The organism is Rhodanobacter geophilus, assembly GCF_040812275.1.
Classification (GTDB): Bacteria; Pseudomonadota; Gammaproteobacteria; order Xanthomonadales; family Rhodanobacteraceae; genus Rhodanobacter_A; species Rhodanobacter_A geophilus.
The window spans coordinates 1-56432 of record NZ_JBFOHL010000011.1 but is presented as its reverse complement, the minus strand read 5'-3'; the positions used below and the strand labels follow the sequence as shown (position 1 = coordinate 56432).

Sequence of the window (56432 nt, the reverse complement as noted above, 5' to 3'; positions counted from 1 at the left end):
TGCACACGCTCACGCCGGCCTCGATCTACGCCTACGAATTCGGCTGGTCGGCGGACGGTTCGCGCATCGCCTACACCGCCGCGCCGGCGCCGGGCGACAACAACTGGTGGGTGGCCAAGCTTTACGTGCAGGAGGCGAAGGAAGGCGCCGCGCCGCGCGTGGTCGTCGATCCGTCCACCGTCGCCGGCTCGCTGCACGGCCTGCAGATCGCGCTGCCGCGCTGGTCGCCGGACGGTTCGCGCATCGCCTTCATCGGCGGACTGATGAGCGACCAGGGCTCCACCGGCGGCGACATCTACAGCGTGTCGCCCGCCGGCGGCGCACCGGCCAATCTCACGCCCGGCACCAAGGTGACGCCGGAATGGTTCGCCTGGGCCGGCAACAACGCGCTGACGGTGAGCCAGAACGCCAAGGGCAAGGAGCAGCTGGCCCGGTACGACATCCAGGGCGACAAGGCCACGGCGCAGGCGCCGTACTTCACCGTGTCCGCGTCGATCGGCTCCGGCGGCGCGGCGCTCGCGGTGTCGCTGTCCGCCGACCACAGGCGCGTGGCCTTCCAGCAGAGCTCGTTCGAGCAGGCCCCCGAAGTGCATGCCGGCGTGCTGGGCAGCACGCCGCCGCCCGCGGTCACCGCGCTCAACGCCGCGCTGAAGCCGGAGTGGGGCAAGGCGGTCTCGGTGGAGTGGAAGAACGAGGGCCGCGACGTGCAGGGCTGGCTGCTCTACCCGGCCCACTACGACCCGCACAAGACCTATCCGATGATCGTCAGCGTGCACGGCGGCCCGGCCGCGGCCGTCACCTCGCGCTGGCCCGGCATGGGCGCGATGTATGCCGCCGAAGGCTATTTCCAGTTCATGCCCAACCCGCGCGGCAGCTTCGGCCAGGGCGAAGCCTTCGTGCAGGCCAACCGCAAGGACTTCGGCTACGGCGACCTGCGTGACGTGCTCGCCGGCATCGACGCGGTGGAGAAGATGGCGCCGGTGGACGACCACCGCCTCGGCCTCACCGGCTGGAGCTACGGCGGCTTCATGAGCATGTTCGCGCCCACCCAGACCCAGCGCTTCCGCGCCGTGGTCGCCGGCGCCGGCATCTCCGACTGGCAGAGCTACTACGGCGAAAACCAGATCGACCAGTGGATGATCCCCTACTTCGGCGCCAGCCTGTACGACGACCCGGCGGCGTACGCGAAGAGTTCCGCGCTCAGCTTCATCAAGCAGGCGAAGACGCCGACCCTGATCATCGTGGGCGACCGCGACGAGGAATGCCCGGCACCGCAGTCCTTCGAGTTCTGGCACGCGCTGAAGACCCTGGGCGTGCCGACGCAACTCGTGGTCTATCAGGACGAAGGCCACCACTTCGAAAACCCGGAACACACCCGCGACGTGCAGCAGCGCTCGCTGGCGTGGTTCGCGAAATACCTGCCGGCGTCGAAGTGAGGACGCCTTGGCCGGCCTTCCCTGCGCGGGAGGCCGGCCACGCCCGGACAATCTATTCACCGTGAATGATACTTTGCATACAAGTCATTGACTTTCTTGATATTTGACTTGATGTATCTATTCAAGTATCTATTCATGCATGGCCAGCCAAGCCACCCCGATCGAGCGCCTGCTTGACGCCTTGCGCCTGCGCAAGGTGGCCAGCGCGCGTGAGCTGGGCGAGGCGCTGGGCGCCAGCCAGCCCAGCATTTCCCGTGCGCTGGCCGCGGCCGGTGCACGGGTGGTGCGCATCGGCCAGGCGCGGCGCAGCCGCTACGCCGCCGTACGCGAGGTGCGCGGGCTGGGTACGCACTGGCCGCTGTACCGCATCGACGAACACGGCCGCCCGCACGATTTCGGCCAACTGACTGCCCTGCACGGCGATGGCTGTCTGATCGCCGCGGCAGCGGCGCCCGACTGGCTGCGGGACGAATTCGCCGACGGCCTGTTCCCCGGCCTGCCCTGGTTTCTCGACGACCAGCGTCCGCAGGGTTTCCTCGGCCGCCAGTTCGGCCAGCGTTGGGCGCGCGAACTGGGCCTGCCTTCCGACATCCCGCGCTGGAACACGGACGCCGTGCTCGCCGCCCTGCTGCTGCAGGGCGATGATGGTCCGGGCGACTTCGTGCTGGGCGACACGGCGTTGGAACACGCCCTGCGCGCGGATGCGGAAGCGATCCCCGCCGGTGCGCGCGCGCAACGCTATGCGGCGTTGGCGCAAGCCGCGCTGGCCGGCGAGCTGGCCGGCTCCTCGGCTGCCGGCGAGCAGCCGAAGTTCACCACCTGCGTGCGCGACGCCGACGACAGCATGCGCCACGTCATCGTGAAGTTCAGCGAGCCGGTGGACGGCCACGCCGGCGCACGCCGCTGGGCCGACCTGCTGGCCTGCGAACATCTGGCCAGCGCCTTGCTGACCGAACATGGCCACGCCAGCGCGCACACCGAACTGCTGTGGTCGCAAGGCCGCCTGTGCCTGGAAACCAGTCGCTTCGACCGCATCGGCGCGCACGGCCGATGCGGCTTCGTCACCCTGGCCGCCTGGAGCGACGCCCACGACGGCGAGCGCGACGACTGGGCCGGTGCGGCGCAACGCATGCGGCAAACCGGCTGGATAACCGATGCGGCATGGGAACAGGTGCGCCTGCGCTGGTGGTTCGGTCGCCTGATCGGCAACACCGACATGCACTTCGGCAACCTCGGCTTCTTCCTCCGCGACGCGCTGCCGCTGGTGCTCGCACCCAGTTACGACATGCTGCCCATGCTCTACCGACCCGCCGCCAACGGCGCCGTGGTGGAACGCGTGTTCGAGCCGCCACCGCCCACGCCCGCCGCGTTGCCGTACTGGCGCCAGGCTGCGGCCTGGGCCGAGCTCTACTGGCAACGCGTGGCGCAACACCCCGACATCAGCGACGCATTCCGCCGCCTCGCCGATACCAACCACGGCGTGCTCGGCCGGCTCCGCCAGCGTTTCGACACGGGCGCCGCGTGAACCCGGCCTGTTCGGCTTCGACGGCCCCCCGCCGCGCGCGAAACCATCGGTGATTTCATGCGCCATGCGGCGACACGCACGAGGACAAAGCGATGCTGGCGCTGGCCCAGCGCAAGTACCACCCATGACAGGAAATCGCGTGAGCCCTTGATCGCGGCAGCGGTTCATCCCTTCTTCCGCGCACTCTCCCGCATCTTCCGCTTGGCCACGGCTGCATCGAGGAACCGGCCGATCGTCTCCCTGGCAACAGGCCATGCGCCAAGATCGACTTCCGAGGTCATTTGCGCATCCACACAGGATTCGGCCGCGCCGAACTCGGCAGCCTCGGCGGTCGTGAGAATCGAATACGCACACACGCGGCGTTCCGGCCGACGCCGCAACCGGATGCGTGCGGCAACACCCTGCAGGATGCCCGTGGTCGAGCGACGAAGGGGACGCGAGGCTCGAAGTAGCCTGACATGGGGATGAGGCTGGCTGCCAAGCCATGCTCTTCGGCATGCGCACAACAACACAAGCCTCCAGCCACCGTTCTTCCTCGTTCGGTTGGCTTGCGGATGCATGCCCGTCGTCGGCCGTGGCCTGAATCATCGGCGAGAAGTCCGCGGCGTTTGCCACGCGTCCATTCAGGACTCTCTTCCACAAATAACCCCTGACATTCACGTCGATCCGACTCCACGGCACCAGCTCGATTCCGGCCGCCGCATAGTCGCCTCTGGCCTTGGCTGCTGCATGGTTTTCCGCCCTGGTCACGATATGGACTTGCTCGCACTCGATCAGCAGCGCAATGAAATCCTCCGCATTGCTCCCGCCCTTCAAGTGCTCGGAAACCATCCGGGTCAATCGCCGCTGGATACCCTCGTAATGTTCAAGCACCAGCGCTTGCCCGGGATCGCGCAGAGCCTGGGCAGACACCATGCCGGTAAATCGCCGGAGCTGGCGCTTCAGTTTCTCCGCACGGGCGTGCGTGTACCAGGCGCGCGCCACCGACGGCTGCACGCCTTTGCGCCGGGCAAGCCACATGATTTCCTCGTAACAGGATGCAAGCGCTTCCCGCAGCGACGCATCGACAGCAAATGCTTCCGTGGCCGCATCCAATTGGGATCTCCCGTTCAAGCCGTCCATTCGTGCGTATTGTGCCGGGCGAGTCGCAAGGTGTTCAGAACAACTCTCCCTGCGGTGACGGCTTGCGCGGCGGCGCGAAGCGCGTGCAATCGAGCCGCAGCTCGCGCGCCCGGCCGAAGCCGTGCCGGCGGCAGCCCACCTCGAAGCGCTTGCGCAGCAGCTCGGCGAACACGCCCTGGCCGCGCATGCGGGTGCGGAAGTCGCTGTCGTAGTCGCGGCCGCCGTTCATCTGGCGCACCAGGCTCATCACGTGCCCGGCGCGCTGCGGCGCATGCAGCGCCAGCCATTCGCGGAACAGCGCCTTCAGCTCCCACGGCAGGCGCAGCACGGTGTAGCCGGCACAGCGCGCGCCGGCTTCGTGCGCGCGTTCGAGCACGGCCTCCATGTACATGTCGTTGAGCGCGGGGATGATCGGCGCCACCAGCACGCCCACCGGCACGCCGGCCGCGGCCAGCGCGGCGATGGCCTTGAGGCGGCGGTGCGGCGCGCTGGCGCGCGGTTCCAGTTTCGCGGCGAGGTGGTTGTCCAGCGAATTCACCGAGACGAACACCTGCACCAGCTTTTCGCGCGCCATCGCGGCGAGCAGGTCGAGGTCGCGCTCCACCAGCGCGTTCTTGGTGACGATCGTGCACGGGTGATGGCATTCGGCCAGCACCTCCAGCGCGGCGCGGGTGAGCCGCCATTTTTTCTCGATCGGCTGGTAAGGATCGGTGTTGCTGCCGATGTTGATCGGCTTCGGCACGTAGCCGGGTTTCGCCAGTTCGGCGCGCAGCACGTCGGCAAGGTTGCCCTTGGCGCGGATCTTCGTTTCGAAGTCCAGCCCGGGCGAGAGGTTGAGATAGCTGTGGCTGGGCCGCGCGAAGCAGTAGACGCAGCCGTGCTCGCAACCGCGGAACGGGTTCAGCGCCTGCTCGAAGGCGATGTCGGGCGAATCGTTGCGGGTGATGACGCTGCGCGCGCGCTCCTCGGTGACCTCGGTGCGCGGCCGCGGTGCGGCCTCGTCCAGCAACGCGCTTTGCCAGCCGTCGTCCTCCGCGTGATGGCGGATGGTTTCGAAGCGCCCTTCCGGATTGGAGGCGGCGCCGCGGCCCTTGATGGCCGTTGGCGGCGTGTCGCGGAATTCCATCGGTGCAGTGTGCGCCCGCCATGTCTCAGCACGGGCGACACCCCGCCGCGGCCGCAGCCGCGATGTGCCCGTCGTCACGCGGCGCGCGGCGCACCCACCGGCAGCACCGTGCGCTGCTGGTTGTCGTTGACGATCTCGGCGGCGGACAGGTAAAACGCCAGCGCCGCCGTGAGCAGGCCCATGTAGCCGCCCGCCTGGTGCAGGCCGGCGATGCCGGTCCACTCGCCTGCCGCGAGCAGGAAGAAGGTGATCCACAGCGCGAGGAAGATCAGCTGCAGCGCGCGCGGCGCACGGAACGTGCCCAGCCACATGTAGAACGTGAACACGCCCCACAGGAACAGGTACCAGCCGACGAAGGCGGCGGGCACCTTGTCGTGCAGGAACAGCACGAACAGCGCGAACGACCACCAGAACGCGCCGTAGCTGAGGAAGGCGGTGGCGCCGAAGGTGTTGCCGCGCGGCAACTCCATCACGCCGGCGATGGCCTGCGCGGTGCCGCCGTAGGCCATGGCGCAGGCCAGCACCATGCCCATCGCCTCGCCGCCAAACCAGCCGGCGTTGATCATGCTGAGCAGCCAGGTGGTCAGCGCGAAGCCGGCCAGGCCCAGCGGTGCAGGATTGGAAAACTTCGCTTGCGTGCTCGCGTCGCTCATCGTGGCGTTCCCCAGGTGGTCGGATGGCGATGCCGGATGCCGTGTCCAGCGCGCGCGGCGGGCCATCCACGCACCGCGCACCGGCTCGTGTCGCCGCGGGCGTACCCGCCGGCGTGAAACGGAACGCGGCGGGCGGCACCCTTGGGACCGCCGCCGTTTGTCAGAAGTGGTACAGCGCGCTCACGCTGACCTGGTTGCCGCTGCTGGTCCTGGTGTTGGTGCCGTTGCTCGTGCTGTCGAGCCAGCCGTACAGCCACTCGAGGCCGAGCTCGTAGTTGCCGGCCGCGTAGTCCAGGTTCAACCCGGTCTGGCGGCCGCGCAGCAGGCCGGTGGAACCGTTGCCCATCCAGCGGACCACGTCGTCCCTGTTGAGCTTGCTGGTCGCGTAGAGCGCATTGAGGCTCCAGTTCGGCGTGAAGTTGTAGCCGGCCTGCAGGTAGCCGCCGGTGTCCTTGATGTCGCCGAACTGCGACAGGTCGCCGAACACCTCGCCGAGGCCCTTGCCGGTGTAGGCATTGGCCCGGAACACCCACGGGCCGGGCTTCCACTGGCCGCCCAGCTCGTAGCCCACGCTCTTCACGCTGGACTGCACCGGCGTCGGCGCGGTGCCGCCCACGCCCCGCAGGTCCACCTCGCTGTAGTGCGCCACCGCGTAGGCCAGCCAGTTCCCGCCCTGCGCGTGCAGGCGCGCTTCCAGCTGCGGGCGGAAGCCGGCGTTGCCGGCGGTCAGGTAGTTGGTGTTGTTGACCGCACCGTCCGGCCCGTTCCAGGAACCCTCGAACGCGCCCAGGTCCAGCCGCCACTTCACGCCATCGCTGCCGTGGTTGAGATCCTGCATCCACACCACGCCGGGGAAGCGCCAGCCGATCATGCCGGTGCCGAAGCCCAGCGGGAACGCGATGTGCGACAGCGAGGCGGTCACGTTGTCGAGCGGGAACAGCAGCTCCCACTGCTGGCCGATGCGTATCGTGCTGCCGGTGTCCGGATTGGTCAGCTCCATGTAGGCCTGGCGCAGGCGCGGCGTGGGCTGCTGCTGGCTGTAGGCGCCGGTGCCGTTGTAGCCGCCGAAGAAATCCATCTCGATGCGGCCGCCACCGATCCAGTCGCCCGTCAGCCTGGCACCGCTGAAGTCGAGCCAGAAGCGCGTGTTGCGCACGTCCACGCCGCTGAGCGAGCCGTTGGAGCCGCCGGCCACCGGATACTCCGCATTCTGGCCGTTGCCGTAGGCGAAGCTCTTGTTCTGGCTGAAGGCGCTGGCGCTGATGAAGCCGTGCAGCGCCACCGACACGCCCGGCGCGCTGGTGAACACCGGCCTGGACGAGCTGGCCGGCGCGGCGGCGACATTCCGCGCCGGCGCGGCCGGCGCGGGCGGGCTGGCCGCCTGCTGCTTCTGCGCCTGGATCATCTGCTTGAGCTGGGCCAGCTCCTGCTCCAGCTGGTCCACCCGCTGCTCCAGCTGCTGCTCGCGCGCGCTGGTGGTGGCCGCGTTCGTGGCCGGCGGCGTGCCGGTCTGGGCCTGCGCCGCCCACGGCAGCACCAACGCGCAGGCAACGCCCAGCGCCAGTGGCCGGCGGCAGCGACGGATAAGTGTCGGGCTCATGAAGGACATCCCCAAGATGACAGTGGGACGAGCATGCTCATGCCCGCGCGCGCATGACTATTCCCCGATGGTCGTACCTCGACCAAAGTCGATGCGCGGGGCTCCTCGCCGCCGCGGCGACGCCGCTACACTCGAAAGCCTGTCCATGCCTTTCGCACACGGCGCCACGCCCGCCTCGTCCCACCCTCGTCAGCAGGAGACCCGCATGTCCACGATCCATCCCGTCGACCCCGCGTTCGCCGCCAGGGCGCGCATCCGCAAGGACGATTACGAGCGGCTGTACGCCGAGTCGGTGCAGGACCCCGAAGGCTTCTGGGCCAAGGTGGGCGAGCGGCTGGACTGGGCGAAGAAGCCCACGAAGATCAAGGACGTCTCCTTCGACCCGAAGAACCTGCACATCCGCTGGTACGAGGACGGCACGCTCAACGTGGCGGCGAACTGCCTCGACCGGCACCTGAAGGAACGCGGCGACAAGGTGGCGATCATCTTCGAGGGCGACGACCCGGACGAATCGCGCAAGCTGACCTACCGCGAGCTGCACGCCGAGGTGTGCAAGTTCGCCAACACGCTGAAGCACCTCGGCGTGGCCAAGGGCGACCGCGTGGCGATCTACCTGCCGATGATCCCCGAGGCCGCGGTGGCGATGCTGGCCTGCGCGCGCATCGGCGCGATCCACTCCGTGGTGTTCGGCGGCTTCTCGCCCGACTCGCTGGCCGGGCGCATCGCCGACTCGCAGTGCAAGCTGGTGGTGACCGCCGACGAGGGCGTGCGCGGCGGCAAGAAGATCCCGCTCAAGGTCAACGTGGACGAGGCGCTCAAGCGCCCCGGCACGAACAGCGTGGAAACCGTGGTGGTGGTGCGTCGCACCGGCAGCGCGGTGCCGATGCAATCACCGCGCGACCGCTACTGGCACAACCTGATGGACGGCCAGAGCGCCGACTGCCCGGCCGAGCCGATGGAAGCCGAGCACCCGCTGTTCATCCTCTACACCTCCGGCTCCACCGGCAAGCCGAAGGGCGTGCTGCACACCAGCGCCGGCTACCTCGTCTACACCAGCTACACCCACGAATGCGTGTTCGACCTGCGCGAGGACGACGTGTACTGGTGCACCGCCGACGTGGGCTGGGTCACCGGCCACAGCTACGTGGTGTACGGCCCGCTGGCGAACGGCGCCACCACGGTGATGTTCGACGGCGTGCCGAACCATCCCGACTTCAGCCGCTTCTGGCAGGTGGTGGACAAGCACAAGGTGTCGCTGTTCTACACCGCGCCCACCGCGATCCGCGCGCTGATGCGCGAGGGCGAGGCGCCGGTGAAGAAGACCTCGCGCGCCTCGCTGCGCGTGCTGGGCACGGTGGGCGAGCCGATCAACCCCGAGGCATGGGAGTGGTATCACCGCGTGGTGGGCGAGAGCCGCCTGCCGATCGTGGACACCTGGTGGCAGACCGAGACCGGCGGCATCCTGATCACCCCGCTGCCCGGCGCCATCGCCACCAAGCCCGGCTCCGCCACCAAGCCGTTCTTCGGCATCAAGCCCGCCATCGTCGACGCCAACGGCGAGGTGCAGGAAGGCGCCTGCGAGGGCAACCTGCTGCTCACCGACTCCTGGCCCGGCCAGATGCGCACCGTGTACGGCGACCACCAGCGCTTCATCGAGACCTATTTCAGCGCCTATCCCGGCAACTACTTCACCGGCGACGGCGCGCGCCGCGACGAGGACGGCTACTACTGGATCACCGGCCGCGTCGACGACGTGATCAACGTCAGCGGCCACCGCATCGGCACCGCCGAGGTGGAAAGCGCGCTGGTGGCGCACCCCAAGGTGGCCGAGGCCGCCGTGGTGGGCTGCCCGCACGAGATCAAGGGCCAGGGCATCTACGCCTACGTCACGCTGATCGCCGGCGAAAGCGGCAGCGACGAACTGAAGAAGGAACTGGTGGCCTGGGTGCGCAAGGAGATCGGCCCGATCGCCACGCCCGACTACATCCAGTGGGCGCCCAGCCTGCCCAAGACGCGCTCGGGCAAGATCATGCGCCGCATCCTGCGCAAGATCGGCGAGAACCAGCCCGACCAGCTCGGCGACATCTCCACCCTCGCCGATCCCGGCGTGGTGAAGAGCCTGGTCGAGGAACGATTGATCAAATGACCCACTCGTAGGAGCTTCAGCCGCGATAGCTCTTCCGTAACGAGCAAAAGCATCGCGGCTGAAGCCGCTCCTACCGGGTTGATCGAAGCTCCCCCATGCCCGACATCCTGATCGCCGACGACCACCCGCTGTTCCGCGATGCGCTGCAGCGCGCGGTGCTCGCCGCGCTGCCGCAGGCGCAGGTGCGCAGCGCCGAGAGCGTGCATGGCCTGTACACGCTCATCGAGCAACACCCCGATGCCGACCTGCTGCTGCTCGACTTGCACATGCCCGGCGCGCGCGGCTACTCCGCGCTGGCGCACATCCGCGGCCAATACCCCGGCCTGCCGATCATCGTGGTCTCGGGCCACGAGGAGGCCCAGGTCGCGCGCCGCGCGCTCGCCCACGGCGCCGCCGCCTACATCCCCAAGTCCACCGCCGGCGAGGACATCGTCCGCGCGATCCGCGCCGTGCTCGACGGCGACGTGTGGCTGCCGCCGCAACTCGTCGGCGGCCGCGCCGAACTCAAGCCCGACGAGGCCGACATCGCCGCCCGCGTCGCCGCGCTCACGCCGCAGCAGTTCCGCGTGCTCACCATGATCGCCGAAGGCCTGCTCAACAAGCAGATCGCCTGGGAACTCGGCGTCTCCGAAGCCACCGTCAAGGCGCACATGACCGCGATCATGCGCAAGCTCGGCGTCAACAACCGCACCCAGGTCGCCCTCGCCGCCAGCCAGCTCGCCGTCGAACCCGGCGCAATGCAGCCGCTGCCGGAGGACGAGGAAGGGGAGTGAGGCGCGGCCGCGGGATGCATGCAAGCGAACCACGCATCATTACCTGCCATGGCCCCGTGTCCTCGATGGCGCTTGCCGACACCGACAACGGGTGAGAGGATCGGTGCATGCTCGCCCCCGTGGGAAAGGCTGCGAGATTAGCCGGCGGGATTAGACGGCGCGATCAGGGGAACTTGTTGATTCGTATAGGAAGCTTCCGACGGCTTGTGCCCACTTGGCGCGGTTAGGCTGCGGGATTAGGCTTCATTCGACAACCGAATTTAAGTTATGCCCCAAGACACTCTTCTTCCTCCATCGAATATCCCAGACCTGTCTTCGCTACGTGCGCAGACAGAGTGGGCGGCGCTGTTGCGTATGTTTGTAGGTGGTGGGTCATCGGACACGGTCGCGCACGCATTGTTTGTCAACTGTGTTCGTCTACACGATGCGGCAATACTGGAATACGAGCTAGGCCGCCAAGCCATATTAACGTTCCATGGTCGTACACCAGATCAGTTCGGTATCGCCCACATCGCCCAAGCGACTACTCATTTTGAGTGTTGCATCTGGCATTTGGAGCGGTTTATCAAGCACGTGCGTGCTCTACGCTCGCTCAAGTCCGCAGAGATCGAACTTAAAGCAATAATTCCCCGTGACCTGAGCTTTTTTAGCCAGTCCGCAGAAAACCAGATCACACAGTTGAGGCATACGCTGGCTCACTTGGAGGGCGCCGCGCTCCGAGGTGAACTGCCCCAAGGGACCAGTGTTGCTCTCATGCCACTAGAGCGTGGCCTTACCATGTCCAGTCACACCATATCTTGGTCGGACCTTGCTCAATGGCTACGTGACGCCCATGCTTGTATTGAAAAGCTTGTGCGGTTCAAACCGTCACCGCCCGAGGGTGGGGCATAACATTTCCGTAAGAGACTTCCCGTCAACTCCAGCCGCATGACGTTTTTGCCCTGAGCTTTCGGGCCGCTGCTGGTCGTGGTGTTGTCCTGATGTGACGTATTGCGTGTCAGTGCTGCGCGGGTACAACGAGTGTCAGGCTGCATTTCCGTAACCGGTCTTGTTGAATCGATGCTGCCGACTCGGACCTGTGTATAAACCGCACCCGAAGACCTCGTTCGTTCATCGGACTGTCCGGTGCCCGGGGATCAGCCGGTACACCGTTTGGACGTCCATTTAGTTAGTCAGGTTCTCTCCGGGGTGGTCTGACCTGTTGTCTACCGCTTCGCGCTGACGTTGGAACGAAACCTTGCTTTCAGGCCGTGTGGGTTTGCCGGTGCATCGGATGGTTCAGGCAGGCGCAGGGGTCGTAGTCCACATCGTGCGCCAGCATCGCCCAGATCTGTCGGGCATGCTTGTTGGCGATGGCCACGATCACCTTGCCGAAGGGCATGCGCCCGTCGAGGGAGCGGATCCAGCGCTGTTCGGGCGTGGCCTTCTCGAGGGTGACCGCCTTGGCGCGTTGCAAGCTACTGCGTGCGCCCTGAATCAGCAGCGTGCGCAGGTACGCATCGCCCCGACCGCTGATCTCGCCCAGTCGCGCATGCCCGCCGCTGGAGTGTTGTACGGGCACCAGGCCCAGCCACGCTGCCATCTGTCGTCCCTGCCTGAATTCGCGAGCGTTGCCCACCGTGGCCACCGCCGCATCGGCGGTGAGTGCACCGATACCGGTGACGACGCGCAGTCGGACACACTGCTCGTCCTGACGCGCGTGGGCTTCGAAGGCCAATGCCCGGCACACTCTGCAAGGAGTTGCTCAGGCCGCGGGCCGGCGACTGCTGCGTCTTCTGTTCCTATGGCACCGTCGAGTGCCCGCCCGTCCAAGCCGCGGGTTCGGCGACCGGCTGCTGCGGCTGACTCCTGCTCCGAGCGGACTCGCGCCTCGCGTCTCTTGATCGCACGCCATCCCGCTGCGTTGTACCCGCTCAGGCGCCAACGCTCCCTTCTGCCTGCTTCCTCGCCAGCGCCGTCAGCAAGGCCCGCAGCGCGGCCGGCTTTACCGGCTTGTGCAGCAGCGGGTAGCCGAGCGCGCGGGCGCGCTGTTTCAGCTCGCTGCTGCCGTCGGCGGTGATCAGCGCGGCGGGCGGCAGCGGGTCGCGGACGGCGCGCAGCTGCTGCAGCACCTGCAGGCCGTCGACGCCTTCGGTGAGATGATAGTCGGCGAGGATCAGGTCGACCGGGCCACGGCACAGTTCGGCGGCGGCGGCGGTTGCATCGCGGGCGGTGCGGCAGTCCACGCCCCAGCGACCGAGCAGGGCGCGCATGCCGTCGAGGATGGCCGCATCGTCGTCCAGGCACAGCACGGTGAGCGGCAGCTGTTCGTCGCTGCCGCCGCGGCGCACCACCTGCCGGCGCGGCGGCGCGGCGATGGCGCGCGGCACGATCACCGCGAAGCAGCTGCCGTGGCCGGGGCGCGAGTGCAGGTCGAGCCGGTGGTGGAGCATGGTGGCGATGCGGTCGCAGATCGACAGGCCCAGGCCCAGTCCCTTCTCGCCCCACGGCGAGGGCTGCTCCAGCCGCTGGAACTCGCCGAAGATGCGCGCGCGCTGTTCGGCGGCGATGCCGGGGCCGGTGTCCCACACTTCGACGCGCACCTCGCCGCCGGTACGCCGCGCGCCCAGCAGCACGCTGCCGCGCTGGGTGTAGCGCAGCGCGTTGGAGAGGAAGTTCTGCAGCACGCGACGCAGCAGTTGCGGATCGCTGCGCACGGCGAGCCGGGTGGGCGCCACGCGCAGGCGCAGGCCGCGTTGCTCGGCGAGCACCGCGAACTGGCCTTGCAGCGATTCGAACAATTCGGCCAGCGCGAAATCGCCGATCTCCGGCTGGTAGCTGCCGGTGTCCAGGCGCGAGGTGTCGAGCAGGGCGTCGAGCAGGTCTTCGGCGGCACGGAACGCGACATCGATGCGTTCGGCCAGCTGCCGCGATTCCGCGTCCAGCGCCGGCTGCTGGCGCAGCGCGGAGGTGAACAGGCGCGCGGCGTTCAGCGGTTGCAGCAGGTCGTGGCTGGCGGCGGCGAGGAAGCGCGTTTTCGAGGCGTTGGCGGCCTCGGCGGTGCGCTGCGCCTGCGCGGTGGCGACCAATGCCTCGCTGAGCTCGGCGGTGCGCTGCTCCACGCGCTGCTCCAGCGTCTCGTTCGCCTCGATCAGCGCCTGCTCGGCGCGCTTGTACGCGGTGACGTCGGTGTAGGTGGTGACGTAGCCGCCACCTGGCAGGGCGCGGCCGCGCATCTCGATGGTGCTGCCGTCCGCGCGCACGCGCTGGAACACGTGGGGCGTGCCGGCGCGCAGGTGGGCGAGTCGCTTGGCGACCTGCGCGGGCGCCTCGCCGGGGCCGCATTCGCCATGCTCGGCGTTCCAGTGGATCAGCTCGGCCACCGGCACGCCCACGTAGACCATGCCGTCGGGGTAGCCGAACAGTTCCAGGTAGCGCCGGTTCCACGCCACCACGCGCATCTGCGCATCGACCACGCTGATGCCCTGCGAGACGTTCTCCAGCGTGGTGGACAGCAGTTCGCGGTTGAAGCGCAGTTCCTGCGAGGCCTCGTCCATCAGCGCCATCGCCTCGGCGATGTCCAGTCCCGAGCCGGACAGCACGCCCATCAGGATGCGCCGCGCGCTGGCCGTGCCCACCGCGCCGGCGAGCAGGCGCTCGGTGTGCTGGATCAGCGCGCGCTCGGCCGCCTCGCCCGGCTGCAGCGGCTTGCCGCTGCGTTGCGCATAGTCGTCGAACGCGCGCTGGGCGCCGCGCACGCCGATGATGCGTTCGGCGATGGTGCGCAGGTCGGCCACCCGCACGCGGCCGCGCCAGTCGCCCGCGCCGACGCGGCTGGTCGCATGCAGGTCGACGAACATTGCCGCGTGCAGCCGTTCCTCCAGGCTGGGCCGCCAGCGCAGCGAGACGAACACCAGGCAGGCCACGTTGACCAGCAGCGACCAGAACGTGCTGTGCAGCACCGGATCCCAGTCATGGGTGCCGAACAGTGCCTGTGGCCGCAGCCAGGACAGACCCAGCGGGCCGTGCTGCAGCCATGGCGCCGCGTGGTTCATCGCCGGCAGCAGCAGCGTGTAGATCCACAGGGCGAACCCGGCCAGCAGGCCGACGACCACGCCGCGCCGGCTGGCGCCGCGCCAGTACAGCGCCGCCACGATCGCCGGCGCGAACTGCGCCACCGCCGCCAGCGACAGCAGGCCGGTCGCCGCCAGGTTTTCCACGTCCGCGGCCAGGCGGTAGTAGGCATACGCCATCAGGGCCAGCACCACGATCGCGCAGCGGCGCACGCGCAACAGCAATCGCGACACGTCGTTGCGCTGCTCCAGCCGCAGATGACGGATGCGCAGCAGCAGCGGCATCGCCAGGTCGTTGCTGACCATGGTGGACAGCGCCACCGCCGCCACGATCACCATGCCGGTGCTGGCGGAGAAGCCGCCGAGGTAGGCCAGCAGGGCCATGCCATGGCTGCCGTGCGCCAGCGGCAGGTTCAGCACCCACGCGTCGGGCGCGCCGTCGCGCACGGCGGGCAGCAAGCTGCCGGCCGCCACGATCGGAAGCACGGCGACGCTGACCACGGCCATGTACCCGGGGATCAGCCAGCGCGCACGGCCGAGATCGTTCACGTCCTCGCATTCCACCACGCCGATCTGGAACTGCCGCGGCAGGCAGAACATCGCGCAGAAGGCCAGCACCGCCTGGGCGATGAAGCTGGGCTGCACGACCTGGTCCACGTGCTGCAGCGGCAGCGCCAGCACCGCCTGCGGATCGGGCGCATGCCAGTACGCGTAGAGCGCCAGGACGGCGAAGGCCAGCAGCTTGATCAGCGATTCCAGCGCGATCGCCAGCATCAGGCCGTGGTGGTGTTCGCTGGCGTCGATGCTGCGCGTGCCGAACAGGATCGCGAAGACCGCCAGCAGCAGCGCGCACCACAGCGCGGTGTCGCCGATCGGCCCCGATGCCGACGCCGTGCCCTGCAGTACCGCATACGACATCGCCACGCCCTTCAGCTGCAGTGCCAGATACGGCACTACCGCCACCACCGCGATCACCGCCACAAGGGCCGCCAGCCCGTGCGACTTGCCGAAGCGCGCACCGATGAAGTCGGCGATCGAGATGATGTTGCGCCGGGCGGCTACCCGCACCAGGCGCCGCATCAGGCCGAAACCGAACACGAACAGCAGGATCGGCCCCAGATAGATCGGCAGATAGGCCAGCCCGGAACGCGCGGCCGTGCCCACCGCGCCGTAGAACGTCCACGAGGTGCAATAGGTGGCCAGCGCCAGCGCGTACACATAGGGCCGCAGGCGCGGCTGGCGCGGGTACAGCGGACGATGGTCGCCCAGCCAGGCCACGCCGAACAGCAGCCCCACGTACAGCAGCGATACCAGCAGCAGCAGCCAGCCGGCGATCAAGCACCCTCTCCCAGCTTCGGTGATGCGAACCGCCGCTTGTGCGCGGCGGCGCCTGTCCGTCAGCATGCGCGCATGCAAGCCATCGACGGATTCCTGCCCGCGAAAGTAGCAGAGCCCCTGCATGCTGACGAGATTCACGTCTGGCGCCTGCGCCGCCCCCGGGGTGCGGGGCGCGCACCGCTGCTGGGCCTGCTCGCGGCCTACCTGGACATCGAGCCGGCGGCAGTGCGGCTGGTGGCGGGCGAGCACGGCCGTCCCGCCCTGGACCCCGCCCACGGCGACACGCTGGACTTCAACTGGTCGCACAGTGGCGAGCAGGCACTGCTGGCCGTGGCGCGCGGCATCGCGCCCGGCATCGACCTGGAGCTGCGCCGCACGCGCGCCAGCGCGCTGGAGATCGCGCAGCGCTTCTTCACTGCCGACGAAGCCGCCTGGCTCGCCACGCTGGACGAAGGCGCGCGCCACACCGCCTTCCTCGAACTGTGGACCGGACGCGAAGCGGTGCTGAAGGCGCTGGGTCGCGGCCTCGCGTTCGGGCTGGACCGGCTGGCGATCCGCAGTGACGCGACGGGACTGGGGCTGCTGTGGCTCGACGGCGAAGATCCCGCGACCTGGCAACTGCAGCGGCTGGATGTCGGCGCCGATGCGTTCGCCGCGCTGGCCTGGCGCGGTGCGCCGCGGCGCATCCGTCGCTTCGCGCTTGCCGATGCGACGTGATCGGCGCAGTGTTGCGTTCCCGTTTCCCCCATGACGATCCATCCGCCATGACCCTGCTCAGCGTCAACCTCAACAAGATCGCCGTGCTGCGCAATTCGCGCGGCGGCCACGAGCCCGACATCTGCCAGGCGGCGCAGACCTGCATCGAGAACGGCTGCGGTGGCATCACCGTGCATCCGCGGCCGGACCTGCGCCATGTGCGCCCCGACGATGTGCGCGCACTGGCCGCGATGTTGCGCGGGCGGGTGGAATACAACATCGAGGGCAACCCGTTCGCCGCGCCGCGCGGCGACTATCCCGGCCTGCTCGCGCTGGCGCGCGAGGTGCGTCCGTCCCAGGTGACCCTGGTGCCCGACGGCGACGGCCAGATCACCTCCGACCACGGCTTCGACCTGGCGCGCGACCTGGACCGGTTGCGCCCGCTGGTGGATGAGCTCAACGCGATCGGCAGCCGGGTCAGCCTGTTCGTGGATGCCGGCAGCCAGGATTTCGCGGCGGCGAAGGCGATCGGCGTGCAGCGCATCGAGATCTACACCGGTCCCTACGCCGAGGCGTTCGCCGAGGGCGAACCCGACGCGGTGCTCGCGGAATGCGCCGCCACCGCGCGACAGGCGCAACAGGCGGGGCTGGCGGTGAACGCGGGGCACGACCTCAGCCAGGCGAACCTGGGCACGTTCATGGCCGCGATCCCGGGGCTGGCCGAGGTATCGATCGGCCATGCGCTGATCGGCGAGGCGCTGTACGAAGGCCTGGCCACCACGGTGCGCAACTACCTGCAGATCCTGCGCTGAGCCATATCCGACGGTCGCTCCTGATTCCCACAAACGCCAACCCCCGCACGAAGCGGGGGTTGGCGCGGGTAACGCTGTTGTCCGACGGTCGCGGGCTTACTGCTCGCTGTCGGTGAATCCGATCTTGACCAGGTTGTACTGCTTCGCGTCGGCCAGCACGGTAGCGACGTACTGGTAGGCGGTGGCATCCGCGGCCTTGATCTGGATTTCCGGCTGGTTGGTCTGCTGGGCGATCACCGCGAACTGCGCCTTGAGGCCCAGTTCGTCCACCGGCGTGTCGTTCCAGTAGAACGCGCCGCTCTGGTCGATCTTGAGGTTGATCGGTTCCGGCGGGTTCGTCGGCGGGGTCTGGTTCGGATTCGGCTGCGGCAGGTCGATCTTGACCTTCAGCAGCGGAATCGGCGCCGTCACCATGAAGATGATCAGCAGCACCAGCATCACGTCGATCAGCGGCGTGATGTTGATGTCCGCCATCGGGCCGCCCGAGGTCTTGGTGGAAAAGGCCATGGTTGCTTACTCCTTCGCCGGCGCGGTGGTCATGAAGCCGACGTGCACCATGCCCTGGCCCTTGGCGTCGCTGATGACCTTGCGCACGGTCTTCCACTCGATCGCCTTGTCGGCACGGATCTGCAGCTCCGGCTGCGGCGACTTCTGCGCCGCCACCGCAAGCTGGCTCTTCAGCCCGGCTTCGGTGACCGGCTGATCCTGGAAGTACATCGAGCCGTCGTCCTTGATCGCCAGATCCAGCGGCGGGGTTTCCGGCGCCTTGTCCTCGGTGCTCTTCGGATTCGCGATCGGCACCGTGATGGTGACCGGATGGGACATCAGCGGTGCCGTGATCATGAAGATGATCAGCAGCACCAGCATCACGTCAGCCAGCGGCGTGACGTTGATTTCCGAAACCGGACCGCCGGTATTGCCTCCGACGCTCATTGCCATGGATCAGGCCCTCACTCGACGCGCGAACCGGTCGCGAAGAAGTCGTGCAGGTCGTGCGCGAACTCGTCGAAACGGGCAAAGATGACGCGGTTCGACCGGTTGAAGAAGTTGAACGCGAGCAGCGCCGGGATCGCGGTGAACAGACCGATCGCGGTCATGATCAGCGCCTCACCCACCGGGCCGGCCACCGCGGTCATCGAAGCGTTGCCGCTGGCGGCGATGCCTATCAGGGCGTGGTAGATGCCCCACACGGTACCGAGCAGACCGACGAACGGTGCCGACGAACCCACCGTGGCGAGCAGGGTCTGGCCGCCTTCGAGGCGCAGGCTCTCGCGGGCCACGGCCTGGCGCAGCGCGCGGTCGACGAACTCGGAACGGCTCAGCGACTCGGCCAGGCCACCCTTGTTGGCCTGCTGGTGGTGGGCGACCGCCGAGGCGGCGTCCAGCGCGATCTTCGAGAACGGTTCGCCCTTGGGCTGGGTTTCCAGCTCGCGGATCGCGTCCTGGGTGGACGGGTTGTTCCAGAAGCCGTTGATCACGCCGTCGGCGCGCGACTTCACCAGGCCGTTGCGGATGCTGTTGGCGATGATGAAGTACCAGGACAGGAAGGACATCACCACCAGGGTGACGAACACAACCCAGCCCAGCCAGTCGAAGCCGTGGGCGAGGTTGGCGAAGCCCATCTGCTTCATGGCTTCGGCGTTGGAGTTGCCCGCCACTTGGGCGGCATCGGTCGGTGCAGGAGTCTGTAGGAACATAACGCTACCCTTGGGAAGTCAAGCGTGAACTGTAGTGACTGTAACGAGGATTACAGGTTGTTGAGGTTGAAAGTGACCGGAACGCGTGCGTAGCCTTCCACCTTCTTGCCGTTCTTGACCTCGGGATTGAAGCGCCACTTCTGTGCCGCATCGATCGCCGCGCGATCAAGCTCGTGGTATCCGCTGGACTTGTCGACCTTGATGTCCTTCGGCGAACCGTCGACACCCACCAGGATCAGCAGGATCACCGTGCCTTCATGGCGCTGGCGAATGGCCTGCGGCGGATAACGCGGCTGCATCCGGCTGTTGTAGCTCAGATCCTGGCCGGCGCTGATGTCGGCCGGAGGAGCCGGCGGTGCCGGGGGAGCCGGAGGCGCGGCAGGTGTCGCGTTCTGCGACACCTCCTCCACCGGCGGCGGCGGGGTCGGCGGCGGCGGAGTCGGCGGCGGGATCACCTGCTTGATGATCTTCGGCGGCGGCTGCTTGGGCGGTTCCGGCGGCGGCGGCGGCGGTGGGGGCGGAGGCGGAGGCGGTTCGATGAAATTCACCTGCACGATCTGCTCTTTCTTCTCGTGCTTCTGGCTGGGCGGCGCCATCGGCGCGAGCAGCACGAGAAACGCGAAGGCATGCAGGCCGATGGCGAATGCCAGAGCCCAGGTGCGCTTCCAACTGAACGTGTCGCGCTCAGTGTCGTGGATACTTGAGGCCATCTGTCACTATCTGGAGCTGGGAACGGAGAAAGCGTCACCGCCGGTCCGGCATGTCCCGTCTGGTATATGGACGGAACGCGCCGCTGGGTTACGCAGGGAAGGTTTCAACGGTACAACAGCGTCTGGCTTTTGTATAGCGCTTGCATGGCAGGCAGATGGACGTCCATCCGCTGCACGTTTCCTTGCTCGGCAATCACTTGCCCACGCCGGCCTTGCGCAGCCAGTCCTTGGCCTTGGCTGACGTAGCCGGATCCTTGGCGGCCTCCATCATGGCGGTGATCGCGCCGGGCTTGTCCTTCAACTCGCGATCCGCCTCGGCCAGCACCATGTAGGCCTCACCCTTGTGCTGGACACCCTTGCCGAGGCCCTGCGTGAGGTACTTCTTGGCTTCGGCGAACTTCTGGTCCTGGAAGTAGACGCGTCCCAGCGCCACATCGAGCTCGCCGTCGCTGGCCAGCGCCGCGCCCTTCTGGTAGTAGCCGATCGCCTTGGCGTCGTTCTCGCCGATCACCGAGGCGTCGCCGGCCAGCTTGTAGTTGGCGGCGCTGGGCTTGATCGCACCCTTGCTCACGCCGTCGTCGAAGGTGGCCAGTGCCTTGGCGCTGCCGCTCTTGGCATCGCCGCCGTTCTGCGCCTGCAGCAGGTAGGCCTTGACCAGGTTGATCCAGTCGCCCTCGTCCTTCAGCGCGCCGTTGGAACGCCCCTGTTCCAGCACCTTGATCGCGCCGGCATAGTCCTGCTGCTGCAGCAGGATCGCGCTGGCGTTGTGCAGCATGCCGCTGTCGGTGGGGTTCTTCTCGTATTCGTCGGTGGCCATCTTCGCCGCGTCGCCACCCTTGCCGGATTCGGCATAGCTGGCCATCAGGATCTGGTTCCAGGAATCCTGCGGCTTGTCGGTGAGCGACTTGGCCTTCTGGATCGCGGCGATCGCCTCCGGATACTTCTCGAGGCGGTAGTAGTCCATGCCTTCCAGCCCGTAGGAGTCCGCGGTTTCCTTCTTGCCCTCGGCGCGCCACTTGGCGATGGTGTCCAGCGAGGCCTGGTACTGCTGGTCGGCGGCGTAGAGCTGGGCCAGCTCGAACATCAGCTGGAAGTAGGTGTCGTTCGGCATCACGCCGATGTCGATCGCGCGCTTCAGCAGCGGAATCGCGCTCTTCACGTCGCCGGTGTTGTAGGTGACGTTGGCCAGGCCCTGCAGGGCGATCGCCTGGGCGTACTTGCTCTTGCTGCTGTCGACGATGGGCTGGAGGATCTGCTCGGCCTTGGCCTTGTCGCCGGCGTTCACCGCGTCGAGGCCCTCATTGAGCGCTTTCTGTTCCTTCTCGCTGGTCAGGTCGAGCTTCGGCGCGACGCGCGAGGTGTTCGGATACTGCACGGCCTGCTTGTCTTTCGATGCGCCCCCCGCATAGGCGGGAGCGGCGGCGAAGCTGAATGCCAGTGCGGCGCCGGCCAGCATCGTGAACAGGGGCGTGTGCTTCATGGCGGTCCTCGTTTCCGGGTTTTACGCAATGCATGGTGCGCAGGGGATCGTTGAGACTACCTTGTGCGAGGCGTGCGTGACAAGTTGCATTGCCGCAAGAAAGCTTCTGTCGGATCAATGACTTGCGCGGACATGCCCCATACGCCGCCGAATTGACCGACATTTTGCCGGGTTGCCTGGGCCGGTCGCGCCGGATCGCTGCAGCACGACTGTCGCCATATCGTGCATTAATACATTAGTGCATTGACCAAACCGGGCGACGCAGCGGCGCGGCAGGGCAGTGTCGTGCCCTGCCGCGAACGGCTTCAGATGTCGAGATTGGCCACCTTCAACGCGTTCGCCTCGATGAAATCGCGGCGCGGCTCCACCGCCTCGCCCATCAGCATCGAGAACATCTGGTCGGCCGCGAACGCGTCCTCGATGCCGACCTGCAGCATGCGGCGGGTCTCCGGATTCACGGTGGTTTCCCACAACTGCTCCGGGTTCATTTCGCCCAGGCCCTTGAAGCGCTGGATGGTGCGGCCCTTCTTCGCCTCGTCCAGCAGCCAGCCGCGCACCTCGGCGAAACGGGTGACGCCACGCGAAGCGTTGCCGCGGCGAACCACTGCCTCGGCCTGGACCAGGCCGGCCAGCTGCTGGCTGACGTGCAGGATCGGGCGGAACTCGGCGCCGGCGAAGAACGGCTGCGGCAGCAGCAGGGTATGGCTGAGGCCGTGCTGGTCACGCACCACCTCGATCGCCGCCGGCTGCTCGCCCTGCGCAGGACGCAGCGACAGCCGGTAGCGCGGCTTGCCCAGCCCGCTGGCGGCGAGGCGCTGCGCGATGCCGTCCAGCCAGGCCTGCATCGCGGCCGGATCGGCCCACAGCTCCGCCGTGATCGGCGTGTGCTCCAGCAAGGCCGACAACACGCTGGTGTCGAAGCGATGACCGAGGCGGTCGATCTGGTCCAGCGCAACCTGGTAGTCGCGCAGCAGCTTCTCCAGGGCTTCGCCGGTGATCGCGGGCGCGGCCGGATCGGCCACCAGTTCGGCGTTGTCCACCGCGCTGGAGATCAGGTAGGCGTTGAGCGCCGCGTCGTCCTTGAGATACAGCTCCTGCTTGCCCTGCTTCAGCTTGTACAGCGGCGGCAGGCCGATGTAGACGTGGCCGCGCTCGATCAGCTCGGGCATCTGGCGGTAGAAGAACGTCAGCAGCAGGGTGCGGATGTGCGAGCCGTCCACGTCCGCGTCGGTCATGATGATGATGTGGTGGTAGCGCAGCTTGTCCGGGTTGTAGTCCTCCTTGCCGATGCCGGTGCCGAGCGCGGTGATCAGCGTGCCGACTTCGGCGGAGGAAAGCATCTTGTCGAAGCGCGCCTTCTCCACGTTGAGGATCTTGCCCTTCAGCGGCAGCACGGCCTGGGTCTTGCGGTTGCGGCCCTGCTTGGCCGAACCACCGGCGGAATCGCCCTCGACCAGGAACAGCTCGCACAGCGCCGGATCCTTTTCCTGGCAGTCGGCCAGCTTGCCCGGCAGGCCGGCGATGTCCAGCGCGCCCTTGCGGCGGGTCATCTCGCGCGCCTTGCGCGCGGCTTCGCGGGCCCGCGCGGCATCGACCACCTTGGAGGCAATCGCCTTGGCCTCGTTCGGGTGTTCCAGCAGGAACTCGCCCAGCTTCTCGTTGACCGCCTGCTCCACCGCGGTCTTCACCTCGGAGGAGACCAGCTTGTCCTTGGTCTGCGAGGAAAACTTCGGGTCGGGCACCTTCACCGACAGCACGGCGATCAGGCCTTCGCGCATGTCGTCGCCGGACAATGCCACCTTGGCGTTCTTCGCCAGGCCTTCCTTCTCGATGTAGCCCTGCAGCGAGCGGGTCAGCGCGGCGCGGAAGCCGGTGAGGTGGGTGCCGCCGTCGCGCTGCGGAATGTTGTTGGTGAAGCAGAACATCGTCTCGTTGTACGAGTCGGTCCACTGCATCGCCAGCTCGATGGTGATGCCATCCTGTTGCGCGCTGAGGCTGATCACGTTCGGATGCAGCGCGGTCTTCAGCTGGGCGAGGTGCTGCACGAAGGACCTGATGCCGCCTTCGTAGGCGAACGTGTCGTGGCGCCCTTCCCCGCGCTCGTCGCGCAGGTCGATGGTGACGCCGGAATTGAGGAAGGCCAGCTCGCGCAGGCGCTTGGCCAGCACGTCGTAGTGGAACTCGATGTGGGTGAAGGTCAGCGGGCTGGGCAGGAAACGCACCGTGGTACCGCGCCGATCCGACGGAGCGACGACCTTCAGCGGATACAGCGGCTCGCCCAGCGAATATTCCTGCTGGTGTTCCTGGCCGTCGCGGTAAATCGTCAGCCACAGGTGTTCACTGAGCGCGTTCACCACCGACACGCCTACGCCATGCAGGCCGCCGGAGACCTTGTAGGAGTTCGCATCGAACTTGCCACCCGCGTGCAGCACGGTCATCACCACCTCGGCGGTGGAACGGCCCTCTTCCGGATGGGTGTCGACCGGAATGCCGCGCCCGTTGTCGTTGACGCTGACCGAGCCGTCGTCGTGGATGGTCACGAGCACGTGGTCGCAATAGCCCGCCAGCGCTTCATCGATCGCGTTGTCGACCACCTCGAACACCATGTGGTGCAGGCCGGTGCCGTCATCGGTGTCGCCGATGTACATGCCGGGGCGCTTGCGGACCGCTTCCAGGCCTTTCAGCACCTTGATGTTGCTGGAGTCGTAATGCGATTCGTTGGTGGGTTCGTTCATGCGAATCCGGTTCCTGATGGTGCGGCAGACGCGGCATGCAAGCCGTTGAGCTGCGGTGCAATCCTCGATTATAGCAGGGGCGTCATCCGGCCTTGTTCCACGTGGAACATGCGGTGGGGCAGCCCGCGCAGCGGTTCGGGCAAGCTGGTGCCGGTCACCAGCACCTGCGCCCCGCTTTCGGCAAGCTGGGCGATGACGGCGGCCTGATGATCCTCATCCAACTCGGAGGCCAGGTCGTCGAGGCAGATGATGGGCCAGTCGCCGTGCTGATCGGCATACAGTCTCGCCTGCGCCAGCATGCAGCCCAGCGCCGTGAGCTTTTCCTGTCCACGCGAAAGATGTTCACGCTGGGGCGCGTACGCAAAGGCCAGCGACCAGTCCGCCCGATGCGCCCCGATGCCGGTATGTCCACGAGCAAGATCACGGCCCCGCTGCGCTTGCAGCTGTTCGCGCAGATCCTGGTCTTCGGCCCAGCCGCGGCGATAGCGCAATTCCGGCTCCCCCAGTTCCGGCAGCAAGACGGACACACAGTCGTGGAGGTGCGTACGCAACCGTTCCAGGTAGGTGCGGCGCTGGTTGTCGATCCAGTCGGCGAGTCCCGCCAGCTCGGTTTCCCAGGGCGCGTAGAGCGGCGAGTCCGGTTCCGTCCCAGCCCGCAGCAGACTGTTTCGCTGCTTCAGGGCGCGCTGATAGCGGCGCCAGGTTTCCAGAAAGCCATGTTCCACGTGGAACACGCCCCAATCCAGAAAGCGACGGCGCTCCTCGGCACCACCCGCGATCAGCGCATGCGAGCCCGGCTCGAAGCAGGTCACCGCACACTCGGCAATCAAGTCAGCCAGACTCGTGCCCTCACCCTCCATGCGAGCTTCCCAGCGCGATCCTTCGCGCCCAAGCCCCAGACGAAGCAGACGATCACTGGACTGTCTCAATTCAGCGTACACCGACAGCCGCGCGGCGCCGCGCGCCAGCAAGGCATCGCGCGCCCCGCTGCGGAACGAGCGGGCGTGCGACAGCAGGAACACGGCTTCCAGCACGCTGGTCTTGCCCGCCCCGTTTGCGCCCACGAAGACGTTGAGCCCCGGCGCCAGCGCCAGCTCGACTTCGTGCAGGCAGCGCAGAGCCTGGATGCGTAGACGATCCAGCCTCATGCCGTGCTTCGCCCCAGGCAAGAACGCCGGAGTGTCTGGCGACGACTCCGGCGTTGCTCAATGCCGTGCAGCTTGTCGTCAGGCATGCGTCAGAGGCGCAGGGGCATGATCACGTGGCGGGCCTGCTCGCCGTCGTGTTCCTGCACCAGGCAGCTGGACTGCGCGTCGCGCAGGCTCAGCCGGGCCTGGTCGCCGCGCAGCGCGGACAGCGCGTCCAGCAGATACCCGACGTTGAAGCCCACCGCGAGATCGGAGACGTGGGTGTCGGCCTCGACTTCCTCCACGGCCTCTTCCTGCTCGGGGTTGTGCGCCACGATGCGAAGCTTGCCCGGCGACAGTTCCAGCTTCACGCCCCGGTACTTCTCGTTGGACAGGATCGCGGCACGCTGCAGGGCACCGCGCAGCACCTCGCGATCCAGCGTGGCGGTCTTGTCCGCACCCAGCGGGATCACGGCCTCATAGTCGGGGAAGCGGCCGTCGATCAGCTTGGAAGTGAAGGTGACTCCGCCCCGGCGCACGCGCAGGTGGTTGCGGCCGAACTCCAGCTCCACCTCGCCTTCGCCAGGCTCCAGCAGCCCGATCAGCTCGTTGACGCCCTTGCGCGGAATGATGATCTGGCGGCGCGCCTGCACCGAAGTCGCCAGGCTGGTTTCCTTCATCGCGAGCCGGTGGCCGTCGGTGGCCACGCAGCGCAGGCTGTGTTCCTGCAGGTCCAGCAGCATGCCGTTCAAGTAGTAGCGCACGTCCTGGTTTGCCATCGCGAACGCGGTGCGCTCCATCAGGTCACGCAGCACCTCTTCCGGCAGGCTGACCTTTTCCACCAGCTCGATCGAGTCGACCGTGGGAAATTCGCTGGCCGGCAGCGTGGTCAAGGTGAAGCGGCTCCGCCCGGCGTTCAGCGCCACGCGATCGCCATTGAGCTTCAGCTCGATCGTGGCGCCGTCCGGCAACGCACGCACGATATCGAAGAACTTGCGCGCGGGAATGGTGATCTCGCCATCAACCAGCTTGTCTGCCGGCGTGGTGGCGACCATCTCGACTTCGAGGTCGGTACCTGTCAACGACAGCTGGCCATCCGTGACCTTCACCAGCAGGTTGGCCAGCACCGGCAGGGTCTGGCGGCGTTCCACCACGCCCACGACCTGTTGCAACGGCTTGAGCAGAGCTTCTCGTTGGATGCTGAATTGCATGTCTGCGCGTCCCCTATGCCTGCTGTTCTGTCTTTGAAAGAAAGTTGGTAGTGGTTGTAGGCGGCGTGGATAACTTTTCCACGCGATTTAATCTTTTTAAATCAACATCTTGCATCGAAATTCGGGTGTGCGGAAAGCGGTGCCTTCGAGGTGGGCGGAATGTGGATAACTTGCCCTCGTCCTTCATCCACTCATTATCCACAGCTTCCCGCCCAGCTTATCAAGAACTTGTGCGCATGCCGGGCGAAAAACTCAACCGGTAAGGGTGCGGATCAGCTGTTCCCAGTCCTGGCGCATGCGCGCGTCGGCCTCGCACAGCTTCTTGATGGTGCGGCAGGCGTGCAGCACCGTGGTGTGGTCGCGGCCGCCGAAAGCCTCGCCGATCTCGGGCAGGCTGTGGTCGGTGAGCTCCTTGGACAGCGCCATCGCCATCTGCCGCGGTCGGGCCAGCGAACGCACGCGCCGCTTGGAAAGCAGGTCCTGCAGGCGCACGTTGAAGTATTCGGCAGTGATCTTCTGGATGTTCGGCACCGTCACGGCCTGGGCGTGGGTGGCCAGCAGGTCGCGCAGGGTTTCCTCGGCGAAATCGGTGGTGATCGGCTTGCCATAGAAATTCGCGCGCGCCGCCAGCGTGTTCAGCGCACCCTCGAGGTCGCGCACATTGGAGCGGATGCGCTTGGCCAGCAGCATCGCCACGTGTTCGTCCACCGCCACGCCCTTGTCGTGCGCCTTGGCCAGCAGGATCGCCGCGCGCGTCTCGAAATCCGGTGGCTCGATCGCCACGCTGAGGCCCCAGCCGAGGCGCGATTTCAGCCGCGGCTCCAGCTTGTCCACTTCCTTGGGGTAGCGGTCGCAGGTGAGGATGATCTGCTGCTTGGACTCGAACAGCGCGTTGAAGGTGTGGAAGAACTCCTCCTGCGTGGTGTCCTTGCCGGCGAAGAACTGGATGTCGTCGATCAGCAGCGCATCCACCGAGCGGAAGCGCAACTTGAACTGGTCCATGCTCTTGGTGCGCAACGCCTCGATCATCGCGCCCACGAACTGCTCCGAGCGCAGGTACAGCACCTTGCAGGCGGGGTTGTTCTGCCGCATCAGGTTGCCGGCGGCATGCATCAGGTGGGTCTTGCCAAGGCCGGTACCGCCGTACAGCAGCAGCGGGTTGTAGGCGCGTCCGGGGTTCTGCGCCACCTGCATCGCGGCAGCCTTGCCGAGCTGGTTGGACTTGCCCTCGACAAAGGTCTCGAAGGTGTAGTGCGGATCGAGGTTGTGGTTGAAGGCCGGCGCGGGTGCCGCGGCGGGCGCAGCCACCGTGGCGGCACGGGGTGTCGCGACGGGCTTGGCGGCGGCGCGCGGCGCGCTGGAACCCACTTCCAGCCGCACCGGCAAGGCGCGGCCGGCCAGCTGGCCCAGCAGCAGGGTGATCTGCGGCAGGTAACGCTCGCGCACCGTGTCCAGCGTGTACGGGTTGGGCGCGAACAGGGCCAGCCCGGTGTCGTCCTCGCGGGCCTGCAGCGGCATCAGCCAGGTGTGCAGATCCTCGGCGCTCAATTCGCCTTCCAGACGCTCCAGACAGCGCCGCCACAACTCACTCATGAATGTTTCTCGTCCACAGGCAGGGGCGCTTGCGCGCGGGGTGGACGGACTAGTCTAGCAGCACGCTCCGGCCTGCCGATCCCCGATCCGCCCACACGGATATCCACAGGCCGCGACCCGGCCCGCCGCGAGGCAAACCGCGCCGATTTGACATCGCGACCCTGCGCCCCGCATAATTTCCAACCTTTTTATCCACATACCATTCCCTTCGGAGCAATGCCATGAAGCGGACCTTCCAGCCCAGCAAGCTCAAGCGCGCCCGCACCCACGGCTTCCGTGCCCGCATGGCCACCGCCGACGGTCGCAAAGTCCTCAACGCCCGCCGCGCCAAGGGCCGCAAGCGCCTGATCCCGTAAGCGGATCGCTCGTGATGCGCCCCGCCGGCCTGCCGCGCGAACTGCGGCTGCGTCTGGCCGGCGACTTCGCAGCGTTGCGCACGAGCAGCGGTCGCCTCGGCGGCCGCTGTTTTCATTTGCGCTACCGACCCAATGGACTGACCCACGCGCGGCTGGGCCTGGCGATCTCCAAGCGGGTGTCCAAGCGCGCGGTCGAGCGCAACCGCCTGAAGCGCCTGCTGCGCGAATCCTTCCGTCGCATCCGCGACCAGCTGCCGCCGGTGGATCTGGTGGTGACGGCGCGCGAGCAGGCCGCCGGCCTGCCTGGCGCAGAGCTGCTGGCGGACGCCGAGGCGCTGTGGCGGCGTCTCGCGGCGATCCGCCCGGGGCCGCCGGCTGCCGCCGCGCCCGCGGCATCCGCTCCGCACCATTGATGCCGATGGATGCCGCCGCCACAATCGCGTGTTGACCTTCCCCTTTCGCCAGTGGCCACGTGCCGCGTGACGTCGTCCGGATCCGTGACCTGATGAACCAAACACGCAACTTCCTCCTGTTCGCCCTGCTCGCCGTGGCCTACCTGCTGTTCATGGCCTGGGAGAAGGACTACATGGCGCCGCCGGCTCCGGCTGCCGGCAGCAGCGTCGCGAACGCGGCCAGCACGCCGGGTGTGCCGAATACCCAGTCCGGCACGCCGGCGATCAGCAATGCCGGTGGCGCCGGCAGCAGCGCATCCGCCACGCTGGTCACCGTCAGCACCGATGTGCTGCGCCTCGCCATCGACACCCGCGGCGGCAGCCTCGTACAGGCGCAGCTGCTGGATTACCCGGTGGCGCCGCGCACGCACAAGGATCCGAACCCCGCGCCGGTCACCCTGTTCGACAACAGCGACACGCACTACTTCGTGGCGCAGAACGGCCTGGTCAGCAGCAGCGATCCCGCGGCGGCGGACCAGCCCAACCATCTCGCCGTGTTCCAGGCTGCGCAGACCAGCTACACGCTGGCCCCTGGTCAGAACGAACTGGATGTGCCGCTGACCTGGCAGGACGCCAAGGGCCTCAAGGTCACCAAGACCTACCGCTTCATCCGCGGCAGCTACGTGATCGCGCTTGACCAGAAGATCGCCAACGGCGACAGCGCGCCATGGCAGGGCAATGCCTACACCCAGCTGCTGCGCACCGAGCCGCCGCACACCGGCAACTGGCTGCAGAACATCTCCAATCCCGAGTCGCGCAGCTTCCAGGGCGCGGCCTGGTACACCGGCGAGAAGTTCGAGAAGCTGTCGTTCAAGGACTTCGCCGAACCCAAGGACACGCTCAACGCCGACTTCAAGGGCGGCTGGGCGGCGATGCTCAGGCTGTACTTCTTCGCCGCGTGGATTCCGCCGGCCGGCGAGACAGCGCACTACGCCACCGACACGGTGGACCCGGGCAGCGCACACCCGCGCTACCTGATCCGCGCGATCGGTCCCACGCTCAGCGTGGCACCGGGGCAGAGCGTGGATGCCACGGCGCGCCTGTACGTCGGACCCAACCGGCAGGGCCAGCTGGATGCGGTGGCGCCTGGGCTGGACCTCACCATCGACTACGGCATGTTCAAGGCGATCGCCGTGCCGATGCACGGCATCCTCTCGTTCTTCCACTCCATCGTGAAGAACTGGGGCCTCGCGATCATCCTGCTGGTGCTCGCGATCAAGGGCGTCACGTGGAAGCTCACGGCGATGCAGTACCGCTCCAGCGCCAAGATGCGCAAGCTGATGCCGCGCGTGCAGGCGCTCAAGGAGCGCTACGGCGACGACAAGGCGAAGCTGCAGCAGGCGCAGATGGAGCTGTACAAGAAGGAGAAGGTCAACCCCATGGCGGGTTGCTTCCCGGTGCTGATCACCCTGCCGGTGTTCTACGGCCTGTTCTACGTGCTGGAGTACTCGCTGGAGCTGCGCCACGCGCCGTTCCTGTGGATGCCCGACCTCAGCGCGCCCGATCCGTACTACATCCTGCCGGTGATCTACGCGCTGGTGATGCTGGGCACGCAGTGGCTGAACCCGGCCGCGGCGGGCATGGACCCCACCCAAGCGAAGATGATGAAGGTGATGCCGCTGCTGTTCACCGTGATGTTCGCCTTCTTCCCCGCGGGCCTGTGCCTCTACTACGCGGTGAACGGCCTGGTGGGCCTGGGCCAGCAGTGGTGGATCACCCACCACGTGGATCGCGAGGAGGCGGCGGCCAAGGCGGCCTGATGCGTGGTCTTTGCGATCATCCATGATCGCGAGAATCAAACGGCCGCGCCGGGCAACCGCCGCGGCCGTGTCTGTTTATCCTCTCCTGCGTGGAGCGGGCCGGCGGTCCGCGCCGTATCGTGTGTCCCGCCACCCCTTCCTTCGCCGGGATGACGTTCCCGCAAAATCCGGAACCTCGCGTCTACCTCCCACAGCATGAGTGCAGCCACCGACACCATCGCCGCCATCGCCAGCGCACCCGGCGCCGCCGGCGTGGGCGTGTTGCGCGTGTCCGGGCCGCGGGTGCCGGCCATCGCGCAGGCCCTGCTGGGCCGCGCACCGCGCCCGCGCCATGCGCACTTCGCCAGTTTCCATGATGCGCAGGGCGAGCCGATCGACCACGGCCTGCTGCTGCACTTCCCCGCCCCGGCCTCCTACACCGGCGAGCACGTGCTGGAATTGCAAGGGCATGGCAGCCCGGTGCTGCTCGACGCGCTGCTGCGCCGCATCTGCGAACTCGGCGCGCGGCTGGCGCGTCCCGGCGAATTCACCGAGCGTGCCTTCCTCAACGGCAAGCTCGACCTGGCGCAGGCCGAGGCCGTGGCCGACCTGATCGCCGCCCGCTCGCAGGCCGGTGCGCGCGCCGCGTTGCGCTCGATGGACGGCGTCTTCTCGCGTCGCGTCGACGCGCTGTTGCAGTCATTGATCACGCTGCGCGTGCACATCGAGGCCGCGATCGACTTCCCCGAGGAGGAGATCGACTTCCTCGCCGATCCGGCCATCGCGCAGCAGCTCGAAAGCCTGCGCACGCAACTCGCCGAACTGCTGCGCGAAGCGCAACGCGGCCTGCGCCTCAACGACGGCCTGCGCGTGGCCATCGTCGGCCGCCCCAATGCCGGCAAGTCCAGCCTGTTGAATGCGCTCGCCGGCAGCGACCGCGCCATCGTCACCGCCATCGCCGGCACCACCCGCGACGTGTTGCGCGAAAGCGTGGCGCTGGACGGCATCGCGCTGGAACTCGCCGACACCGCCGGCCTGCGCGACACCGACGACGAAGTCGAGCGCGAAGGCGTGCGCCGCGCCCACGGCGAACTCGCCCGCGCCGACGCGGCCCTGCTCGTCACCGACGCCGATCACGCCGAAGCCGACCTCGCCCTGTTCGACGCCCTGCCCGCCGGCGCCGCACGCGTGGTGCTGGTCAACAAGATCGATCTCGCCCACGCCGCGCCGCACGCGGAAACCCGCGACGGCATCCACTGGCTGTGGGCCTCCGCGAAAACCGGCGCCGGCCTAGCCGCCCTGCGCGACCACCTCAAGCAACTCGCCGGCGCCGGCAGCGGCGAAGGCGCGTTCAGCGCACGTCGCCGCCACGTGCTCGCGCTGGAAACCGTGCGCGAACATCTCGCCCGCACCGCCCATGCCCTCGCCACCATCCGCGCTGGCGAACTCGCCGCCGAGGAACTGCGCCAGGCCCAGCACGCATTGGGCGAGATCACCGGTGCCTACACCAGTGACGATTTGCTGGGAGCGATCTTTGGTTCGTTCTGCATCGGGAAGTGACATCGGTATTTAGGAAGCATCCGCTCAGGGCACGATCAATCGCAGGAACGGATGGGCAACACAGGCTTCGGCGCATCTTGCGGGACTGCTAAGCTTGCACGGAGGGGGCGCCGCCATGAGCCAGGAAGGACAGTTACTCGACAAGAAATCGCTGCGCTCGGTGGCGGGCAAGACAGCCGATTGGAAAGAGCTGGCCAAGGACTGCGTAGCTTTCGCCAATGCCTCGGGCGGCCACCTGCTGATCGGCATCGAAGACGACCAGGGCGAACCTCCCGCCGATCAACGCATTCCTGGTGATCTGGCCGACCTCATCCGGCGCAAAGTCGCCGAATGCACGGTCAATGCCGTCGTACTGCCGGAAACCGTCACGGCGCCCAATGGCGGCCAATACATCGACCTGCGCATTCCCCGTTCCGTCGCCGTGGCCTCAACCACCGACGGCCGCTACTTCCTGCGTGTCGCCGATCAAAGCAAACCGGTAACCGGTGACGACGTACTGCGTCTGGCTACCGAACGCGCAGCCTTGCCGTGGGAAACCCAGACCACGCTGCTCATTCCCCGATCCGAGGTCGATCCGGAAACCTGCGAACGGCTGATCGCCGCGCTGCGTGCATCCGACCGCGTCAAACCGTCGATCAAGGAAAAGACGATCGATGAAACGCTGGACCACTATCAGCTTGCGCATGGCCCTTATCTGACGCATCTGGGCATCCTGTGCCTTGGCCAACAACGCCATCGTGCCCAATTGCCGTGCGCGCCCGTCATCCAGTTCATCAAGTACGACGCCCACGGCCTGAAGGTGAACAAGCTGGTCTGGGACGACTACACCCAGAACCCGATGACCCTGATCGATAGCGTTTGGCAAACCATTCCTGATTTTCGCGAACGCTACGAACTGCCCGACGGCCTCTATCGTCAGCAACTGCCTGCGTTCGACGAGGTGGTGGTGCGCGAACTGCTGGTCAACGCGCTCGTGCATCGTCCCTACACCCAGCGCGGCGACATCTTCCTCAATCTGCATCCGGATCGCCTGGAGGTCGTCAATCCAGGGCCGCTGCCGCTGGGGGTGACACCGCAAAACGTGCTGCACACCACCGTGCGCCGCAACGAGCACTTGGCTCGGCTGTTCCACGACCTGAAGCTGATGGAACGCGAAGGCAGCGGCTTCGACAAGATGTACGAAGTCCTGCTTTCGCAGGGGCGCCAGGTGCCAGAGGTGACGGAGGCCTTCGATCGCGTCCAGGTCACCGTGCGTCGACGCATTCCCAGGCCCGAAATCATCGACTTCATCGCCAAGGCGGACCAGACCTACCAGCTCACCCAGCGCGAGCGCATCACTCTCGGCATGTTGGCGCAGCACGACGCCATGACCGCACGCGAACTGGTGTCGATGCTGGAACTGTCATCGGCGGATGCCCTCTCTCCGTGGCTCCATCGTCTTGCGGATTGGGGCATCGTGCAAAGTGCCGGCCGCACCCAGGCCACCCGCTATTTCATCGATCCGCAATTGCTGCGCAGCCTGCAGTTCTCCGCGGAAACCACATTGAAGCGCATCGAGCCGCATCGCCTGTCAGCGCTGATCCTCGAAGACCTTCGCCGCTACCCACGTTCGGCCATTGGCGACATCCACCAACGCATCGGCGAGGAAATCCATCCGCGTCAGGTCAAGCGCACACTGGACACGCTCATCGCCCACGGCGAAGTTCGATTCGAGGGCGATCGACGATGGCGGCGTTACTGGGCCATGTCATAGGCATCTATGCGACAAACGCCAGACTATCTCCCCATAAAACTCGATACCGCTGGGCGATACGCAAGAAAAATGCTTTCCAATCAAATGGCTGTATCGACCCATCCAAGGCGAACCGGTCGATAGACTCTCGACCCTTTGCAGGGCACCACCGCATCAAGCCCACGATGCTGGTGATGACGAAGAAGGCCTGCGGCACGGCGTCGGCGTACAGGCGGCTATCCAGGAACACGAGGGCGAACAGGCCGCAGCCCACGATGCCCGTCCACCAGGTGTGCACGCTGTTGCGCCCGGCCAGGAGGATGGATGCGCCGGCCAGCAGGTTGGCGGCGATCTCCAGCAGGCTCATGCGCGGGATGGGTCCGCGAGGAATGCATCCAGTTCGGTTTGCCGTGGCATGCCCGCTTGCGCACCCAGCCGGGTCACCGACAGTGCAGCGGCGGCGCAGGCCTTGCCCACGGCTTGCGGCAGGCCTTCGCCGAGGAACACCGCCAGCGCGCCGTTGAAGGTGTCGCCGGCGCCGGTGGTGTCCATCACTTCGACGGCGAAGCCAGGCTGGTGCCGTGGTTCGGGGTGCGCGTCGTCGCGGTACCACGCGCCATCGCCGCCGCGGGTGAGCACCACGGGGCACGGCGCGCGGCGCATCAGCTCGCGGAAGTCCGTTTGCGCGTCTTCGCCGAGTGCCGTGGCGAGTTCGTGCTGGTTGGGTATGAGGTAGCTGGCCAGTGGCAGCCATTCACGCGGCAGCTGTTGCGCGGGCGCGGGATTGAGGATGACGGGCACGCCGAGCCTGCGGCCGAGGTGCAACGCGGCTTCGACGGCATCCAGCGGAATTTCCAGCTGCACCAGCACGGCGTCGGCATGCGCGATGGTTTCACGCGCGGCTCCCACCTGCGCCGGGGTAACGCGTGCATTCGCGGCGGGCACCACGATGATCTGGTTCTCGCCTTCGGCCACGGTGATCGAGGCGCTGCCGCTGCCCACGTCGTCGAGTCGCGCGACATGGGCAAGATCGATGCCCTCCTTCGCCAGGCCCTGATGCAACTGGTCGCCGAAGGCGTCGCGGCCCAGCGCGCCGACCATCGCCACTGCGGCGCCCAGTCGCGCGGCGGCCACCGCCTGGTTGGCGCCCTTGCCGCCGTGGGCGGTGAGGAAACGATGGCCGAGCAGGGTCTCGCCCGGGCCGGGAAAGCGCGGCGCGAGCGTGACCAGGTCCATGTTGATGCTGCCGACGACGACGATGCGGGTCATGCGTTCCTCTTGCCACGAAGGGTGTCGCGGAAGGGCAAGAGTAAACGCCGTGGCGGGTGGTGTGGAGTCCGCGAGGCCTTGCCACCGCGGTGCGCCGCCGTGACGAAATGCTTTCGCGCGGTTGGCTCCTCGCCTTGGCCTTCTTCTTCGCGGCTGGCTTCAATCGTCGAAGTTGCTGCGCAGCAGCTCCTCCACGTCCCTGCCGCGGCCGGCGAGCACGGCCTTGGCGGAGTACAGCGCGGTGTGCAGCACCTGGCCCGGTTCGATCTTCGGCGGCATCACCAGTTCGTAGCGGTTGACCTTGACGTCGAGCAGCGCGGGACCGGGCTGGGCCAGCAGGTCGCGCACCGCGTCCTCCAGTTCGCCGGCCTGTTCCACGCGGCGGGCGTGGAAGCCGATCGCCTCGGCCACTTTCGCGAAGTCGGGGTTCTTGAGGTCGGTGTAGCTGTCGAGCAGGCCGTCCACCTTCTGCTCCATCTCGACGAAGCCCAGCGAGCCGTTGTCGTACACCACCACCTTGATCGGCAGCCGTTCCTGGATCGCGGTGAGCAGGTCGCCGAGCAGCATGGCGAGGCCGCCGTCGCCGCTCAGCGCGATCACCTGCCGGCCGGGGAAGGCCTTCTGGATGCCCAGCGCCGAGGGCATCGCGTTGGCCATCGTGCCGTGCACCAGGCTGGTCAGGGTGCGCCGCCTGCCGTTGCTGCGGATGTGCCGCAGCAGCCACACCATCGGGCTGCCGCCGTCGGCGGTGAAGGCCGCATCTTCCGCCGCATGCAGGTCGATCAGGCGGGTGAGGTATTGCGGGTGGATCAGGCCGTCCTTGCCGGGATGCTCCTGCGCGGCCAGCTGCTGCAGGGTCTTCTCGCGGCGTTCGCGGCAGTTGCGCAGGAAGGCGTTGTCCTCGCGCGCCTGCAGCCGCGGCAGCAGCGCCGCGAGCGTGGCCTGGATGTCGCCCGCCACGCCGAGGTCGACCGGGTGGCGGCGGCCGAGGTGGGTGGCGTCGCTGTCCACCTGGATCAGGGTGGCCTCGCCGGGGTAGAACTGGCTCCACGCGAAGTCCGCGCCGAGCAGCAGCAGGGTGTCGCAGGCGTCGATCGCGTGGAAGCCGGATTCCACGCCGAGGATGCCGGTCATGCCCATGTTGTACGGGTTGTCCGGCTCGATGAAATCCTTGGCGCGCGAGGTGTGCGCCACCGGTGCCTTCAGCTTGTCGGCCAGCGCCACCACCTCGCGTCCCGCGCCTTCGCAGCCGGAACCGCAATACAGCACGATGCGCTTGCTGGCGTTGAGCCGCGCGGCGATGGTGTCCAGCTCCGCATCGGAGGGCCGCAGCAGCGGCTGTGGATGGTGCGGGCGGAACGGCAGGCCCTCGTCCACCTCCATCGCCGCCATGTCGCCGGGCACGATCACCACCGCGGCGCCGCGCTTGTTCAGCGCCGCCTGCGCGGCCAGCGCGACTACCCGGCGCGCCTGCGCGGGCGTGTGGATAGGCTGGCAGAAGTGGCTGCAGGTGGCGTAGATGGCCTTGAGGTCCACTTCCTGCGGGAAATCCATGCCCAGCTGAGTGGTGGCGACCTGGGTGGCGATCAGCACCACCGGCGCGCGGTTGCGGTGCGCCTCGAACAGGCCGTTGATGAAGTGCAGGCTGCCCGGCCCGCAGGCGCCGGCGCAGGCGGCCAGCTCGCCGCTGAGCAGGGCGTCGCCACCCGCGGCCATCGCGCCGGCTTCCTCGTGGCGCATGTGGATCCACTCGATCGAACTGCGGCGGATCGCATCGGTGATGTGGTTGAGGGTGTCGCCGACAATGCCGTAGCAGCGCTTCACGCCGGCCTCCTGCAGGGTCTCGACGATGATGTCCGCGACTTTCTTCCGGGCCATGGGCGTGCTCCGCGAGCGGGGAAGCCACCGATTCAAAGTCATCGCGCGGAAATTCCGGGTGAAAGCGCCAAAAAAACGCCCGCCGAAAGGCGGGCATTCCGGTTCTTCAGGGCCGTGGCGCGACGTCAGGGCATGTGGCCGATGCCGGCGTCACCGGGCTCCAGCGCCGGCGCGGGACCGGCGACGGCGAGCAGGGACTGGGCGTAGCCGTCGCCGATGCTGAGCGTGGACACTTCGTCCCAGGCGAAGAACGAGGCCTGGCGCATCCATTCCGCGTCGGGGCTGAGCTCCTGCAGGTAGAAGCCGTCGTCGTCGACGCTGGCGAGGTGGCCGATGTAGCAGACCTCCTCTTCTTCCTCGGTGTCCACGTGCACGCCGATCACCGGCGACATCGCGCCGGCGGCCTGCACCGCCTCGCGGATCGAGTCCAGCGGGAAAGCGCGCGGCAGGCGCGGGGCGATGCCCTTCAGCGCCAGCGCCTTGGCCATGAAGGCATGGTGGCGTTCCGGCGACTCCAGCTCGGAGATGTCGCGGTGGCGCATCACGTAGATGCCGTCATCCGTGACGCCGTCGCCGACCACCCACAGCAGGATGAACTCGCGGCCCACGCCACCCACGTAACCGCAGAAGCTGCCGTGTTCCAGCTCGTTGCGCCACAGGCGCACCATGGTGTGTTGCTGCTGGGCCTCGCGCAGCTGGGCGCGCAGGCCATTGGTCTTGAACTCGAGGATCTTTGCCATAACGGGCCTATTTTAGCAGAGTCCCCCCTCCGCTTGTTCAGAGGATGTTTGCACTCAAGTTCGGCGAACATGAAGTCAAATTCGCCGAAAAAGCGAGTTTGGACATTTTTGTCGGCGGTTCGTGCCACGGCGGCGGCGAACCGCTCCGTGCTTCACTTCGCGCGCCGGCCTTACAGGATGTAGCGGCTGAGATCTTCGTTGCGGATCAGGGTTCCGAGGCTTTTGTCTACCTGCTCGGCGTCGATCAGGTATTTTTCGCCGGACTTGTCCGCGGCGTCATACGAGATCTTTTCCAGCAGCCGCTCCATCACCGTGTGCAGGCGGCGGGCGCCGATGTTCTCGGTGCGCTCGTTCACCTGGTAGGCCACCTCGGCCAGCCGGTCGATGCCGGAGTCGGTGAATTCCAGGGCCACGCCCTCGGTGCCGAGCAGGGCCACGTACTGCTTGGTGAGCGCGTTGTGCGGCTCGCGCAGGATGCGCTTGAAGTCGTCCACGCTGAGCGCGGACAGCTCCACCCGGATCGGCAGCCGGCCCTGCAGCTCGGGGATCAGGTCGGACGGCTTGGCCAGCGAAAACGCGCCCGAGGCGATGAACAGCATGTGGTCGGTCTTCAGCGGGCCGTACTTGGTGGAGACGGTGGAGCCTTCCACCAGCGGCAGCAGGTCGCGCTGCACGCCTTCGCGGCTGACGCCGGCGCCGCCCCATTCGGAGCGCTGCGCGATCTTGTCGATCTCGTCGAGGAAGACGATGCCGTTCTGCTCGGCGGCCTCCACTGCCTGGGCGCGGATCTCCTCGTCGTTGAGCAGCTTGGCGGCCTCCTCGTCGATCAGCAACGGGCGCGCCAGCTTGATCGCCAGCTTGCGGTGCTGGCTCTTGGCGCCGCCCAGGTTCTGGAACATCTGGCGCAACTGGGCGCCCATCTCCTCCATGCCGGGCGGCGACATGATCTCCACGCCCACGTTCATGGCGAAGTCCAGCTCGATCTCGCGCTCGTCCAGCGCGCCCTCGCGCAGCTGCTTGCGCAGCTTCTGGCGGGTATCGCTGTCGGTCGCCGGCGCGACCTGGTCGTGGCTCCAGTCGCTGGGCGCCTGCCGGCGTGGCAGCAGGGCGTCGAGGATGCGGTCCTCGGCGCGGTCCTCGGCCTGCGTGCGCACGCGCTTCATCGCCTGCTCGCGGGTGAGCTTGTAGGCCACGTCGGCGAGGTCGCGGATGATCGATTCCACGTCCTTGCCCACGTAGCCCACCTCGGTGAACTTGGTGGCCTCCACCTTCACGAACGGCGCGTTCGCCAGCGTGGCGAGGCGGCGCGCGATCTCGGTCTTGCCGACGCCGGTGGGGCCGATCATCAGGATGTTCTTGGGCGTGATCTCGTTGCGCATCGCCGGCTCCAGCTGCATGCGCCGCCAGCGGCTGCGCAGCGCCACCGCCACGGCGCGCTTGGCGTCGTGCTGGCCGATGATGTAGCGGTCGAGTTCGTTGACGATTTCGCGGGGGGTCAGTTCGGACATGGGCTTCGCCGGGAACGGGGAATGGGAAACAGGGAACGTCGGGCTTGAGGAAACGGGGAGGCTCACGTTCCCCGTTCCCCGTTCCCCGTTCCCGCTTCCAGTTCCTCGATCGTGGTGTTGTGGTTGGTGTAGATGCAGATGTCGCCGGCGATCTTCAGCGCCTTCTCCACGATGGCGCGGGCGTCGAGCTCGCTGTTCTCCATCAGCGCCAGCGCGGCGGACTGCGCGTAGGGGCCGCCGGAACCGATCGCGATCAGGCCGTGTTCCGGCTCCAGCACGTCGCCGTTGCCGGAGATCAGCAGCGAGGCCTCCTTGTCGGCCACCGCCAGCATCGCTTCGAGGCGGCCGAGGCGGCGGTCGGTGCGCCATTCCTTGGCCATTTCCACCGCGGCGCGGGTGAGGTTGCCGCCGTGCTTGTCCAGCTTCTGCTCGAACAGCTCGAACAGGGTGAAGGCGTCGGCGGTGGCGCCGGCGAAACCGGCCAGCACGTCGGCGTTCTTGCCGAGCCGGCGGATCTTGCGCGCGTTCGCCTTCATCACCGTGTTGCCGAAGGTGACCTGGCCGTCGCCGCCGATCACGACCTTGCCGTTGCGGCGCACGCTGATGATGGTGGTGGCGTGGAAGGATTCCATAAAAGCTCCAAGGTTGAGCGAACCAGATGGGGTCAGCTTGCGGGAGCTTCAATGCGGAACAAACCCGCCCAGCACGTTCGCCTCCTCTCCCCTGCGGGGAGAGGATTGAGGTGAGGGGCCAATCTTGCGGGGAACCTCGTCGAAGTCCGCTTCAACAACCAGTGCTTGCGCAAGCACCCACCCTTCATCCCAACCTTCCTCGCTCCTCAGAGCCGACGCCGTCCATGGCGTTCCCCGCGTGCTCCCCATGGGGACTGGGCCTAACGCAACAAGTGCGCTTACTTTTTCCGGGCCCGTGGATGCGCCGCGTCGTACACCTTCGCCAGGTGTTGGAAATCCAGGTGGGTGTAGATCTGCGTGGTGGCGATGTCGGCGTGGCCGAGCAGCTCCTGCACCGCGCGCAGGTCGCCGGAGGATTCCAGCATGTGGCTGGCGAAGGTGTGGCGCAGCAGGTGCGGGTGCACGTGCTTGGCGAAGCCGTGCGCGAGCGCGAGTTTCTGCAGCCGCGCCTGCACCGTGCGCGGGCTGATGGTCGCGCCGCCGCGGCCGCGGAACACCGGCGCTTCCGGCGCCCGGCCTTCGGCGTCGCCCAGCGCGCGCAGCGCGCTCACGGCATGGCGGCCCACCGGCACGATGCGCGTCTTGCGGCCCTTGCCCAGCACGCGCACTTCGCCGCCATCGAGGTCGAGGTCGCTCCAGTGCAGGCCGACCAGTTCGGACAGGCGCAGGCCGGAGGAATAGAACAGTTCCAGCATGGCGCGGTCGCGCACGCCGAGCGCGCCGTCGCCGCCCGCTTCCACCAGGCTGGCGGCCTCGTCCACGTCCAGCACCACGGGCAGCTTGCGCTGCACCTTGGGGCCGCGCACGCCGGCCAGCGGATCGTGCGCCAGCGCGCCTTCGCGGCTGAGCTGGCGGAACAGGCTGCGGCAGGAGGACAGCAGGCGCTGCAGGCTCTTCGGCGCCAGCCCCGCGCGATGCTGGGCGGCGACGAACTGGCGCATGCGGTTCGGTTCCAGCGCGGCGAAGCCGGCGATGTCCTGCGCCTCCATCCAGGCCAGCAGCTTGGCGAGGTCGCGGCGGTAGCCGTCCACGGTATGCGGCGAGGCTTGCCGTTCGCCGGCGAGGCGAGCCAGCCAGGTCTCGACCTGTTGCGCCGGCGCCGTCACCGCATCAAGCCAGGTCGCGGGCCCGCGCCAGTGCGGCGGTGACGGTGGCGGCGATCATCTTCAGGAACAGCGTGCCCATGCCGGGCTGGAAGCGGTCCGGGTCCTGGCTGCCGATCGCGAGGATGCCGGCCTCGCCCAGCGGCATCAGTGCCGCCGAGCGGATCGAAGGCGCCTCGTCGCCGAACAGGCACGCCAGCTTGTCGGGCGACAGGCGGCCGGAGACGGGTTCGTGCCGCTGCAGCAGCTCGGCCAGCTCGGGCAGTTCCGCGGCGCCGCCGCCCACCTGGCGCAGCCAGTTCGAGCGCGGCAGGTCGGCGTTGTTGCCGAACAGCAGCAGGCGTACCTGTTCGGTGTGAAAGTCCTCGCTGAGCCGGGCCATCATGGTGCGCGTGGTCACTTCCAGCGTGTTCGCGCGCAGCAGCGCCACGGTGAGCGCATGCACGCGCTCCATCAGCCGCTCGTTGTCGGCGGCGATCGCGGTGAGGTCGGCGAGGCGTCGTTCCAGCTCCGCGTTCTTCTCGCGCAGCTGCTGCAGCTGGTAGGTGGCCAGCGAGGCCACCGGGCCCTGCTCGCGCGGCACAGTGAGCTGGGCGGCCAGCTCGGGGTAGTCGCTGAGGAAGGAAGGGTGCTGCTTCAGGTAAGCCGCGACGGCACCGGCTTCGGTGGCGTCATCGGACAGGGGAGCGTTCATGCGCGTTTTCCTCGGACCGCTGCGTGAGTGACCCGAGTGTGCGATGGACGCACCTGTCGAATCAATCCGCGAGCCATGTGCCTTCGAACACGAAGGCGGCGGGGCCGGTCATCCACAACGTGTGGCCGGGGCCGGGCCAGGCGATGCGCAAGGCGCCCCCGGGCAGGTCCACCTGCACGCTTTCGTCCACTTCGCCGCGCCGGCGCAGCACCGCCATGGCGGCGCAGGCGCCGGTGCCGCAGGCCTGCGTCCAGCCCGCGCCGCGCTCGTGCACGCGCAGCTGGAGGTGGCTGCGGTCGGCGCGCCGCACGAAACCGGCGTTGGTGCCCGCGGCGAAGCGCGGATGCGTGCTGAGCGCCGGGCCCAGCCGTTCCGGCACGCCCTCGGCCAGCGCCTCGGCCATCACCACCGCATGCGGATTGCCCATCGACACCGCGCCGATCTCCAGTGCGTCCCCGTCGACCTCGATCGCATAGCGATCCGCCTCGGCTTCCGCCGCGAACGGGATGCGCGCCGGCGCGAACACCGGTTCGCCCATGTCCACGGTGACCTCGTGCGCATTGAGCAGGCGCACCGTCACCGGGCCGGACGGGCTCTCCAGCCGCACCGCCTCGCCCAGCGCCAGCGTGCCGGCGCGGTGCAGCCATGCCGCCACGCAGCGCACGCCGTTGCCGCACTGGCCCGAGGGCGAGCCGTCGGTGTTCCAGATGCCGTAGTAGAACGCGCAGGACGGATCGCGTGCCGGTTCCACGCTGAGCAGCTGGTCGAAGCCCACGCCGGTGCGGCGGTCGGCCAGCGCGCGGATGCTTGCGACGTTCAGCGACAACGGAGCAGTGCGGCCATCGAGCACGACGAAGTCGTTGCCGAGCCCGTGCATCTTGGAGAAGCGCAGCATCCGTGCGCGCTCAGTGCGTGGCGGCAGGCATGGCGCTGCTGGTCGCCGGTGCCGGCGCCGGCGCCGCCTGCGAGGCCGCCGGCGCAGGTTGCGCCTTCGGCGGCACGTAGACCGGCGGGTTCGGATTGTTCGGCAGGTACAGCGGGCCCTTGTTGCCGCAGCCGGCAAGCATGGCGGCGGCGAGGCAGAGCGGCAGCAGCAGCGGTCGGCGCATGGTCGGACACCAGTGAGGAAGACAGGGCGGCGCGCGCGGCGGCGACGGCCGTTGATGACACATGCAGTATAGCGAGCGCACCGGCGCGGCTTATCATGCAGCGGTCTTCTCCCGGAAATCCCCATGAACCCGATCGAGCTGCTGCGCCTGCCCGCCACTGCGCTGCTGGTGCTGGCGGCGGTCCTGCTGCTGCTGAGCCTGCTGCAGCTGCTGCAGCTGCGGCGGCGCCTCGATGCCGGCGCGCGGCTGGCCGCGGCCTGGCATGCACTGCTGTGCGTGGCGTGCTTCGCGCTCGCCGTGCTGTTCGGCACCGGCGGCTGGGCGCTGCGCGGCTATCGCCTGCTCGGCGAGGAGACCCCGGTGGTCGACATCGACGCGCACATCCTATCGCCGCAACGCTGGGCGCTGACCCTGAGCTGGCCTGACGGCAGCACGCGCCAGCTCGATCTGGCGGGCGACGGCTGGCGCGTCGAGGCGGTGGTGCTGAAATGGAAGCTGCCCGCCCTGCTCGCCGGCCTGCCGTCGCTGTACCGGCTCGACCGCATCGACGGGCGCTACGACGATCCCATGCAGGAGGCGAGCGCGCCGCGCACCGTGATCGGCCTCGGCTCCGCCGACGGCTTCGACCTGCTCGACCTGCGCCGGCAGTACCCGCGCGCACTGCCGATGGTGGACGCGGTCTACGGCAGCGGCACCTTCCTGCCGCTGGTCGATGGTGGCCATTACAGCGTCAGCCTCTCGCGCAGCGGCGCCCTGGTGGCGCGGCCGGATGCGGCCACGCAGCAGCGCATCAGCTCGCCGCTGGGCGGCTGACGGGCGGACTCAGGCGAGCCGTTGCAGGAAGGCCAGCACGCGCCGCATGAGCAGCGCCGCCGCATCCGGGTCGTGCTCGCCCAGGCTGCGGTCGGTGAAGAGATGCCGCTCGCCCGGGTAGAGGAACAGCTCCGCCGTGTCGACCGTGGCGGCGAGCTCGCGGGCGACGTCGACGTCGCCCAGCCGGTCGTTCTCCATGACATGGATCTGCAGCGGCAGCCCCGGCGGCCAGGGACCGAAGTATTCCGGCGGCACGCAGGCATGCAGCAGGATGGCGCCCTTCGTGCCGCCACGCGTCTGCGCGAGTTTCTGTGCGGGCATCACGCCCAGCGAAAAGCCGAGGCAGGCCGCCGTGGAAGGCAGTGGCCCGGCCGCCGCCACGCCGCGCTCGATGACGGTGTCGAAGCCGAGTTGCTCGGCATGCGCGATGCCGGCCTCCAGCGTGTCGAAGGTCGCACCGGCATAGAGATCCGGCGTGGCGACCCGATGCCCGGCCGCGCGCAACTCGTCGGCGAAGGCAAGCACGCCCGGCGTGAGTCCCTGGGCGTGATGGAACACGACGACATCGGCCATGCCGGCAAGCCTGTGGGCGGGGATGGGCGGATGATAGCCGCGCGACTGCGCACCGCCACCGTGCTTCATCCGGCCGAACGAATGCGGCGCAGGAACTTGAATCGAAGCCGCGCTAGATTCACCCCGCCACGACGCGGCGGCCACGGCGCCGCTGTGCTTGCCGGCATCCACTCAACCGGGGAGACGCACATGAAGAAGCTCGCGGGAGTCGTCCTGACCACCACCCTGTCGTTAGCCACCGCCGCCGCGTTCGCCACGCAGCCGGTCCGCGACGTCAGCACCCATCGCCATCCGAACATCGCCGCGGCGCAGCGGCTCACCGACCAGGCCTACCACCGCATCGTTGCCGCGCAGCAGGCCAACGAATGGGACATGGACGGCCACGCGGCGAAGGCGAAGGACCTGCTCGACCAGGCCAGCCGCGAACTGAAGGCGGCAGCGGCGGCGGCAAACCGCCATCACGGGTGACGGCCGCACCGCAGGCGTGAATGCGGTACCGGCCTTGCCGCCATGCGGCAAGGCCGGGCGGCGGATTCTCAGGCGCCCGGCCTTGCCAGCAGCTTCTCGTAGCGCCAGGCGTCGCCGCCATCCTCGTAGTAGCCCGCGGCATGGCCGATGCGGCGGTAGCCCTGTCGTTCGTACAGGCGCACGGCGCCGTGGTTGTCGGCGCGCACTTCCAGCCGCATGGCACGGCAGTGGCGACGGTGCGCCAGCTGTTCGGCGGCGTCGAGCAGGGCGCTGCCCACGCCCTGGCCGCGCGCCGCGTGATGGGTGGCGATCGAATACAGCCGCGCCACGCCGCTGCGCTTGCGGAAGAACACCACCGCGTTGCCGAGGAAGCGGTGCGGACCGGTACTGGCCACCAGCACCTTGGCGCTGTCGCTGTCGAGGTGGCGACGGAATTGCGCGCGGCTCAGCCGGTCGCTGCTGAAGCTGTGCTGCTCCAGCGCCACCAGGTCGTCGAGATCGGAGAGCTCGGCGGAGCGGATGCGCACGTTGGCTGGCGGCATGGCGATGGATTCCCTGGAGCGGACGACCGGCACGGCGGCAAGCCGGGCGGACTGTAGTGCCCCGCCGGCGGGGCGGCAATCGCGGCGCGCAGGGCGTGTTTACGCGGGCTTCAGCGCCGCGCCTTGCACACCGCCGGCGCCATGCGACACTGCGCGCTCGCGTTCCCCGCCGCCCTGCGAGCAGGGCGTCCCCCGCAATCGCAAGCCTGAGTGGTGACATGGCCCGTCTGGTCATCGTGGTCGAAAAAGCCTCCGACTGGGGTTCCTACTACCCGTCGGTGGACGTGGTCAGCGCGATGGACTACCTGCGCGAGCCGGTGGGCAGCGACGACGAACGCACCCACGTCATCAACCTGTGCCGCAGCTACAAGTACCTGGGCACCGGCTACTACGTGTCGCTGCTGGCCGAGGCGCGCGGGCACCGGGTGATGCCCTCGGTGCGCACCATCAACGACCTGCGCCGGCGCTCGCTGTACGGCGTGGACATCGAGGATCTCAACACCAAGCTCACCCACTTCCTGCCGGCCGGCGGCCGCGACACCACCGACTTCGGCATCCTGGTCTACTTCGGCGAGACCGCCTACCCCGCGCTGCAGGACCTGTCGCGGCAGGTGTTCGAATCCTTCCCCTGCCCGCTGCTGCGCATCGAGTTCGAGCGCGACCGCGTGTGGCAGGTCAGCTCGATCAAGCCGGTGGGCCTGCACACGCTGGACGACGCCCAGGAGGACGCGTTCGCCGAGGAGCTGGACCGCTTCTCGCGCAAGCTGTGGCGCAAGCCGCGCGCGCGCAAGCTGTACCGCTACGACCTGGCGATGCTGGTCGACCCCGCCGAGCAGATGCCGCCGTCGAACAAGAAGGCGCTCAAGCAGTTCGTGGCTGCCGGCAAGGAGCTCGGCATCGAGGTCGACACCATCGGCAAGAACGACTACCAGCGCCTCGCCGAATACGACGGCCTGTTCATCCGCGAGACCACCGCCAGCGACAACCACACCTATCGCTTCGCCCACCGTGCGGAGAAGGAGGGCATGGTGGTGATCGACGACCCGGCCTCGATCCTGCGCTGCACGAACAAGATCTTCCTCAACGACCTGATGGTCTCGCGCAAGCTCGCCGTGCCGCGCACCGAGATCCTCTACCGCGACGACAGCAAGGGCATGAAGGAAGTCGCCACGCGGCTGGGGTATCCGCTGGTGCTGAAGATCCCCGACGGCTCGTTCTCGCGCGGCGTGGTCAAGGTGGAGAACGAGGCGGCGCTGGACCAGGCCAGCGCCGAGCTGTTCCAGCACAGCGCGCTGCTGCTGGCGCAGGAATACGTCTACACCGAGTTCGACTGGCGCATCGGCGTGCTCAACCGCGAGCCGCTGTACGCGTGCAAGTACTACATGTCGCGCGGCCACTGGCAGATCTACAACCACGCCGCCAAGGGCGATGCCAAGTCGGGCGGCTTCGAAACGCTGCCGGTGGATCGCGCACCGCCCGAGGTGGTGAAACTGGCGCTCAAGGCCACCAGCGCCGTGGGCAACGGCTTCTACGGCGTGGACCTCAAGCAGGTCGACGACAAACCGGTGGTGATCGAGGTCAACGACAACCCCTCGATCGACGCCGGCGTCGAGGACGCGCATCTCGGCAGCGAGCTGTACCTGCGCGTGATGCAGGAGTTCCTGCGCCGGATGGAACGCAAGCGGCAGGGTATCGGCAACTGAGGGCGCAGTCGGCGCGACAACGCTGTGCAAGCGGGTCGCGCCGGCCGTTGCCTCCCTGCAACGGCCGGCGGCCGGCGTGTTCCCTCACGCTGTCGGGCAACGCATGGCCTCCGGCCCGCCCCCGACTACCCTCGCCGCGACCTGCCCGTCGCGGCTGTTCCACTGCCAGATGGAATCAGTGCCGGCGTCGCGCGTGCCGTCGTGGCAGCAGTTGCCGTGGCAGGCCCGGTTCGAGGATCAGCAGCAGCGCCAGCGGCGCCACCAGCAGCCACAGCAGCGGCGCCCAGCCCAGCAGCGCAGTGCGCGCCGGCACCAGGGTGGTGGCGAGCAGCGCGCCGCCGGCGGCGAGCCACAGCAGGGCGATGCCGAGCAGGCGGTCGTGGCGGCAATGGTCGATGGCGGTGAGGCGCATGGCGGTTTCCTCGCGGGCGATGGAGGCAGCGTGCCGGCTCGCCATCTCAGAAGCTGCGACGGTCCGCCTGGGCCTACGAAGGCCGGTCCGGACACGCCGCGCCACATACAATGGCCGCCTGTTTGCAGGAGCGCCGCATGAGCCAGCCGTCCCAGTTCGCCGTGTTCGGCCACCCGATCGCGCATTCGCTGTCGCCGCGCATCCACCAGGCCTTCGCGCGACAGTGCGACATCGCGCTGGAGTACCGCACCATCGATGCGGCGCCGGTGGACTTCGCCGCGGCGGTGCACGGTTTTTTCGCTGCGGGCGGCGCGGGCGCAAACGTCACGCTGCCGCACAAGGGTGCGGCCTTCGCGCTGGCCGGCGAACGCAGCGAGGCGGCCACCCGCGCCGGCACGGCGAACGTGCTCAGCCGCCTGCCCGATGGCCGGCTGGCCGCGCACAACACGGACGGTGCCGGCCTGGTGCGGGACCTCACCGAGCGTCACCGCGTCGATTTGCGCGGCCACGACGCGCTGATGCTGGGTGCCGGCGGCGCGGCGCGGGCCGTGGCGTGGTCGCTGCTGGATGCGGGCGTGCAGACGCTGACCATCGTCAACCGCACGCCGGAAACGGCCGATGCGCTGGCCGATGCGATCGGCGAGCCCGCGCGCGTGCATACGCGCTACTGGGACGACCTCGCGAACCTGGGCAGCTACGACCTGATCGTCAACGCCACGTCGGCCGGCGTGCTGGGCGGCGGATTGAAACTGCCGATGTCGCTGGTGGGCGCGCGTGCGCTCTGCTACGACCTCGCCTACGGCGCGGCGGCCATCGATTTCGTCGCGTGGGCGAAGGCGGCGAAGGCGCGCTACGCCTGGGACGGCCTCGGCATGCTGGTGGAACAGGCCGCCGAGGCGTTCGAGCTGTGGCACGGCAGGCGGCCCGATACCGAGCCGGTGTACCAGGCGCTGCGTGCGGCGGTTTGAGCGCGCGGCGCGTCCTGCCAAGCACATCACCTTTTCGCGCGGCCCATTTGACCCCGTCTAAAAGCGCCGGTGCCAGCATGCCCGGCGCAGGGGGTGGCTGGGCCTGTTCACGACGGGCCCGCACGCAAGGGGTAATCGCATGCTGCGCATGGGGATGTTCGGTCGTTGCCTGGCCGCTGCCGGGCTGTCGTGGTTTGCCTGCAGCGCCTTCGCCGCCACCGGCGGCAGTCCGGTCGGTTCGACCAACGTGACCACCGCCGACCCGGCGGTGCCGCGCCCGCCGGGCCAGCCCTGCGTGGTGCAACTGTTCCAGGACGACGTGTTCAACGATTTCGGCACGCGGCCCTACAGCTACACGCCGCCCGCCGGCTGCGGCACGAAGTGGGCCAAGGTGGTGCTGGAGGCGGACTTCTCGGTGACCGCAGGCGTGCAGTACGACCGCACCGCCTCGATCTGGCTGGGCGGCGTGGACCTGTATTTCGGCACCACCGAGGAGCCCTCGTCCACGGTGGCGCCGAGCTGGCACGTGGAGCGCGACCTCACCGACTACAGCGCATTGCTGCGGAACGCCGGGCAGGGCCAGGCGATCCTGTGGAACCTGGTGAGCAGCACCTACACCGGCGTGATCCACGGCAGCGCGAAGCTGCTGTTCTACCCGGCCTCGGCGCGCGCGCCCGCACCGCGCGTGCCGGACCAGGTGATTCCGCTGGGCAGCGACCCGGTGGGCAGCGTCACCAACCTGGCCACCTCCACCGACCAGCTGTCGAAGACGCTGACCCTGCCGCGCAACGTGGTGCACGCCTACCTCGACGTGTTCGCGCAAAGCCAGAACGCCGACGAGTTCTGGTACACCTGCGTGCCCGACCAGTACGCCGCCGCGGTGCAGGAGTGCGGCGGCGGCAACTTCCGCGAGGCCGAGGTGAGCATCGACGGCCAGCCCGCGGGCGTGGCGCCGGTGTATCCGTGGGTCTACACCGGCGGCATCGATCCCTACCTGTGGCGGCCGGTCACCGGTGTGCAGACGTTGAACTTCATGCCGTACCGGGTCGACCTCAGTCCGTTCGCGGGCATGCTCAGCGACGGTGCGCAGCACACGGTGGCGCTCAACGTGGCCGGCGCGAACAACTACTTCTCCACCGCCGCGACCCTGCTGGTGTACCAGGACAGCCACAGCAGCCAGGTCACCGGCGGCGTGACGCGCAACACCCTGGCCGGCCAGGCGCCCACGCCGACGATAGCCAGCACGCTGGACAGCACCGGCAACGGCGGCATCACCACCCACCTCAAGCGCCATTTCACCATCGAGGGCTATGTCGACACCTCGCACGGCCGCGTGAAGAACACGGTGGACCAGACCGTGGGTTTCGCCGACACGCAGACCTTCACGATCAACGCCACCACCTACCGGCAGGTCACCGACCAGCTCACCTCGATGGACGGGACGAGCAGCAGCAGCGACGGTTCGTCATACACGCAGCACGTGAGCTACCCCTTCCGCCTCGACTACAACGAGCAGGTGGCCCCGGATGGCAGCGTGGCGGTCGCCACCACGGTGGCGCAGGGCTACCGGCTGGATCGCTCCACCGGATTCTTCGGCTTCCCGCTGTATGCGGACCGGGTGGACAACACCGTGGACAGCGCCGACACGCTGGACTTCGACGCCGGCGGCAACTTCACCGGGCACACCGGCCAGGCCAGCACGCAGGCATTCGCCTACCGCGACACGCTGGGTGGCTGCTATCGCGGCGGGGTCGGCTCGGCGGCCGGTGCGGTGACGGCGTACACCCGTGGCAAGGGCTGCCCCGGCGGGCAGAACGGCGTGTACTGGTTCAGCCATCCGGACGGCTCGTCCTGGCAAGGCGACGCGTTGACCGGCTGGTGAATCGGCGAGTCATCGCCCTGACATGATGCGCCGCTAGCTTGCCGCCACGGCCACGGTCGTCCATCGGGACGGTCGCGGCCGTGGTTCCGGTCAGGCGGGGTGTCATGCAAGGTCTCGTTTCGTTTTTCTCTCGCCGCCCGGTCTGGCTGGGTGGTCTCCTGGTATTGATCCTGGCGGCCGGTGGCGGCTGGTGGCACTGGAATGCCCGTGCCGCGGCCGGGCCGGCCGCGGACGACAGCGGCGTCCACGTCCTGCTCGGCCTCGCCGCCGACGCGTTGCGCGATGGCCGCCGCGTGGCGCCGGTGGGCAGCAATGCGTTCGAGTTCTACTTCAGCGTGCTGCAGCTCGATCCGCACAACCGCACCGCGCTGGACAACCTGCGCGATGCCTTCAAGCCGGCCTGCGCGGATGTCGAGCAGACGATCGCCACGGGCGACCTGGACGAGGCGCAACGCGAGCTGCAGCTGCTGCGCGCCTACGACGCCGGCAACTACAAATACGACCCGGCGCACTACGAATACCACTCCGACAACTACAAGCTGGCGCTGCTCGGCGGCTACCTCGATGCCCAGCGCACGCTGCTCGGCCGCAGGCATGCGGAGGAGGCGGCGGCGATCAGCGCACAGCAGGCCAGCGCCGCAGCGCCGCAGTGACGACACTCAGCCGGCGAGGTAGTCGTCCTTCAGCCGCACGTAATGCGCGGCCGAATAGATCAACTGTTCGACCTGGTCGTCGCTGAGCCTGCGCACGAACTTCGCCGGGTTGCCCAGCCACAGCTCGCGCTCGCCCACCACCTTGCCGGGCGGCACCAGCGCGCCGGCGCCCACGAAGCCGTGCCGCTTCACCACGGCGCCGTCGAGCACGCTGGCGTGCATGCCGATCAGGCAGCCGTCCTCGATGGTGCAGGCGTGCACCACCGCGGCATGGCCGATGGTGACGTCGGCGCCGATCAGGCAGGGATAACCCGGGCCATAGGGACCCTGGTGCGCCACGTGCACGATCGCGCCGTCCTGGATGTTCGTGCGCGCGCCGACGCGGATGTGGTTCACGTCGCCGCGCAGCACCGCGCCGGGCCAGATCGAGACATCGTCGGCCAGCACCACGGCGCCGATCACGCTGGCGGCGGGGTCGACGTAGACGCGTTCACCGAGGACGGGGGCGATGCCCTTGCAGCTGCGCAGCGGATTCATGCGCCCATTCTAGCCGCGCCGCAAGGCCCCTTCCCGAAGGGAGGGGAGTCAGGCGCGCTCCGCTTCGAGCACGCGCATCGTCTCGCGGTAGCCCGCTTCCACGGCACGCTGCCAGTCCTTCCAGTCCAGCATGCCGACGTGGTCGAGCGGCGGGGTGATCAGCCGTTGCGCCAGCGCGCGGCAGTGCTCGCTGGTCTCCTCACTGTTGACCATCGCGGCGCGGGTGAGGGTGGAGACCAGGCCGGGCCAGCGCGGGCCGCGGCGCTGTTGCAGCAGCAACCGCCACCACGGCGGCGTGGCGAAATCCTCGATGCCGCTGCGCAGCTCGATGTCGGCGCGGATGCTCACGGCGGTGAGGTGGGCGAGGCCGTCCGCGGCCATCACGTCGGTGGGCAGGTTGTCCACCAGCGCGCCGTCCACGTAGACCTCGCCGTGGTGCAGCACCGGCGGCAGCACGCCGGGGATCGCGCTGGACGCGCGCAGCCACAGCCACAGCGGCCCTTGCCGATGCACCACGCGGCCGGTGCCGGAGAGGCTGGTGGAGACGCAGAAGAACGGCGTGGCGAGATCCTCGATGTCGATCGCGCCGAATGCCTCGCGCAGCAGCCAGGCGGCGCGGCGGCCGCGGGTCAGCGCCACCAGCGGCAGCGTCCAGTCCGACAGCGGGCGGCCGCGCACGAAGGCGGCGTGGAACTTGCGCAGCAGGGTCGGCGTGTCCCAGTCGTCGGCCACGCCGGCGCCGATGATCGCGCCGATGCTGGTGCCGCCCACCGCGTCGAACACGTGGCCGGCTTCGCGCAGCGCCTTGAGCGCGCCGAGGTGGGCCAGCCCGCGCGCGCCGCCGCCGGCCAGCACCAGGCCGCGGCCGTGGCCGCTGACCAGCCGCGCCACCCGCGCGATGTCGTCCGTGCCGCGGATGTGGTGGTGCTGCAGCGCGCCGCTGAACTGGGCGCGCCAGCGCTGCGCCGCGCCGTGCTGCACCTGGCGGCCGGCATGCAGCAGCAACAGGTGGCGTGGGCGATGCCGTGCGCGCGAAGGGTGGCCCGGCGCGGCTTCCGGCCACGGCCGCGCCGGCAGCGCGGCCAGCGCCGGCAGCAGCAGCACGTCGGCCTGGCGCAGGCAACGCTGGCGCCACGGCGCGTCGCCGTTGCGGTCGAGGTAGATCACGAAGCGCGCCTGCGCCTCGCGCTCGGCGAACCAGTCGCTGCCGCGGCCCGCACCCAGTTCGGCGTCGATCAGCACGCAGTTGCCGTACGCCTCCAGTGCGCGGCCGAGTTGCAGCGCCAGCGCATGGGCGGGCACGCCGGCATCCACCGGCAGGATCGCGAAGGTGCGCGGCTTGTCCGGCGCGGTGTCGCTGCGCTCGTTCTGCAGCAGGCGCTGCATCGCCACGCGGGCCACGTCCAGCATCGCGCGCGGATGGTGTTCGACCAGCGCCTCGAACGCGGCGCGATCCAGCCGCAGCAGCTCCGAGTCGCGCAGCGCGCGCACGGCGAGATGATGGTGGCCGCCCGAGAGCAGGCTGATCTCGCCCACGCATTCGCCGGCGGCCAGCTGGTGCAGCAGGGTGGTGGGCCCGTCGAACACACCGAGGCTGCCGCTGCGCAGCAGGTACAGCGCGTCGGCCGGCTCGCCGGCCTGGAACAGATACTGCCCGCCGGGCAGGCACAGCCAGCGCATCTGCCGCCCCAGCGCCGCGCGTTGCGCTTCGCCCAGGTGGGCGAACAGCGCGGTGCGTCCCATCAGTTCGGCCAGATCGGTTGGCTCCATGCCGCGGATGCTACGCCCGGGCGATGACAGCCGGCGCCCGCACGGTCCTGCGCTTGATTTCGCCGGGGTCGCTCGTCACGCTTTGGCGCGCACAAGGAGCTTCCATGAACCAAGACAACCCGCTGCTGGCCGACGACGCGCTGCCGGCCTTCTCCCGCATCCGCCCCGAACACGTGGCGCCGGCGATCGACACCATCCTCGCCGATGACCGCGCCGCCATCGCCGCGCTCGCCGCGCCCGGTGCACCGCGCGATTTCGCGCACGTGATGCTGGCGCAGGAACGGCTGGAGCAACGCCTCAATCGCGCCTGGGCGCCGGTGTCGCACCTGCACTCGGTGGCCGACAGCGCCGCGCTGCGCGAGGTCTATGGCCCGGCCGAGGAGAAGCTCACCGACTACGGCATCGAGCAGGGTCAGAACCGTGCGCTGTACGCCGCGGTGCAGGCGGTGGCCGATGCCCCCGCGTTCGGCGCACTGGGCCGGCCCGAGCGCGCGCTGGTGGAACACGCGCTGCGCGATTTCAGGCTCTCCGGCGTGGCGCTCGAGGAGCCTGCGCGCACCCGCTTCCGCGAGATCGGCGTGGAGCTGTCGAAGCTTTCCACCGAATTCTCCAACGCGGTGCTCGACGCCACCGACGCCTGGCACGAGCACGTCACCGACGAGCGCGATCTCGCCGGCATCCCCGAGTCCGGCCGCGCGGTGCTGCGCCAGTACGCCAAGGACCAGGATCTGGATGGCTACCTGGTCACGCTGAAGCAACCCAGCGTGCAGGCCGTGCTCACCTACGCCGACAACCGCGCGCTGCGCGAGCGGGTGTACTGGGCCTACCAGACCCGCGCCTCCGACCAGGGCCCGCACGCGGGCAAATACGACAACTCAGCGCGCATCGAACGGATCATGGCGTTGCGCCACGAGGCCGCGAAGCTGCTGGGCTTCGCCAACGCGGCCGAGGAATCGCTGGCCACCAAGATGGCCGGCTCGCCCACCGAGGTGATGGAGTTCCTGCACGACCTCGCCGCGCGCGCGAAGCCGGTGGCGCAGCGCGAGCTGGCCACGCTGCGCGAGTTCGCGCGCACCGAACTGGGGCTGGACATGCTGGAACCGTGGGACGTGGGCTATGCGTCCGAGAAGCTGCGCCAGCAGAACTACGAGCTCGACGAGGAACAGCTCAAGCCCTACTTCCCGCTGCCTGCGGTGACAGCCGGGCTGTGGGCGATCGTGCACAAGCTCTACGGCATCACGCTCGCCGAGCGCGAAGGCGTCGACGTATGGCATCCCGACGTGCGCTATTACGACGTGAGGGACGCCGACGGCCGCGTGTTCGCCGGCGCCTACGTCGACCTCTATGCGCGCACCGGCAAGCGCGGCGGCGCGTGGATGGACGTCTGCCGCGCCCGCTTCGACGACGGCGAGGCGAAGCAGCTGCCGGTGGCCTTCCTCACCTGCAACTTCGCGCCGCCCACCGAGGGCCGCCCGGCCCTGCTCACCCACGACGACGTGCTCACCCTGTTCCACGAATTCGGCCACGGCCTGCACCACCTGCTCACCGAAATCGCCCTGCCCTCGATCGGCGGCATCGACGGCGTGGAGTGGGACGCGGTGGAACTGCCCAGCCAGTTCATGGAGAACTTCGGCTGGAACCGCGAGGCGCTGGACCTGTTCGCGCGCCACTGGCAGACCGGCGAGCCGCTGCCGGAGGAACTGTTCCAGCGCATGCTGGCCGCGCGGCATTTCCACGCCGGCCTGTTCCTGGTGCGCCAGCTGGAGTTCGCGCTGTTCGACTTCACCCTGCACCTGGGCTACGACCCCGCCGAGGGCGCCCGCGTGCTGGCGGTGCTGGGCGAGGTGCGCAAGCAGGTGGCGGTGCTGCATCCGCCGGCGTGGCACCGCTTCCCGCACGCGTTCAGCCACATCTTCGCGGGCGGCTACGCGGCCGGCTATTACAGCTACCTGTGGGCCGAACTGCTCAGCGCCGATGCGTTCGGCGCATTCGAGGACGCGGCGAAGCAGGGCGGCAGCGTGATCGACCCCGCCACCGGCGCGCGTTTCCGCCGCGAAGTGCTTTCCGTGGGCGCCAGCCGACCGGCGCTGGAGAGCTTCGTCGCCTTCCGCGGCCGCAAGCCGGAGCCGGAGGCGCTGCTGCGCAGCCACGGGTTGCTGGAGTAAGTGATAAAAAGCCCGCCATGTGGTGGGCTTTTCGCTATAAAGGCGAAGGATTAGTTCCCACCCACTTGTTCAGCCCTCATGTTGCAGATCCGATAAATGTGCAAGGACACGACGAAGCAGCTTGCCACTCACAAGGCGAACAAGCAGAATGCAACAGTGGATATGCATGCATACAAGGCCCGCGAAGCCGAACAGGGGTGGCTTTATCGGGATTATTTCACCATGGTGTTGGCGAATAACCTGATGTTCCGAGGATCGATTAATTCCTTCCATTCCTTGCAGTGGTGTGCATCATCGCCGTGCAGTAAATCCAATGATGAAACCAAGCGCTTGAACCGCGGAGATTATGCCAGTGGGCAACGAATTTGAATCCATAACGCAGTGGTTTGGACGGAAGATAGAGCCGGTGCATCCTGTCGAGGAGGTACTAGAGCGTTATCATGCACAACATCCGCGTGCGATTTTTCTTAAAACCCTTCCGGCAAATGCGTCCATGCTTGATGTAGGTGCGGGCGATGGTGGATTTGAGGTGTTCAGGCATTGGCCACTTCCGAAGCGATTGGATATAAAGCTGTTTGCATACTCTCTCGAAAAAGGAGCGGGTTTTGATAGATATGATGGATATGAGCTTGGGAATTGGGACCAGCGCTTGCCGGAATTTGGCGGGCGGGAGTTCGATGCGATCTATTCATCTCACTTCATCGAACATATAGAGGATCGAAGCGGATACATAAACTGGTGTGCCTCGCGCCTAAAGCCTAATGGGCGAATCTATATTGAATGGCCGGCGCACGAATCGCAGTTTTGTCCAACCAGTCAAGAGCTTTTGAAAGTGGGTTTCGCACACATCACTGCGAACTTCTATGATGATCGAACACACAAAGATCTACCAAGCAGAGCGGATATACTTCACCATTTAGAAAATGCAGGGTTGATCGTGGATGCGCAAGCTGTCATTCGCATGCCCGTCTTCGAAAATGACTTGCTTGCGCACTATCGTGAAACAGGAGATGCGGTGTCACTGCAGTTTGCCTACTGGCTGCGAACTGGATGGTGCCAATTTGTAACTGCCCATGCACCAAGGGCAGTTTCCCGATGAAGTGATCGGCGGCGGAGTAATTTTATTCCATTTCTATTTTGATAAAGCATCAATAATCCACGGTTAGGGATGCTCTGATCTATTCCCCGACTGAGGCATCATAGCGATGAGCCCCCGGAAGCACATCCTCGATGAAGCAGCGTTCGTTCGCCTCGTTAAGTTTTGACGCCAAGAAGAAGCCCA

50 protein-coding genes and 1 pseudogene (1 of these 51 running past the window's edge) are annotated in these 56432 nt (G+C 67.9%); 21 read left to right on the top strand and 30 right to left on the bottom strand.

All coding sequences use genetic code 11. From position 1 onward, the window contains the following. Both ABQJ56_RS12970 and yjjJ read left to right on the top strand, forming a co-directional pair. Nucleotides 1–1436 carry the 3' portion of a S9 family peptidase gene (locus ABQJ56_RS12970; RefSeq protein ID WP_367845430.1) on the top strand. It extends 616 nt beyond the left edge of the window, so 1436 of the gene's 2052 nt are visible here — the last part of the coding sequence; its start codon lies beyond the left edge, outside the window; it ends in the stop codon at nt 1434–1436. Between the two features lie 139 nt (nt 1437–1575). Further along, entirely contained in the window at nt 1576–2961 is a 1386-nt protein-coding gene (gene yjjJ, locus ABQJ56_RS12965; protein ID WP_367845428.1) for a type II toxin-antitoxin system HipA family toxin YjjJ, read from the top strand. Between the two features lie 164 nt (nt 2962–3125). Here the strand turns inward: yjjJ and ABQJ56_RS12960 are convergent, their stop codons facing one another. From ABQJ56_RS12960 to ABQJ56_RS12945, 4 genes are all read right to left on the bottom strand, one after another. After that, entirely contained in the window at nt 3126–3317 is a 192-nt protein-coding gene (locus ABQJ56_RS12960) for a hypothetical protein (RefSeq protein WP_367845427.1), read from the bottom strand. A gap of 800 nt (nt 3318–4117) precedes the next feature. After that, on the bottom strand, nt 4118–5209 hold the full coding sequence (locus ABQJ56_RS12955; protein WP_367845426.1) for a PA0069 family radical SAM protein: 1092 nt from the start codon (nt 5207–5209) through the stop codon (nt 4118–4120). 74 nt (nt 5210–5283) lie between these two features. After that, nucleotides 5284–5862, bottom strand: coding sequence for an acetate uptake transporter (locus tag ABQJ56_RS12950; protein ID WP_367845425.1), 579 nt, complete (start codon nt 5860–5862; stop codon nt 5284–5286). A gap of 160 nt (nt 5863–6022) precedes the next feature. Continuing rightward, entirely contained in the window at nt 6023–7462 is a 1440-nt protein-coding gene (locus ABQJ56_RS12945; protein ID WP_437343429.1) for a hypothetical protein, read from the bottom strand. 205 nt (nt 7463–7667) lie between these two features. Between ABQJ56_RS12945 and acs the strand changes: the two genes are divergently transcribed. Both acs and ABQJ56_RS12935 read left to right on the top strand, forming a co-directional pair. Then, nucleotides 7668–9608, top strand: coding sequence for an acetate--CoA ligase (gene acs, locus ABQJ56_RS12940; protein ID WP_367845423.1), 1941 nt, complete (start codon nt 7668–7670; stop codon nt 9606–9608). Between the two features lie 95 nt (nt 9609–9703). Then, on the top strand, nt 9704–10381 hold the full coding sequence (locus ABQJ56_RS12935) for a response regulator (protein ID WP_367845422.1): 678 nt from the start codon (nt 9704–9706) through the stop codon (nt 10379–10381). 1243 nt (nt 10382–11624) lie between these two features. Here the strand turns inward: ABQJ56_RS12935 and ABQJ56_RS12930 are convergent. Continuing rightward, nucleotides 11625–12080, bottom strand: a pseudogene (locus ABQJ56_RS12930) (transposase); the annotation flags it as partial. A gap of 17 nt (nt 12081–12097) precedes the next feature. On the opposite strand from ABQJ56_RS12930, the gene ABQJ56_RS12925 reads away from it, so the two are divergent. After that, nucleotides 12098–12226 (top strand): GDCCVxC domain-containing (seleno)protein, encoded by a 129-nt coding sequence (locus ABQJ56_RS12925; RefSeq protein WP_437343428.1) that lies wholly within the window; start codon nt 12098–12100, stop codon nt 12224–12226. Between the two features lie 68 nt (nt 12227–12294). On the opposite strand, the gene ABQJ56_RS12920 is transcribed toward ABQJ56_RS12925, so the two are convergent. Next, nucleotides 12295–15771, bottom strand: coding sequence for a hybrid sensor histidine kinase/response regulator (locus ABQJ56_RS12920; protein ID WP_367845421.1), 3477 nt, complete (start codon nt 15769–15771; stop codon nt 12295–12297). 72 nt (nt 15772–15843) lie between these two features. Between ABQJ56_RS12920 and ABQJ56_RS12915 the strand changes: the two genes are divergently transcribed. Further along, nucleotides 15844–16488, top strand: coding sequence for a 4'-phosphopantetheinyl transferase family protein (locus ABQJ56_RS12915; protein ID WP_367845420.1), 645 nt, complete (start codon nt 15844–15846; stop codon nt 16486–16488). A 47-nt stretch (nt 16489–16535) separates the two neighbouring features. After that, nucleotides 16536–17279, top strand: a complete 744-nt coding sequence (locus ABQJ56_RS12910; protein WP_367845419.1) for a pyridoxine 5'-phosphate synthase — start codon at nt 16536–16538, stop codon at nt 17277–17279. 96 nt (nt 17280–17375) lie between these two features. Here ABQJ56_RS12910 and ABQJ56_RS12905 read toward each other — a convergent pair whose 3' ends face one another. The 9 genes from ABQJ56_RS12905 to dnaA all read right to left on the bottom strand — a co-directional run bounded on the left by ABQJ56_RS12905 (nt 17376) and on the right by dnaA (nt 27832). Next, nucleotides 17376–17786, bottom strand: a complete 411-nt coding sequence (locus ABQJ56_RS12905) for an ExbD/TolR family protein (protein WP_367845418.1) — start codon at nt 17784–17786, stop codon at nt 17376–17378. A gap of 6 nt (nt 17787–17792) precedes the next feature. Further along, on the bottom strand, nt 17793–18218 hold the full coding sequence (locus ABQJ56_RS12900; RefSeq protein ID WP_367845417.1) for an ExbD/TolR family protein: 426 nt from the start codon (nt 18216–18218) through the stop codon (nt 17793–17795). A gap of 11 nt (nt 18219–18229) precedes the next feature. Then, on the bottom strand, nt 18230–18976 hold the full coding sequence (locus tag ABQJ56_RS12895) for a MotA/TolQ/ExbB proton channel family protein (RefSeq protein WP_367845416.1): 747 nt from the start codon (nt 18974–18976) through the stop codon (nt 18230–18232). Nucleotides 18977–19026: 50 nt separating this feature from the next. Next, nucleotides 19027–19686, bottom strand: coding sequence for an energy transducer TonB (locus ABQJ56_RS12890; RefSeq protein WP_367845415.1), 660 nt, complete (start codon nt 19684–19686; stop codon nt 19027–19029). 193 nt (nt 19687–19879) lie between these two features. Continuing rightward, nucleotides 19880–21166, bottom strand: coding sequence for a tetratricopeptide repeat protein (locus ABQJ56_RS12885; protein WP_367845414.1), 1287 nt, complete (start codon nt 21164–21166; stop codon nt 19880–19882). Between the two features lie 305 nt (nt 21167–21471). Then, entirely contained in the window at nt 21472–23901 is a 2430-nt protein-coding gene (gene gyrB / locus ABQJ56_RS12880; protein WP_367845413.1) for a DNA topoisomerase (ATP-hydrolyzing) subunit B, read from the bottom strand. Nucleotides 23902–23969: 68 nt separating this feature from the next. Beyond that, nucleotides 23970–25049: a DNA replication/repair protein RecF gene (gene recF / locus ABQJ56_RS12875; protein WP_367845412.1), complete on the bottom strand. Its 1080-nt coding sequence runs from the start codon at nt 25047–25049 to the stop codon at nt 23970–23972. An 89-nt stretch (nt 25050–25138) separates the two neighbouring features. Next, nucleotides 25139–26239, bottom strand: a complete 1101-nt coding sequence (dnaN, locus tag ABQJ56_RS12870; protein WP_367845411.1) for a DNA polymerase III subunit beta — start codon at nt 26237–26239, stop codon at nt 25139–25141. Between the two features lie 252 nt (nt 26240–26491). Next, nucleotides 26492–27832 carry a chromosomal replication initiator protein DnaA gene (dnaA, locus tag ABQJ56_RS12865; protein WP_367845410.1) on the bottom strand — a complete coding sequence of 447 codons (1341 nt, stop codon included), beginning with the start codon at nt 27830–27832 and terminating at the stop codon, nt 26492–26494. Nucleotides 27833–28053: 221 nt separating this feature from the next. Between dnaA and rpmH the strand changes: the two genes are divergently transcribed. From rpmH to ABQJ56_RS12840, 5 genes are all read left to right on the top strand, one after another. After that, nucleotides 28054–28188 (top strand): 50S ribosomal protein L34, encoded by a 135-nt coding sequence (gene rpmH, locus ABQJ56_RS12860; protein ID WP_007510029.1) that lies wholly within the window; start codon nt 28054–28056, stop codon nt 28186–28188. A 14-nt stretch (nt 28189–28202) separates the two neighbouring features. After that, the gene (rnpA, locus tag ABQJ56_RS12855; RefSeq protein ID WP_367845498.1) at nt 28203–28601 is read left to right on the top strand and encodes a ribonuclease P protein component; all 399 of its coding nucleotides are present in this window, start codon (nt 28203–28205) and stop codon (nt 28599–28601) included. 92 nt (nt 28602–28693) lie between these two features. Then, a complete protein-coding gene (yidC, locus tag ABQJ56_RS12850; protein WP_367845409.1) occupies nt 28694–30400 on the top strand; it encodes a membrane protein insertase YidC in 1707 nt (568 codons plus the stop codon). Between the two features lie 195 nt (nt 30401–30595). After that, a complete protein-coding gene (gene mnmE, locus ABQJ56_RS12845; protein WP_367845408.1) occupies nt 30596–31939 on the top strand; it encodes a tRNA uridine-5-carboxymethylaminomethyl(34) synthesis GTPase MnmE in 1344 nt (447 codons plus the stop codon). Between the two features lie 115 nt (nt 31940–32054). Continuing rightward, complete coding sequence (locus ABQJ56_RS12840) at nt 32055–33692, top strand: ATP-binding protein (RefSeq protein ID WP_367845407.1); 1638 nt, start codon at nt 32055–32057, stop codon at nt 33690–33692. Between the two features lie 4 nt (nt 33693–33696). Here ABQJ56_RS12840 and ABQJ56_RS12835 read toward each other — a convergent pair whose 3' ends face one another. The 10 genes from ABQJ56_RS12835 to lptM form a co-directional block, all read right to left on the bottom strand. Further along, complete coding sequence (locus ABQJ56_RS12835) at nt 33697–34038, bottom strand: nicotinamide mononucleotide transporter (RefSeq protein WP_367845406.1); 342 nt, start codon at nt 34036–34038, stop codon at nt 33697–33699. Further along, nucleotides 34035–34940: a ribokinase gene (gene rbsK / locus ABQJ56_RS12830; protein WP_367845405.1), complete on the bottom strand. Its 906-nt coding sequence runs from the start codon at nt 34938–34940 to the stop codon at nt 34035–34037. The genes ABQJ56_RS12835 and rbsK overlap by 4 nt, the downstream gene beginning before the upstream one ends. Before the next feature lie 159 nt (nt 34941–35099). Next, nucleotides 35100–36818, bottom strand: a complete 1719-nt coding sequence (locus ABQJ56_RS12825; protein WP_367845404.1) for a thiamine pyrophosphate-dependent enzyme — start codon at nt 36816–36818, stop codon at nt 35100–35102. A 125-nt stretch (nt 36819–36943) separates the two neighbouring features. Then, entirely contained in the window at nt 36944–37558 is a 615-nt protein-coding gene (locus ABQJ56_RS12820; protein WP_367845403.1) for a hypothetical protein, read from the bottom strand. A gap of 170 nt (nt 37559–37728) precedes the next feature. After that, nucleotides 37729–39066, bottom strand: a complete 1338-nt coding sequence (gene hslU / locus ABQJ56_RS12815) for an ATP-dependent protease ATPase subunit HslU (RefSeq protein WP_367845402.1) — start codon at nt 39064–39066, stop codon at nt 37729–37731. Between the two features lie 62 nt (nt 39067–39128). Next, nucleotides 39129–39698: an ATP-dependent protease subunit HslV gene (gene hslV, locus ABQJ56_RS12810; protein ID WP_367845401.1), complete on the bottom strand. Its 570-nt coding sequence runs from the start codon at nt 39696–39698 to the stop codon at nt 39129–39131. Nucleotides 39699–39976: 278 nt separating this feature from the next. Continuing rightward, nucleotides 39977–40864, bottom strand: a complete 888-nt coding sequence (gene xerC, locus ABQJ56_RS12805) for a tyrosine recombinase XerC (protein WP_367845400.1) — start codon at nt 40862–40864, stop codon at nt 39977–39979. Between the two features lie 4 nt (nt 40865–40868). Next, nucleotides 40869–41555 carry a DUF484 family protein gene (locus ABQJ56_RS12800; protein ID WP_367845399.1) on the bottom strand — a complete coding sequence of 229 codons (687 nt, stop codon included), beginning with the start codon at nt 41553–41555 and terminating at the stop codon, nt 40869–40871. 61 nt (nt 41556–41616) lie between these two features. Next, on the bottom strand, nt 41617–42450 hold the full coding sequence (dapF, locus tag ABQJ56_RS12795; RefSeq protein WP_367845398.1) for a diaminopimelate epimerase: 834 nt from the start codon (nt 42448–42450) through the stop codon (nt 41617–41619). A gap of 10 nt (nt 42451–42460) precedes the next feature. Further along, nucleotides 42461–42664: an LPS translocon maturation chaperone LptM gene (gene lptM, locus ABQJ56_RS12790; protein WP_367845397.1), complete on the bottom strand. Its 204-nt coding sequence runs from the start codon at nt 42662–42664 to the stop codon at nt 42461–42463. A 123-nt stretch (nt 42665–42787) separates the two neighbouring features. On the opposite strand from lptM, the gene ABQJ56_RS12785 reads away from it, so the two are divergent. Further along, nucleotides 42788–43477: a hypothetical protein gene (locus ABQJ56_RS12785; protein WP_367845396.1), complete on the top strand. Its 690-nt coding sequence runs from the start codon at nt 42788–42790 to the stop codon at nt 43475–43477. Between the two features lie 9 nt (nt 43478–43486). Here ABQJ56_RS12785 and ABQJ56_RS12780 read toward each other — a convergent pair whose 3' ends face one another. Beyond that, nucleotides 43487–44050 (bottom strand): dienelactone hydrolase family protein, encoded by a 564-nt coding sequence (locus ABQJ56_RS12780; protein WP_367845395.1) that lies wholly within the window; start codon nt 44048–44050, stop codon nt 43487–43489. A gap of 189 nt (nt 44051–44239) precedes the next feature. On the opposite strand from ABQJ56_RS12780, the gene ABQJ56_RS12775 reads away from it, so the two are divergent. Next, a complete protein-coding gene (locus ABQJ56_RS12775) occupies nt 44240–44518 on the top strand; it encodes a hypothetical protein (protein WP_367845394.1) in 279 nt (92 codons plus the stop codon). 68 nt (nt 44519–44586) lie between these two features. Here the strand turns inward: ABQJ56_RS12775 and ABQJ56_RS12770 are convergent, their stop codons facing one another. Further along, a complete protein-coding gene (locus ABQJ56_RS12770; RefSeq protein WP_367845393.1) occupies nt 44587–45060 on the bottom strand; it encodes a GNAT family N-acetyltransferase in 474 nt (157 codons plus the stop codon). 218 nt (nt 45061–45278) lie between these two features. Between ABQJ56_RS12770 and ABQJ56_RS12765 the strand changes: the two genes are divergently transcribed. Then, nucleotides 45279–46763 carry a RimK family ATP-grasp domain-containing protein gene (locus ABQJ56_RS12765; RefSeq protein WP_367845392.1) on the top strand — a complete coding sequence of 495 codons (1485 nt, stop codon included), beginning with the start codon at nt 45279–45281 and terminating at the stop codon, nt 46761–46763. Nucleotides 46764–46938: 175 nt separating this feature from the next. Here ABQJ56_RS12765 and ABQJ56_RS12760 read toward each other — a convergent pair whose 3' ends face one another. Next, on the bottom strand, nt 46939–47175 hold the full coding sequence (locus tag ABQJ56_RS12760; RefSeq protein WP_367845391.1) for a hypothetical protein: 237 nt from the start codon (nt 47173–47175) through the stop codon (nt 46939–46941). 137 nt (nt 47176–47312) lie between these two features. Between ABQJ56_RS12760 and aroE the strand changes: the two genes are divergently transcribed. The 3 genes from aroE (at nt 47313) to ABQJ56_RS12745 (ending at nt 50678) form a co-directional block, all read left to right on the top strand. Then, nucleotides 47313–48143 carry a shikimate dehydrogenase gene (aroE, locus tag ABQJ56_RS12755; RefSeq protein WP_367845390.1) on the top strand — a complete coding sequence of 277 codons (831 nt, stop codon included), beginning with the start codon at nt 47313–47315 and terminating at the stop codon, nt 48141–48143. A gap of 139 nt (nt 48144–48282) precedes the next feature. Then, the gene (locus ABQJ56_RS12750; protein ID WP_367845389.1) at nt 48283–50025 is read left to right on the top strand and encodes a peptide-N4-asparagine amidase; all 1743 of its coding nucleotides are present in this window, start codon (nt 48283–48285) and stop codon (nt 50023–50025) included. A 104-nt stretch (nt 50026–50129) separates the two neighbouring features. Beyond that, complete coding sequence (locus tag ABQJ56_RS12745; RefSeq protein WP_367845388.1) at nt 50130–50678, top strand: hypothetical protein; 549 nt, start codon at nt 50130–50132, stop codon at nt 50676–50678. Nucleotides 50679–50684: 6 nt separating this feature from the next. Here ABQJ56_RS12745 and ABQJ56_RS12740 read toward each other — a convergent pair whose 3' ends face one another. Next, nucleotides 50685–51215 (bottom strand): gamma carbonic anhydrase family protein, encoded by a 531-nt coding sequence (locus ABQJ56_RS12740; protein WP_367845387.1) that lies wholly within the window; start codon nt 51213–51215, stop codon nt 50685–50687. 48 nt (nt 51216–51263) lie between these two features. Next, nucleotides 51264–52985: a patatin-like phospholipase family protein gene (locus ABQJ56_RS12735; RefSeq protein ID WP_367845386.1), complete on the bottom strand. Its 1722-nt coding sequence runs from the start codon at nt 52983–52985 to the stop codon at nt 51264–51266. Between the two features lie 104 nt (nt 52986–53089). Between ABQJ56_RS12735 and ABQJ56_RS12730 the strand changes: the two genes are divergently transcribed. The 3 genes from ABQJ56_RS12730 to ABQJ56_RS12720 all read left to right on the top strand — a co-directional run bounded on the left by ABQJ56_RS12730 (nt 53090) and on the right by ABQJ56_RS12720 (nt 56249). Continuing rightward, the gene (locus tag ABQJ56_RS12730; RefSeq protein ID WP_367845385.1) at nt 53090–55150 is read left to right on the top strand and encodes a M3 family metallopeptidase; all 2061 of its coding nucleotides are present in this window, start codon (nt 53090–53092) and stop codon (nt 55148–55150) included. Between the two features lie 96 nt (nt 55151–55246). Then, entirely contained in the window at nt 55247–55519 is a 273-nt protein-coding gene (locus tag ABQJ56_RS12725; protein ID WP_367845384.1) for a hypothetical protein, read from the top strand. Then, a complete protein-coding gene (locus tag ABQJ56_RS12720; RefSeq protein ID WP_367845383.1) occupies nt 55503–56249 on the top strand; it encodes a class I SAM-dependent methyltransferase in 747 nt (248 codons plus the stop codon). Before ABQJ56_RS12725 ends, ABQJ56_RS12720 begins: the two co-directional genes overlap by 17 nt. Nucleotides 56250–56432: the final 183 nt, after the last annotated feature.

Bases quoted from the DNA above. Each gene is read 5' to 3' on its own strand.
- yjjJ (WP_367845428.1), top strand. From the start codon at position 1,576: ATGGCCAGCCAAGCCACCCCGATCGAGCGCCTGCTTGACGCCTTGCGC.
- ABQJ56_RS12955 (WP_367845426.1), bottom strand. From the start codon at position 5,209: ATGGAATTCCGCGACACGCCGCCAACGGCCATCAAGGGCCGCGGCGCC.
- ABQJ56_RS12950 (WP_367845425.1), bottom strand. From the start codon at position 5,862: ATGAGCGACGCGAGCACGCAAGCGAAGTTTTCCAATCCTGCACCGCTG.
- ABQJ56_RS12945 (WP_437343429.1), bottom strand. From the start codon at position 7,462: ATGAGCCCGACACTTATCCGTCGCTGCCGCCGGCCACTGGCGCTGGGC.
- acs (WP_367845423.1), top strand. From the start codon at position 7,668: ATGTCCACGATCCATCCCGTCGACCCCGCGTTCGCCGCCAGGGCGCGC.
- ABQJ56_RS12935 (WP_367845422.1), top strand. From the start codon at position 9,704: ATGCCCGACATCCTGATCGCCGACGACCACCCGCTGTTCCGCGATGCG.
- ABQJ56_RS12925 (WP_437343428.1), top strand. From the start codon at position 12,098: ATGCCCGGCACACTCTGCAAGGAGTTGCTCAGGCCGCGGGCCGGCGAC.
- ABQJ56_RS12915 (WP_367845420.1), top strand. From the start codon at position 15,844: ATGCAAGCCATCGACGGATTCCTGCCCGCGAAAGTAGCAGAGCCCCTG.
- ABQJ56_RS12910 (WP_367845419.1), top strand. From the start codon at position 16,536: ATGACCCTGCTCAGCGTCAACCTCAACAAGATCGCCGTGCTGCGCAAT.
- ABQJ56_RS12905 (WP_367845418.1), bottom strand. From the start codon at position 17,786: ATGGCCTTTTCCACCAAGACCTCGGGCGGCCCGATGGCGGACATCAAC.
- ABQJ56_RS12900 (WP_367845417.1), bottom strand. From the start codon at position 18,218: ATGGCAATGAGCGTCGGAGGCAATACCGGCGGTCCGGTTTCGGAAATC.
- ABQJ56_RS12895 (WP_367845416.1), bottom strand. From the start codon at position 18,976: ATGTTCCTACAGACTCCTGCACCGACCGATGCCGCCCAAGTGGCGGGC.
- ABQJ56_RS12890 (WP_367845415.1), bottom strand. From the start codon at position 19,686: ATGGCCTCAAGTATCCACGACACTGAGCGCGACACGTTCAGTTGGAAG.
- ABQJ56_RS12885 (WP_367845414.1), bottom strand. From the start codon at position 21,166: ATGAAGCACACGCCCCTGTTCACGATGCTGGCCGGCGCCGCACTGGCA.
- gyrB (WP_367845413.1), bottom strand. From the start codon at position 23,901: ATGAACGAACCCACCAACGAATCGCATTACGACTCCAGCAACATCAAG.
- recF (WP_367845412.1), bottom strand. From the start codon at position 25,049: ATGAGGCTGGATCGTCTACGCATCCAGGCTCTGCGCTGCCTGCACGAA.
- dnaN (WP_367845411.1), bottom strand. From the start codon at position 26,239: ATGCAATTCAGCATCCAACGAGAAGCTCTGCTCAAGCCGTTGCAACAG.
- dnaA (WP_367845410.1), bottom strand. From the start codon at position 27,832: ATGAGTGAGTTGTGGCGGCGCTGTCTGGAGCGTCTGGAAGGCGAATTG.
- rpmH (WP_007510029.1), top strand. From the start codon at position 28,054: ATGAAGCGGACCTTCCAGCCCAGCAAGCTCAAGCGCGCCCGCACCCAC.
- rnpA (WP_367845498.1), top strand. From the start codon at position 28,203: ATGCGCCCCGCCGGCCTGCCGCGCGAACTGCGGCTGCGTCTGGCCGGC.
- yidC (WP_367845409.1), top strand. From the start codon at position 28,694: ATGAACCAAACACGCAACTTCCTCCTGTTCGCCCTGCTCGCCGTGGCC.
- mnmE (WP_367845408.1), top strand. From the start codon at position 30,596: ATGAGTGCAGCCACCGACACCATCGCCGCCATCGCCAGCGCACCCGGC.
- ABQJ56_RS12840 (WP_367845407.1), top strand. From the start codon at position 32,055: ATGAGCCAGGAAGGACAGTTACTCGACAAGAAATCGCTGCGCTCGGTG.
- ABQJ56_RS12835 (WP_367845406.1), bottom strand. From the start codon at position 34,038: ATGAGCCTGCTGGAGATCGCCGCCAACCTGCTGGCCGGCGCATCCATC.
- rbsK (WP_367845405.1), bottom strand. From the start codon at position 34,940: ATGACCCGCATCGTCGTCGTCGGCAGCATCAACATGGACCTGGTCACG.
- ABQJ56_RS12825 (WP_367845404.1), bottom strand. From the start codon at position 36,818: ATGGCCCGGAAGAAAGTCGCGGACATCATCGTCGAGACCCTGCAGGAG.
- ABQJ56_RS12820 (WP_367845403.1), bottom strand. From the start codon at position 37,558: ATGGCAAAGATCCTCGAGTTCAAGACCAATGGCCTGCGCGCCCAGCTG.
- hslU (WP_367845402.1), bottom strand. From the start codon at position 39,066: ATGTCCGAACTGACCCCCCGCGAAATCGTCAACGAACTCGACCGCTAC.
- hslV (WP_367845401.1), bottom strand. From the start codon at position 39,698: ATGGAATCCTTCCACGCCACCACCATCATCAGCGTGCGCCGCAACGGC.
- ABQJ56_RS12800 (WP_367845399.1), bottom strand. From the start codon at position 41,555: ATGAACGCTCCCCTGTCCGATGACGCCACCGAAGCCGGTGCCGTCGCG.
- dapF (WP_367845398.1), bottom strand. From the start codon at position 42,450: ATGCTGCGCTTCTCCAAGATGCACGGGCTCGGCAACGACTTCGTCGTG.
- lptM (WP_367845397.1), bottom strand. From the start codon at position 42,664: ATGCGCCGACCGCTGCTGCTGCCGCTCTGCCTCGCCGCCGCCATGCTT.
- ABQJ56_RS12785 (WP_367845396.1), top strand. From the start codon at position 42,788: ATGAACCCGATCGAGCTGCTGCGCCTGCCCGCCACTGCGCTGCTGGTG.
- ABQJ56_RS12780 (WP_367845395.1), bottom strand. From the start codon at position 44,050: ATGGCCGATGTCGTCGTGTTCCATCACGCCCAGGGACTCACGCCGGGC.
- ABQJ56_RS12775 (WP_367845394.1), top strand. From the start codon at position 44,240: ATGAAGAAGCTCGCGGGAGTCGTCCTGACCACCACCCTGTCGTTAGCC.
- ABQJ56_RS12770 (WP_367845393.1), bottom strand. From the start codon at position 45,060: ATGCCGCCAGCCAACGTGCGCATCCGCTCCGCCGAGCTCTCCGATCTC.
- ABQJ56_RS12765 (WP_367845392.1), top strand. From the start codon at position 45,279: ATGGCCCGTCTGGTCATCGTGGTCGAAAAAGCCTCCGACTGGGGTTCC.
- ABQJ56_RS12760 (WP_367845391.1), bottom strand. From the start codon at position 47,175: ATGCGCCTCACCGCCATCGACCATTGCCGCCACGACCGCCTGCTCGGC.
- aroE (WP_367845390.1), top strand. From the start codon at position 47,313: ATGAGCCAGCCGTCCCAGTTCGCCGTGTTCGGCCACCCGATCGCGCAT.
- ABQJ56_RS12750 (WP_367845389.1), top strand. From the start codon at position 48,283: ATGCTGCGCATGGGGATGTTCGGTCGTTGCCTGGCCGCTGCCGGGCTG.
- ABQJ56_RS12745 (WP_367845388.1), top strand. From the start codon at position 50,130: ATGCAAGGTCTCGTTTCGTTTTTCTCTCGCCGCCCGGTCTGGCTGGGT.
- ABQJ56_RS12740 (WP_367845387.1), bottom strand. From the start codon at position 51,215: ATGAATCCGCTGCGCAGCTGCAAGGGCATCGCCCCCGTCCTCGGTGAA.
- ABQJ56_RS12735 (WP_367845386.1), bottom strand. From the start codon at position 52,985: ATGGAGCCAACCGATCTGGCCGAACTGATGGGACGCACCGCGCTGTTC.
- ABQJ56_RS12730 (WP_367845385.1), top strand. From the start codon at position 53,090: ATGAACCAAGACAACCCGCTGCTGGCCGACGACGCGCTGCCGGCCTTC.
- ABQJ56_RS12725 (WP_367845384.1), top strand. From the start codon at position 55,247: ATGTGCAAGGACACGACGAAGCAGCTTGCCACTCACAAGGCGAACAAG.